65 protein-coding genes, 1 pseudogene, 1 riboswitch and 1 other annotated feature (2 of these 68 only partly in view) are annotated in these 57,671 nt (G+C 32.9%); of the genes and pseudogenes, 26 read left to right on the top strand and 40 right to left on the bottom strand.

Annotation, left to right across the window (positions count from 1 at the left end; translation table 11 throughout):
- Positions 1 to 1,121: the 5' portion of an NADH dehydrogenase subunit 5 gene (locus CM54_RS10275; protein WP_037550949.1), read on the bottom strand. 379 nt of this gene lie to the left of the window's left edge; the window shows 1,121 of its 1,500 coding nt (coding positions 1-1,121); its start codon is at positions 1,119 to 1,121; its stop codon lies off the left edge, out of view.
- Positions 1,122 to 1,738: 617 nt separating this feature from the next.
- On the opposite strand from CM54_RS10275, the gene CM54_RS13165 reads away from it, so the two are divergent.
- From CM54_RS13165 to CM54_RS10270, 4 genes are all read left to right on the top strand, one after another.
- Complete coding sequence (locus CM54_RS13165; protein ID WP_098905584.1) at positions 1,739 to 1,807, top strand: alpha-1/alpha-2 family phenol-soluble modulin; 69 nt, start codon at positions 1,739 to 1,741, stop codon at positions 1,805 to 1,807.
- A gap of 90 nt (positions 1,808 to 1,897) precedes the next feature.
- Positions 1,898 to 1,969 (top strand): PSM-delta family phenol-soluble modulin, encoded by a 72-nt coding sequence (locus CM54_RS13160; RefSeq protein ID WP_095323428.1) that lies wholly within the window; start codon positions 1,898 to 1,900, stop codon positions 1,967 to 1,969.
- A 260-nt stretch (positions 1,970 to 2,229) separates the two neighbouring features.
- Positions 2,230 to 2,493 carry a hypothetical protein gene (locus CM54_RS12420; protein WP_023349896.1) on the top strand — a complete coding sequence of 88 codons (264 nt, stop codon included), beginning with the start codon at positions 2,230 to 2,232 and terminating at the stop codon, positions 2,491 to 2,493.
- A gap of 39 nt (positions 2,494 to 2,532) precedes the next feature.
- Positions 2,533 to 3,411, top strand: coding sequence for a trypsin-like serine peptidase (locus tag CM54_RS10270; RefSeq protein WP_037550945.1), 879 nt, complete (start codon positions 2,533 to 2,535; stop codon positions 3,409 to 3,411).
- A gap of 155 nt (positions 3,412 to 3,566) precedes the next feature.
- On the opposite strand, the gene CM54_RS10265 is transcribed toward CM54_RS10270, so the two are convergent.
- The 11 genes from CM54_RS10265 to xpt all read right to left on the bottom strand — a co-directional run bounded on the left by CM54_RS10265 (position 3,567) and on the right by xpt (position 17,001).
- Positions 3,567 to 4,769 carry a GTP-binding protein gene (locus tag CM54_RS10265; RefSeq protein WP_037550944.1) on the bottom strand — a complete coding sequence of 401 codons (1,203 nt, stop codon included), beginning with the start codon at positions 4,767 to 4,769 and terminating at the stop codon, positions 3,567 to 3,569.
- Between the two features lie 171 nt (positions 4,770 to 4,940).
- Positions 4,941 to 5,324, bottom strand: coding sequence for a VOC family protein (locus CM54_RS10260; protein WP_037550942.1), 384 nt, complete (start codon positions 5,322 to 5,324; stop codon positions 4,941 to 4,943).
- Positions 5,325 to 5,734: 410 nt separating this feature from the next.
- Complete coding sequence (locus CM54_RS10255) at positions 5,735 to 6,910, bottom strand: MFS transporter (protein ID WP_023349898.1); 1,176 nt, start codon at positions 6,908 to 6,910, stop codon at positions 5,735 to 5,737.
- 16 nt (positions 6,911 to 6,926) lie between these two features.
- A complete protein-coding gene (locus tag CM54_RS10250) occupies positions 6,927 to 8,138 on the bottom strand; it encodes an ATP-grasp domain-containing protein (RefSeq protein WP_037550940.1) in 1,212 nt (403 codons plus the stop codon).
- Entirely contained in the window at positions 8,135 to 9,382 is a 1,248-nt protein-coding gene (locus CM54_RS10245) for an ATP-grasp domain-containing protein (protein ID WP_037550939.1), read from the bottom strand. The genes CM54_RS10250 and CM54_RS10245 overlap by 4 nt, the downstream gene beginning before the upstream one ends.
- Positions 9,383 to 9,385: 3 nt before the next feature.
- Positions 9,386 to 11,098 (bottom strand): hypothetical protein, encoded by a 1,713-nt coding sequence (locus CM54_RS10240; RefSeq protein WP_037551018.1) that lies wholly within the window; start codon positions 11,096 to 11,098, stop codon positions 9,386 to 9,388.
- Between the two features lie 5 nt (positions 11,099 to 11,103).
- Positions 11,104 to 11,343: a ferredoxin gene (locus tag CM54_RS10235; protein WP_002434152.1), complete on the bottom strand. Its 240-nt coding sequence runs from the start codon at positions 11,341 to 11,343 to the stop codon at positions 11,104 to 11,106.
- Between the two features lie 586 nt (positions 11,344 to 11,929).
- A complete protein-coding gene (gene guaA / locus CM54_RS10230) occupies positions 11,930 to 13,471 on the bottom strand; it encodes a glutamine-hydrolyzing GMP synthase (protein WP_023349905.1) in 1,542 nt (513 codons plus the stop codon).
- Between the two features lie 178 nt (positions 13,472 to 13,649).
- The gene (guaB, locus tag CM54_RS10225; protein WP_002434485.1) at positions 13,650 to 15,116 is read right to left on the bottom strand and encodes an IMP dehydrogenase; all 1,467 of its coding nucleotides are present in this window, start codon (positions 15,114 to 15,116) and stop codon (positions 13,650 to 13,652) included.
- A 38-nt stretch (positions 15,117 to 15,154) separates the two neighbouring features.
- On the bottom strand, positions 15,155 to 16,423 hold the full coding sequence (gene pbuX / locus CM54_RS10220) for a xanthine permease PbuX (protein ID WP_002454438.1): 1,269 nt from the start codon (positions 16,421 to 16,423) through the stop codon (positions 15,155 to 15,157).
- Positions 16,423 to 17,001: a xanthine phosphoribosyltransferase gene (xpt, locus tag CM54_RS10215; protein WP_002434618.1), complete on the bottom strand. Its 579-nt coding sequence runs from the start codon at positions 16,999 to 17,001 to the stop codon at positions 16,423 to 16,425. Before xpt ends, pbuX begins: the two co-directional genes overlap by 1 nt.
- 289 nt (positions 17,002 to 17,290) lie before the next feature.
- Positions 17,291 to 17,393, bottom strand: a riboswitch (purine riboswitch).
- A gap of 216 nt (positions 17,394 to 17,609) precedes the next feature.
- Here xpt and CM54_RS10210 point away from each other — a divergent pair.
- From CM54_RS10210 to CM54_RS10195, 4 genes are all read left to right on the top strand, one after another.
- On the top strand, positions 17,610 to 18,017 hold the full coding sequence (locus CM54_RS10210) for a general stress protein (RefSeq protein ID WP_002434071.1): 408 nt from the start codon (positions 17,610 to 17,612) through the stop codon (positions 18,015 to 18,017).
- 160 nt (positions 18,018 to 18,177) lie between these two features.
- Positions 18,178 to 18,846, top strand: coding sequence for a hypothetical protein (locus CM54_RS10205; RefSeq protein ID WP_023349907.1), 669 nt, complete (start codon positions 18,178 to 18,180; stop codon positions 18,844 to 18,846).
- A gap of 116 nt (positions 18,847 to 18,962) precedes the next feature.
- Positions 18,963 to 19,817 carry a hypothetical protein gene (locus CM54_RS10200; RefSeq protein ID WP_037550936.1) on the top strand — a complete coding sequence of 285 codons (855 nt, stop codon included), beginning with the start codon at positions 18,963 to 18,965 and terminating at the stop codon, positions 19,815 to 19,817.
- A gap of 259 nt (positions 19,818 to 20,076) precedes the next feature.
- On the top strand, positions 20,077 to 21,465 hold the full coding sequence (locus CM54_RS10195; RefSeq protein ID WP_023349909.1) for an L-cystine transporter: 1,389 nt from the start codon (positions 20,077 to 20,079) through the stop codon (positions 21,463 to 21,465).
- A 58-nt stretch (positions 21,466 to 21,523) separates the two neighbouring features.
- On the opposite strand, the gene CM54_RS10190 is transcribed toward CM54_RS10195, so the two are convergent.
- Entirely contained in the window at positions 21,524 to 22,279 is a 756-nt protein-coding gene (locus CM54_RS10190) for an NADPH-dependent oxidoreductase (protein WP_030061281.1), read from the bottom strand.
- Between the two features lie 159 nt (positions 22,280 to 22,438).
- On the opposite strand from CM54_RS10190, the gene CM54_RS10185 reads away from it, so the two are divergent.
- From CM54_RS10185 to CM54_RS10165, 5 genes are all read left to right on the top strand, one after another.
- Positions 22,439 to 23,218 carry a 2-keto-4-pentenoate hydratase gene (locus tag CM54_RS10185; RefSeq protein WP_037550934.1) on the top strand — a complete coding sequence of 260 codons (780 nt, stop codon included), beginning with the start codon at positions 22,439 to 22,441 and terminating at the stop codon, positions 23,216 to 23,218.
- A gap of 446 nt (positions 23,219 to 23,664) precedes the next feature.
- The gene (ahpC, locus tag CM54_RS10180) at positions 23,665 to 24,234 is read left to right on the top strand and encodes an alkyl hydroperoxide reductase subunit C (protein ID WP_002434612.1); all 570 of its coding nucleotides are present in this window, start codon (positions 23,665 to 23,667) and stop codon (positions 24,232 to 24,234) included.
- 14 nt (positions 24,235 to 24,248) lie between these two features.
- Positions 24,249 to 25,772, top strand: a complete 1,524-nt coding sequence (gene ahpF / locus CM54_RS10175; protein WP_037550932.1) for an alkyl hydroperoxide reductase subunit F — start codon at positions 24,249 to 24,251, stop codon at positions 25,770 to 25,772.
- Between the two features lie 320 nt (positions 25,773 to 26,092).
- Positions 26,093 to 26,719, top strand: a complete 627-nt coding sequence (locus tag CM54_RS10170) for an NDxxF motif lipoprotein (RefSeq protein WP_002434599.1) — start codon at positions 26,093 to 26,095, stop codon at positions 26,717 to 26,719.
- A 158-nt stretch (positions 26,720 to 26,877) separates the two neighbouring features.
- Entirely contained in the window at positions 26,878 to 27,255 is a 378-nt protein-coding gene (locus tag CM54_RS10165) for a hypothetical protein (protein WP_037550930.1), read from the top strand.
- Positions 27,256 to 27,361: 106 nt separating this feature from the next.
- Here the strand turns inward: CM54_RS10165 and CM54_RS10160 are convergent, their stop codons facing one another.
- The 4 genes from CM54_RS10160 to CM54_RS10145 form a co-directional block, all read right to left on the bottom strand.
- Positions 27,362 to 27,940 carry a histidine phosphatase family protein gene (locus CM54_RS10160; protein WP_030061291.1) on the bottom strand — a complete coding sequence of 193 codons (579 nt, stop codon included), beginning with the start codon at positions 27,938 to 27,940 and terminating at the stop codon, positions 27,362 to 27,364.
- Between the two features lie 27 nt (positions 27,941 to 27,967).
- The gene (locus CM54_RS10155) at positions 27,968 to 28,600 is read right to left on the bottom strand and encodes a LysE family translocator (protein WP_002434620.1); all 633 of its coding nucleotides are present in this window, start codon (positions 28,598 to 28,600) and stop codon (positions 27,968 to 27,970) included.
- Positions 28,601 to 28,940: 340 nt separating this feature from the next.
- Complete coding sequence (locus CM54_RS10150) at positions 28,941 to 29,795, bottom strand: patatin-like phospholipase family protein (protein ID WP_037550927.1); 855 nt, start codon at positions 29,793 to 29,795, stop codon at positions 28,941 to 28,943.
- Positions 29,796 to 29,957: 162 nt separating this feature from the next.
- Positions 29,958 to 30,212, bottom strand: coding sequence for a GlsB/YeaQ/YmgE family stress response membrane protein (locus CM54_RS10145; protein ID WP_002434433.1), 255 nt, complete (start codon positions 30,210 to 30,212; stop codon positions 29,958 to 29,960).
- A 301-nt stretch (positions 30,213 to 30,513) separates the two neighbouring features.
- Here CM54_RS10145 and CM54_RS10140 point away from each other — a divergent pair, with 301 nt between their 5' ends.
- Positions 30,514 to 30,774 (top strand): hypothetical protein, encoded by a 261-nt coding sequence (locus CM54_RS10140; protein WP_002434577.1) that lies wholly within the window; start codon positions 30,514 to 30,516, stop codon positions 30,772 to 30,774.
- Positions 30,775 to 30,777: 3 nt separating this feature from the next.
- On the opposite strand, the gene CM54_RS10135 is transcribed toward CM54_RS10140, so the two are convergent.
- Positions 30,778 to 31,527, bottom strand: coding sequence for an amidohydrolase family protein (locus CM54_RS10135; protein WP_037550925.1), 750 nt, complete (start codon positions 31,525 to 31,527; stop codon positions 30,778 to 30,780).
- Positions 31,528 to 31,683: 156 nt separating this feature from the next.
- On the opposite strand from CM54_RS10135, the gene CM54_RS10130 reads away from it, so the two are divergent.
- Complete coding sequence (locus tag CM54_RS10130) at positions 31,684 to 31,941, top strand: helix-turn-helix domain-containing protein (protein ID WP_002434565.1); 258 nt, start codon at positions 31,684 to 31,686, stop codon at positions 31,939 to 31,941.
- Positions 31,942 to 32,011: 70 nt separating this feature from the next.
- Here CM54_RS10130 and CM54_RS10125 read toward each other — a convergent pair whose 3' ends face one another.
- From CM54_RS10125 to CM54_RS10070, 13 genes and pseudogenes are all read right to left on the bottom strand, one after another.
- Positions 32,012 to 32,365, bottom strand: a complete 354-nt coding sequence (locus tag CM54_RS10125; RefSeq protein ID WP_037550923.1) for a membrane protein — start codon at positions 32,363 to 32,365, stop codon at positions 32,012 to 32,014.
- Positions 32,366 to 32,448: 83 nt separating this feature from the next.
- Positions 32,449 to 33,021 carry a DUF5067 domain-containing protein gene (locus CM54_RS10120; RefSeq protein ID WP_227416286.1) on the bottom strand — a complete coding sequence of 191 codons (573 nt, stop codon included), beginning with the start codon at positions 33,019 to 33,021 and terminating at the stop codon, positions 32,449 to 32,451.
- A 127-nt stretch (positions 33,022 to 33,148) separates the two neighbouring features.
- On the bottom strand, positions 33,149 to 33,403 hold the full coding sequence (locus CM54_RS10115; protein WP_023349920.1) for a hypothetical protein: 255 nt from the start codon (positions 33,401 to 33,403) through the stop codon (positions 33,149 to 33,151).
- A gap of 328 nt (positions 33,404 to 33,731) precedes the next feature.
- Positions 33,732 to 33,974: a 30S ribosomal protein S18 gene (rpsR, locus tag CM54_RS10110; RefSeq protein ID WP_001831354.1), complete on the bottom strand. Its 243-nt coding sequence runs from the start codon at positions 33,972 to 33,974 to the stop codon at positions 33,732 to 33,734.
- Between the two features lie 46 nt (positions 33,975 to 34,020).
- Positions 34,021 to 34,530, bottom strand: coding sequence for a single-stranded DNA-binding protein (gene ssb, locus CM54_RS10105; RefSeq protein WP_023349922.1), 510 nt, complete (start codon positions 34,528 to 34,530; stop codon positions 34,021 to 34,023).
- A gap of 21 nt (positions 34,531 to 34,551) precedes the next feature.
- Positions 34,552 to 34,848, bottom strand: coding sequence for a 30S ribosomal protein S6 (rpsF, locus tag CM54_RS10100; protein WP_002445146.1), 297 nt, complete (start codon positions 34,846 to 34,848; stop codon positions 34,552 to 34,554).
- 132 nt (positions 34,849 to 34,980) lie between these two features.
- Positions 34,981 to 35,126: pseudogene (locus CM54_RS12415) on the bottom strand (recombinase family protein); the annotation flags it as partial.
- Between the two features lie 135 nt (positions 35,127 to 35,261).
- Entirely contained in the window at positions 35,262 to 36,008 is a 747-nt protein-coding gene (locus tag CM54_RS10095; protein WP_023349924.1) for an HAD family hydrolase, read from the bottom strand.
- Positions 36,009 to 36,011: 3 nt separating this feature from the next.
- On the bottom strand, positions 36,012 to 36,428 hold the full coding sequence (locus CM54_RS10090; RefSeq protein WP_023349925.1) for an NUDIX domain-containing protein: 417 nt from the start codon (positions 36,426 to 36,428) through the stop codon (positions 36,012 to 36,014).
- Positions 36,425 to 37,315 carry a DMT family transporter gene (locus CM54_RS10085; RefSeq protein ID WP_037550914.1) on the bottom strand — a complete coding sequence of 297 codons (891 nt, stop codon included), beginning with the start codon at positions 37,313 to 37,315 and terminating at the stop codon, positions 36,425 to 36,427. Before CM54_RS10085 ends, CM54_RS10090 begins: the two co-directional genes overlap by 4 nt.
- Positions 37,315 to 37,698, bottom strand: a complete 384-nt coding sequence (locus CM54_RS10080) for an NUDIX hydrolase (RefSeq protein WP_037550912.1) — start codon at positions 37,696 to 37,698, stop codon at positions 37,315 to 37,317. The genes CM54_RS10085 and CM54_RS10080 overlap by 1 nt, the downstream gene beginning before the upstream one ends.
- A gap of 12 nt (positions 37,699 to 37,710) precedes the next feature.
- Complete coding sequence (locus tag CM54_RS10075; protein ID WP_002434477.1) at positions 37,711 to 38,388, bottom strand: hypothetical protein; 678 nt, start codon at positions 38,386 to 38,388, stop codon at positions 37,711 to 37,713.
- Positions 38,389 to 38,391: 3 nt separating this feature from the next.
- A complete protein-coding gene (locus CM54_RS10070; protein ID WP_231469448.1) occupies positions 38,392 to 39,531 on the bottom strand; it encodes an aminotransferase class V-fold PLP-dependent enzyme in 1,140 nt (379 codons plus the stop codon).
- 180 nt (positions 39,532 to 39,711) lie between these two features.
- On the opposite strand from CM54_RS10070, the gene CM54_RS10065 reads away from it, so the two are divergent.
- The 3 genes from CM54_RS10065 (at position 39,712) to CM54_RS10055 (ending at position 41,260) form a co-directional block, all read left to right on the top strand.
- Positions 39,712 to 40,041, top strand: a complete 330-nt coding sequence (locus CM54_RS10065) for a helix-turn-helix domain-containing protein (protein WP_037550908.1) — start codon at positions 39,712 to 39,714, stop codon at positions 40,039 to 40,041.
- 133 nt (positions 40,042 to 40,174) lie between these two features.
- Positions 40,175 to 40,990 (top strand): GH25 family lysozyme, encoded by an 816-nt coding sequence (locus CM54_RS10060; protein WP_037550906.1) that lies wholly within the window; start codon positions 40,175 to 40,177, stop codon positions 40,988 to 40,990.
- A gap of 78 nt (positions 40,991 to 41,068) precedes the next feature.
- The gene (locus tag CM54_RS10055; RefSeq protein WP_002434516.1) at positions 41,069 to 41,260 is read left to right on the top strand and encodes a hypothetical protein; all 192 of its coding nucleotides are present in this window, start codon (positions 41,069 to 41,071) and stop codon (positions 41,258 to 41,260) included.
- Positions 41,261 to 41,393: 133 nt separating this feature from the next.
- Here CM54_RS10055 and ychF read toward each other — a convergent pair whose 3' ends face one another.
- The 4 genes from ychF to CM54_RS10035 form a co-directional block, all read right to left on the bottom strand.
- Positions 41,394 to 42,491, bottom strand: a complete 1,098-nt coding sequence (gene ychF / locus CM54_RS10050; RefSeq protein WP_002434081.1) for a redox-regulated ATPase YchF — start codon at positions 42,489 to 42,491, stop codon at positions 41,394 to 41,396.
- A gap of 11 nt (positions 42,492 to 42,502) precedes the next feature.
- Positions 42,503 to 42,706, bottom strand: a complete 204-nt coding sequence (locus tag CM54_RS10045; RefSeq protein WP_002434463.1) for a DUF951 domain-containing protein — start codon at positions 42,704 to 42,706, stop codon at positions 42,503 to 42,505.
- A gap of 20 nt (positions 42,707 to 42,726) precedes the next feature.
- Positions 42,727 to 43,608 carry a mechanosensitive ion channel family protein gene (locus tag CM54_RS10040; protein WP_002454411.1) on the bottom strand — a complete coding sequence of 294 codons (882 nt, stop codon included), beginning with the start codon at positions 43,606 to 43,608 and terminating at the stop codon, positions 42,727 to 42,729.
- Positions 43,609 to 43,711: 103 nt separating this feature from the next.
- On the bottom strand, positions 43,712 to 44,542 hold the full coding sequence (locus CM54_RS10035) for a ParB/RepB/Spo0J family partition protein (protein ID WP_037550903.1): 831 nt from the start codon (positions 44,540 to 44,542) through the stop codon (positions 43,712 to 43,714).
- A 270-nt stretch (positions 44,543 to 44,812) separates the two neighbouring features.
- Positions 44,813 to 45,225: a binding site (T-box leader), on the top strand.
- A gap of 65 nt (positions 45,226 to 45,290) precedes the next feature.
- Here CM54_RS10035 and CM54_RS10030 point away from each other — a divergent pair.
- From CM54_RS10030 to CM54_RS10010, 5 genes are read left to right on the top strand one after another with little or no spacing between them, the layout of a single operon-like run.
- Positions 45,291 to 46,394, top strand: a complete 1,104-nt coding sequence (locus CM54_RS10030; protein WP_037550901.1) for a PLP-dependent transferase — start codon at positions 45,291 to 45,293, stop codon at positions 46,392 to 46,394.
- Positions 46,391 to 47,566, top strand: coding sequence for a cystathionine beta-lyase MetC (gene metC, locus CM54_RS10025; protein ID WP_037550899.1), 1,176 nt, complete (start codon positions 46,391 to 46,393; stop codon positions 47,564 to 47,566). The genes CM54_RS10030 and metC overlap by 4 nt, the downstream gene beginning before the upstream one ends.
- On the top strand, positions 47,520 to 49,358 hold the full coding sequence (locus CM54_RS10020) for a bifunctional homocysteine S-methyltransferase/methylenetetrahydrofolate reductase (protein ID WP_037550897.1): 1,839 nt from the start codon (positions 47,520 to 47,522) through the stop codon (positions 49,356 to 49,358). The genes metC and CM54_RS10020 overlap by 47 nt, the downstream gene beginning before the upstream one ends.
- Positions 49,355 to 51,601, top strand: coding sequence for a 5-methyltetrahydropteroyltriglutamate--homocysteine S-methyltransferase (gene metE / locus CM54_RS10015; protein ID WP_037550895.1), 2,247 nt, complete (start codon positions 49,355 to 49,357; stop codon positions 51,599 to 51,601). Before CM54_RS10020 ends, metE begins: the two co-directional genes overlap by 4 nt.
- A gap of 21 nt (positions 51,602 to 51,622) precedes the next feature.
- Entirely contained in the window at positions 51,623 to 52,366 is a 744-nt protein-coding gene (locus CM54_RS10010; protein WP_037550893.1) for a cyclase family protein, read from the top strand.
- A 391-nt stretch (positions 52,367 to 52,757) separates the two neighbouring features.
- Here the strand turns inward: CM54_RS10010 and CM54_RS10005 are convergent, their stop codons facing one another.
- From CM54_RS10005 to CM54_RS09995, 3 genes are read right to left on the bottom strand one after another with little or no spacing between them, the layout of a single operon-like run.
- Positions 52,758 to 53,405, bottom strand: coding sequence for a 3-oxoacid CoA-transferase subunit B (locus tag CM54_RS10005; protein WP_037550891.1), 648 nt, complete (start codon positions 53,403 to 53,405; stop codon positions 52,758 to 52,760).
- Between the two features lie 4 nt (positions 53,406 to 53,409).
- On the bottom strand, positions 53,410 to 54,105 hold the full coding sequence (locus tag CM54_RS10000) for a CoA transferase subunit A (protein WP_037550889.1): 696 nt from the start codon (positions 54,103 to 54,105) through the stop codon (positions 53,410 to 53,412).
- Between the two features lie 3 nt (positions 54,106 to 54,108).
- Positions 54,109 to 55,296, bottom strand: coding sequence for an acetyl-CoA C-acetyltransferase (locus tag CM54_RS09995; protein WP_037550887.1), 1,188 nt, complete (start codon positions 55,294 to 55,296; stop codon positions 54,109 to 54,111).
- A 404-nt stretch (positions 55,297 to 55,700) separates the two neighbouring features.
- On the opposite strand from CM54_RS09995, the gene CM54_RS09990 reads away from it, so the two are divergent.
- On the top strand, positions 55,701 to 56,087 hold the full coding sequence (locus CM54_RS09990; protein ID WP_037550885.1) for a VOC family protein: 387 nt from the start codon (positions 55,701 to 55,703) through the stop codon (positions 56,085 to 56,087).
- Positions 56,088 to 56,268: 181 nt separating this feature from the next.
- Here CM54_RS09990 and CM54_RS09985 read toward each other — a convergent pair whose 3' ends face one another.
- Both CM54_RS09985 and CM54_RS09980 read right to left on the bottom strand, forming a co-directional pair.
- Positions 56,269 to 56,520 carry a helix-turn-helix domain-containing protein gene (locus CM54_RS09985; protein WP_050783844.1) on the bottom strand — a complete coding sequence of 84 codons (252 nt, stop codon included), beginning with the start codon at positions 56,518 to 56,520 and terminating at the stop codon, positions 56,269 to 56,271.
- Positions 56,521 to 56,632: 112 nt separating this feature from the next.
- Complete coding sequence (locus CM54_RS09980; protein WP_016898412.1) at positions 56,633 to 56,833, bottom strand: YozE family protein; 201 nt, start codon at positions 56,831 to 56,833, stop codon at positions 56,633 to 56,635.
- Positions 56,834 to 57,161: 328 nt separating this feature from the next.
- Between CM54_RS09980 and CM54_RS09975 the strand changes: the two genes are divergently transcribed.
- Together CM54_RS09975 and CM54_RS09970 are read left to right on the top strand one after the other, a co-directional pair.
- Positions 57,162 to 57,365 (top strand): helix-turn-helix transcriptional regulator, encoded by a 204-nt coding sequence (locus CM54_RS09975; RefSeq protein ID WP_037550883.1) that lies wholly within the window; start codon positions 57,162 to 57,164, stop codon positions 57,363 to 57,365.
- Positions 57,362 to 57,671, top strand: partial view of a DUF3169 family protein gene (locus CM54_RS09970; protein ID WP_037550881.1) — the 5' end (the start) only. 410 nt of this gene lie beyond the right edge of the window; only the first 310 of its 720 coding nucleotides appear in the window; the start codon lies at positions 57,362 to 57,364; its stop codon lies off the right edge, out of view. Before CM54_RS09975 ends, CM54_RS09970 begins: the two co-directional genes overlap by 4 nt.

The following is a 57,671-nucleotide window of genomic DNA, read 5'->3' as shown; positions in this document are numbered from 1 at the left end:
GCACTGCGGTCACTACCTAACCAAAATAAAATAGCAATAATAATTGCTAAGCAACGACCTAATACTACCCAACTATAAGAACGCTTAGCGCTAGGTGGTGTTGGTATATTAAATCGTTTCACAACCGAACCTGATTGTAAGAATAGCGTTGCTTTAAATACACCATGTAAAATTAAATGAATAATCGCTGCTGAGTAAACTCCTAAGGCACATTGAACAAGCATAAAGCCCATTTGGCTCATCGTAGAACCAACTAATTGTCTTTTATAATCCACATGTACCAAGCTGATGCCAGACCCTAGTAATACAGAAATACTTGCGATAATTAACAAGATAGTAATTGCTAATGGGTCATTAAAGACAGGTGAAAACCGTGTTAGTATTATGCCTCCCGCATTCACAATGCCCGCGTGCATAATTGCAGAAACAGGCGTAGGTGCAGCTACTGATTCAATTAACCAACTTTGGAATGGAAATTGAGCAGCAGGTACGATTACTGCTAAAACGATGAGCATATCAATGATGAATCTCATACCACTAGTTATTACGTCATCGTTTGCTAAAGTGACATTAATATGCCAGTTTCCTGTAGCTACATATAATAAGATGACAGCAACAAGTAATGAGAGCCATCCCAAAGCAAATGACTTTCCAGATACTTTAGCCGCCTCGTAAGGTATCTTCCAAGAACGATTTACTCTTATGAGTAGCGTTAAAGAAAGTAACGTTGCTCCCCAAAATAAAACCATCAATCTCAAATCTCCACTTAACCATGCAATAGATGCAAAAGATGTGATTAACGTAAATAATGGAAAATACTTGCGGTGATTACGGTCACCTATTAAATAACGAACTGAGAACTTTTGAATAATAAAACCTAAAATAAGTATGAAACTTCCCATTAACCACGCGAGATGATCCATTGTAAAAGGCCCAATTTGTTCTCTATCACTAACATTCAATAGTCCTATAACACTTATAATAATTGGTAGAACAATGAGATAAAGGTGTATTTTAATGTATTTAATTGGTACTGATGGAATGAGAAATATTAATCCACTCAGTATAGCAATGACAAGTGTTATAAAAAATACTATTAAAATGATGCTCATACTTAACATTGCACGTCCCCCACTTTTCAAAAATGACTTCTATTTCACTTAATTTCCATAATAAAAAAGCCTACAATAGTTAATCCCTTCACCACCATTGAATACAATGATGGTTTAAAAGAATTTATAACTACTGTAGGCTTCAATTCAACTCAAGTATGTATAGAGTAAACATGTTAATCAATTAAACATGTACTATTATTAACTTTATTTAAATAAGCTGCCTATGTATATATCATTTATAGCAAAGTAAAAACTCTTTCTTCTTCATCAATTCGGATGTCGAAATCCATAATCGCTAAAGTAAGACTTAGCTGTTACTTTTGCGCACATTAGTATAAATGTAATTCATTTTAATACTAATGTCAATTTAAATTGACTTGTCACACCAATTTTTCTACCTAAAATAAGGTTAAATTGTGAAGTGAAGAACAAGCTCAAAATATGAATGTAAAGGTTTTGTAAAGGTTTACACTACTTAACTACATCTAGGAATAATTGTGTGTAACTTAATGACCTAAAAATTTCACTTAGGCTATTTAATAAACGAGTTAGGGAATATCACACCCAAAACATCACTTTCTCGTTAAACTATACATATCAACTAAGCAAAGGAGGTAATTTTAATGAGTGATATCATCAATCAAATCGTTAAAGTTGTCAAAGGCTTAATTGAAAAATTCACTAACAAATAAGTTTATTGATTCATTTAGCTATTACTCATAGCTTATGAATATTCAATAAAAATTCTCTAACATACAATGTTGTGAAGGGAGGCAACAAACATGGGTATCGTTACAACTATCATCGAAATCGTTAAAACTATCGTAGACTTAGTTAAAAAATTCAAAAAATAGTCTATAATTTTTATCCAAACCACTACCTAATAAGGTAGTGGTTTTTTTATTTGCAAATCACTTACTACTTGAATAATAGATCTCCCCACTATCTAATCGCCCTTTCTTTTTGTTTATTTATATTAAAAATTAAAATAACTATTGTAATAAACATATTTATACATATAATAGAATATACAGCATGAAATTTGCTAACTCTTAACTATGATTTCAATGCTAAAAATTTAATTATTACTACGACATCGAAAGGAACGACATACATGAGAAATCTATCAATTTTAGATATTTTATCAATCTTATTCACACTAATTAGCGTGTTTATTTGCTATACAACAATGTTCACTAATCTATATAACGAAAGTGGATTTAGTTTTTGGTATTTCCCAGGTGCAACATTTTTCGTTATATCCATCATTGTTAACATTTTAGGAATGTTTAGAAATAATAAATCACTTAATATTTCTCTATTCTTCGTTAACTTTTTTGTGTTACTCATTTTCACTACGCCATTCGCAATCGTCTAATTAGATCAATTATTTTCATTAACAAAGGGAGAGCTAATTATGAAAATATCTCAAATCATTAAAACTGTTATTGCTGGTACACTGATTTCAACATCCACTATTACGTATAGTTTGTACCACAGTGAGAAAGCTAAAGCTGAAGTTGATCATTATTATCGAGACGGGTTTCAGTATCCAACATATGTTACAGCTTTGAATAAAGCTAAAAAAATCAGTAATAAGAACCTTAGTATCTCGCATTACACAACTACTAAACAAAGTAAATTAAAAGCAATTGGTAGAGTATCTAATAAGAATGGCTGGAAAAAAGGAAGCAACGACCCAAAAGTAAGAAAACAAGATTCAATGGGAACAGGAACAGTGATAGGTTCGCATACATTTATTACGAATGCCCATGTCATTGATGACAGATATGGTAAAGCTGCAGCTGCTAAATACATTTCATTCGATATGAATCGAGATGGCAAGTCTATCCCATATCATTTTCATGCCTCAAAGGTGATTAAAGTACCTCAAAGCGATATTGCGGTAGTACATACTAAAGAAAATATGGGCAAGCATGTTAAACCTATACGAATCGCTACGGACAAAGAAATTAAAAGTTTGAAGTTTAACTCCACGATTTACTCATTAGGTTATCCATGGCAACATAATGATAATACTAAGGCATATTTTAATCGTTTACGCTTTGTACAATTTTCTGGAAATGGTTCAGAAATACTAACAAAAGATATTTTTAGATCAGGCGCTTCAGGTTCACCGATGTTAGATTCCAAATTCAGCAAAATTTATGGTTTGAGAACATATGGATATAATTTAGATGGAAAATCAACAGACCAATATGCGAAACAAGAAATGGCTGGTGGCGAATCATTTAAAGGTTCGGCAGGTCAATTTGTTAGAAAGAATATTAAATAAATTAAAACAGGTTATTGCAGGAGTGCTTAATTACATTCACTTTTACAATAACCTGTATTTTTAATGTATTTTTCACGTGGAACAATCTCTTATTTTCATGAAACTCAAGACTCTAAGTTCACTCAGAATAGTAAATGATACGCATCAATTCCTCACTACATTCTTTTATCATATTTCCATTGATAAGGATCGTAAAGTAATCGCCAATCTTGATTAATTTCTGAAGTATTTATTAAACAAGCATCTAGCTGTCTAGTTATTTCCTCTTGGTCTAAGTCAGTTCCTATAACAACAAATTGCGTATGACGATCCCCATATTCTAAATCCCATTCAGTAGCTACTTCCGCACGTGCTTGAAGTATTTCTTTCTGCTTTTGTTCAGGCATAGTAGCAACCCAATATGTCACAGGATGAACATCACATGACGAGCCTGCTTGCGACAATAAACAAGCTACACTATTATGTTGTGCAAACCAAACAATTCCCTTTGCTCTCACGATATTGCTAGGTAAATGATCGAACCAATCTTTAAAACGTTCTGCGTTAAATGGGAGTTTTCTGCGATAAACAAATGATGAAATTCCATACTCCTCTGTTTCAGGCGTATGATGTTCATGACCACCTTCTGTAAGCTCTTTGATCCATCCCGCAGACTCACTTGCCCTCTCAAAGTCAAATAACTGTGTATTTAATACTTCTGATAAATCAACTTCTGAATTTACTGTTTTAATCATCTTTGCTTCAGGTTGTAACGCTCTAAGAGTCTGTTCTAAACGACCTAATGCCTCTTTACTTACTAAATCAGTTTTATTGATAATCATCACATCACAGAATTCAACCTGGTCAATCAGTAAATCTGCTATTGTGCGTTCATCAGCATCCCCTATACTTTCATCTCTATCAGCTAATAAATCTTCAGATTGTATATCGTTAACAAAACGATTCGCATCCACTACAGTTACCATAGTATCTAACCTACATAAAGCGGTTAAATCAATCCCCAATTCTTCATCTATATAGGAAAATGTTTGCGCAACCGGTACAGGTTCTGAAATTCCTGTAGACTCAATGACAATTTGGTCAATACCGCCCTTTTTAACTAAACGTTCAACTTCTTTAAGTAAATCATCTCTTAAAGTACAACAGATACACCCATTTGATAGTTCGACAAGTTTTTCATCCGTTCTAGATAACCCTCCGCCTTGAGCGACTAAGTCTTTATCAATATTGACCTCACTCATATCATTGACTATGACAGCAATTCGACGCCCCTCTCTATTTTTAAGAATATGATTAAGCAATGTTGTCTTTCCAGCACCTAAATATCCACTTAGCACTGTCACTGGTATCTTAGCCATTCATATAACCTCTCTTTATGTAAATAGTAATTATTACGTTTTATATTTTATAGAAAGTTGGTTTAAGTATCAACCTATTCTTTTGAAAATGAGTTTAGCAATAGCACAAATAAAAAAAGTTAGTTAAAAACGTTTCTCGTTTTTAACTAACCCATAACGAATTGTTTAATTTTAAAATGTGCCATTAATGAAGTAATTTAATACCCATGTAATACCATTTAGGCGGTCTTTAACTTCAGCATGATACGCATTAAAGAACGTCTTCTCTAATTTCACTTTAATTTGACCACCGTCATCTACTAATCGTTGATACACACGTTCCAATTCTTCTTGCGAATCACATTCGATAATGAAATGAGGATTTTTAGAAATCGGATGTTTATGGAAAGTATCTGCGAAATGAACAAAAGTACTCTCTCCAATAATCAATTGGGCATGATACGTTTTACCATCTTTACCCATCAGAATTTCAGTATTTGCCTGAAATACATCTTTATAATAACTTAATGATTTATCTACGTCTTTTACATAAATAAATGGACTGACAGTCTTCATATACCCCTCCATAATTTTAGTCTTAAAGTTTGTTTAACAAATATATATTAAACTTTCGAAAATTTCAAAAATCTTAATGTTTAATTTTTTACGTTGTACTACAATTCAATACAACAAAGCCACTCCTTAATGGAGTGGCAATTTATTTAAAACTTAGGTCCACCATGTACTAGAATACTTCTTAAGAAGTCGAAGACTTTTTTCGCGAATTGAATTAAATCACTCATGAAATTCATCTCCTCTCAATTATTTCTTTACATTATTATTATAAAACCTTTAAGATATAATGAATAAATTTTGCTTAACTGACAGACTTGAATACTTAGACGTTGAAATCATCACAATATATAACATTTAAAATCTATATTTATACACTTATGAATTTAAATATACAATGCCGATTTTGATTATTATGCAATTTTATTACTTTTATAGAAAAATAATATACTGAAAGAAGTTATGATTGATAACAATCCGAATATTATCCAACCTTGCTGAATAATGTCTAAACACACACCACCTATGATTGGCGCTAACAAAGCTCCCAGGTTTTGCAAACCAGCTAACGAATAATATGTCCCTTTAAAATTATCATTAGATAATGCATCAATGCGTATATCCATCATTGTAAAAACCAACATTTCGCCTAAAGTAAACACGACCATTGATATACATTTTAAGATAACATCATCAATTATCCCTAGAGCAAATAAACTCATAGGTAATAAGATGGCCCCCGTAATCATTGCTGTTTTAATGGATGCGCGTTTGCTAAAGACATAAACGAAGAATTGACATGTGATAACAGTAATTCCATTTACTGAAAGTAACAACGCAAATAACTTTGAGGCATTAAGATTTTTATAATATATAGCAAAATATTGGGGTAATATGCTAGTCATAACGGTATAACCAAACACGAACAGGATCAATCCAATGATTAAATATGAATATGCTCTATCATCACGAAATGTAGTATACATACGACTAATATCAACTTTCAAAGTATTATTTTTATTTTGTAAATCTATTTTAAGTACGTAAAATGCATATATAAACGCATTGAAATTGATACAATAAGCCATAAAAATGATGTAACAAATAATATGTACACCTAAGAATTGTAATTGTACTGACACCAATGGAGCTAATGTAGCTGAAATGTTAACAAGATAATAGCGTATATTAAATACAAATTCCTTATACATTTTATCAGTGGATAACGCCAAAATTGTTTTATATGTCGGCGAAAGAAGACTACTTCCAATACTATTAACTAAAGCAAATATAACGAAAAATAGACATTTACTGATTAGAGGGAAACATAGGAAACTCATTGCCGATAGAAATAAACCAACAAAAATAATGACTTTTTTATCGATTTTGTCTATAAAAGGCGCCGCTATAAAACTCATAAATAGAGATGTAATCGCAAATGTCGAAACTACCAAACCTATTTCCAAACCACTTAAATGATAATTTTGAGCTAAATAAATAGATAAAAAAGGTATAATCAGAAAATAGCTAAATCTTTCAAGAAATGTAGCTAAAAATAATATATATGTGATTTCAGGTAAATTTTTCAATAAAAACTCCTTTATTCTATTGATGATGTTCCCATATAACATTTTTTTCATACCATTCATTGACAATATTAATTCTAGAAATAAGTTCTTTTTCACTGTTGCCTTCTATCACAACAGATATGATATGATCAACACTTAATTGCGCATCGTTATATGTTTTATTTTTTTTAGCAATAATTTTAATCGCTACTACCCAGTCAAAATCTAAATTTTTCCTAATTCCTTTATAAACGCCACATTGAGGTGGAATTAAAACAAAACCAGAGTATCGTTCAACTGGTTCTTGTGGAATTGAAATTGTATGTTTCTCAAACATTTGCAAATATAAACTTTCTTTATTTAAGTGTATATTCGTCGAATTTTGAATCACTTTTCCTATTTCTGCGCCTCCAGTTCTACTGCCTATTTCACAAAAATAAACTTCGCCACTGTTAGTTACGAAAAATTCAGCATGAAATGAGCCGTTTGGAAAGCTAGGTAATATATCTATGACTTTTTCAGCTTGTGCTTTTAAAATTTTATTGATCGAATTTTTTTCTTCAATCATAAAACTCGATAAAGGTTGATTTTCTTGAAATTCTAAACAGCCTTTATGGTATTTAGAAACATAAGAAACGATGACTTCATGATTTTGAATTAATCCATCAACATGATACATTTCTCCATTAATAAATTCTTCGATTTCATAATTATTTATATTTCGATTTTTTTCAAAAAAAGCGTCTATATCTTGTTGATTCTTAATAATATATACATCCATGGATCCTGAACCATAGATTGGTTTTAAAACCACAGGATAGCTCGTTTGTTGGATAAACTTTTCAACTTGTGTTTTAGAAATTACTTTTTCAAATTTAGGAATATTTACAGATGAATCATATAGTAATTGTTTCATCAATATTTTATTTCTATATGATTCCGCACTCATCAATAACTGACCGGGACAATGTAGTATCTCTCTTAACCGCGCACTCCGTACAACGTCAAATTCCGATATGGATAATACATTTGTGATATTGTACTTTTTGCTTAGCTGTATCGCTTTAGTTTCAACCTCCACGTTATCCATGTAATTTTCAAATGCTTCAATTAATAAAAAATGCTGTGAATTGAATGTATGTTCTTTTTCTACTGGACAAAAAAGAATAATATTTTCTTTAGCATTCGGAAACCATAAATCGTAAGGCGTTTTGTTTCCATCGGTACTAGACAATATAATTACAGTCATTGTATCTCAACCTTTATAAACGATTCGATTTCATCGATAGTATTTTCAATATCTTCAGTGGTTTCTCCTTCTAAAATAATATTTGCAATGAAGCAACTAGAGAAATGTTGCGGTGGCATAATGACTTCATCGCCTTCTTCTTTCAAAGGTATGACGGCAATGACTCCGGGAATTTCCATAATAAAATCTAGACCTGCAATTTTTTTGAACAGTCCACTTTGATGCGCACGTATACTATAAAAGCATAATTTTTTATTACCATTTTCATAATCTGGCCAGCTATCTTTAACATTATTTCCAACAGCAACATCAATGATTTTTTCGATAAATGAGTGACCCGAAGAGAGTCTAATAAGATGCGACGTTATGAAGCCACCAGCAGGTCTCGCTGCAATCTCTATCACTTTAAAACCAGATTCCGTCAACCGACCTTCTAAATGAAATGCGCAGTGATCAATTTTTAAACTTTGAATCGCTAATTTCGTTTTCTTTTTAATTTCATCTTTCACCTTTTCAGGCTTATCAGAAGGGAAAAATGCAATATATTCTAAAGAAAATTTAGGTGTTACCCTTTTATCAGTAATTCCAGCAATAAATACTTCCTTATTTTGCACAACACCTTCGACAGAGAACTCTTCTCCTTCAATGTATTCTTCATAAATATATTGATTAGGATAGTAACTATAAACCTTATCTTTATTTGGGGAGGTAGAATCCAATAATAAATTAAAAGTATCTTCCAAATGTGCTTTACTTTCAATTTTAAAAATACCTTTGCTACCAGAGGCACCAACTGGTTTTAATATACCTGGCATTCCAATATTAGCTACTGCCTCTTTTAAATCATTCAAGCTTTTAACCTCTTGAAAATTTGGGCAAAGCCCCTTAACACTCGACATAGCTTGTCTCATAAAATATTTATTTCTCACATTTTGTACTATTTCTGGATTGATACCAGGCAAACCCAATTCTTTGTTTAAAAATGACACAAGCTCTACATCTTTATCTGACCAAGTAAAAACACCACTAATTTTTATATTTTTGTTGTATTCAATAACTGTATTAATCGTTTTTTGAATATCATAAGAATCTATAATAATTAATTCATCTACTAATTTACCGATTAACTTAGGATTTTTATCTGCCATTAAGACAACACGATATCCTAAATTTTTAGCTTCTATAATAGGTTGAACTCTTTCTACCTTATGGCTTCTTATATTTATAAACAATAAGGTTTCCATATCCTAACCACCCACTTTATCTTTAGTATATTTATTTTGGTACCATTCTCTACTATAAATATTGATCTTTATTTCTTTCTTAGTTTTTTTACATATATCAAACCAAGATTGAAATAATGACTTCAATATTTCTTTATAATATATAGCGATGACTAGGTCATTCTTACTGTAATCACTTCCGCTTTGCTTCATTAATCTTAAATCAAAAAATGCGTTATATATTGTTGCCTCATTTTCAATAAATCCCGGACAACGAATGGCATGTCTAACTTTAGCGAACACATGTCCTTTATGATGCTGATCACTCCACATAGTTATGTCAGCCATAACAGGTGGAAAATAAAAATGACGAGTGATTCTTGTTTGATTATTCAAAAAATTTCCCGGGGTATAATGCCAGCTGTTATATTCCATTCTTTTACTTATAGCGGTAAGTATTCCTGCTAATATTTTAGAATTATCTTGAAATGCATCTTTCATGAGTGAACTTGGGATAACACAACAAAAATATTGATTTTGTCCCCAGTTAAAAATTTCTTCTAACTTATCTTTTTGATGGGCTTCATAAAATTTGAGTGGCTCTCTAAAACCTCTAGCCATACCTATATCGGATGAAGTTCGGTCAATTGCTTTATTTATAATCATATCCATAATTTTTTCAATTATTTGATATGGTTCTTTATCAATATTTTTCTCTATAATTTGGCAAAAATAATGATAATAATCTTTTTTGAATTTAATTGAGGTAAATTTTTCTAAATCAGTTTTTAAACTATCGTCATTTAGTTTAGCTAGTTCGCTTTTATCGATATATCTTTCCTCTTTATGTAAATTCAGACCATTGATATACCTGTAGATTAAATAGCTATTTTCAATTTCTTTTCTCAACGAATATATACGTGCCGCTTGTTTTTCTAGGCTAAGACTACTCTTCGTCTCTCTTTTCAAAATATGACTATATTCTTTGATTTTTTCATTAAAATAATCTTTTAAAAATGACAGCGAGAAATGTATACCATTTACTTCCTCCCCACGTGAGGGAGGTCCAGATTTAAGTAATAGATACATATTAAAAACAAAAATTTTTTCTGCTTTATCCCATTTTTCAACACTTTTATAGGGCAAATCATTTAATAAAAAGTCCTCTGTATCTCCATCGAATTCTTTTATCAAATTATTATAATTATAAAATGTACTAAAAGTTTTATCTTTAACATAAAGCAATATGGGTGCCATGTGATAGATATTAAACTTAATAAATTTTATTATTTCGTTAATCTCATCTTTGCTTTTACCTTTGAAAAAGTTCTTTACTTCTTTATTGTATATTTCTTCTTCTATCTCTAACGCTTTTCTGATCTTTTCATTTATAATTTTTATCACTTGTTCATTTACAACGAAGTAACCTAATACAAATGCATAATCATCAAAAAAGTTATCCGCACCCAAGAGTATTCTTCCATATTCAGTTATACCGAAATAAATTCTATTTTCATCAACATTTTCTAACTCAGAGGTAAAAACGATTCTAGAATTATGTTCGTTTAAACATTGATAAATAGTATTTTGTTCTATATTGAGACTTTTCACTCCAACAGACTCAGCTATTTTCCCATCTAACGTAAAAAGCGTACGAATAATTGTAGATGGATTCTTTAAACGCTGAACTTTATTTTGAACTTCTAACAATAACTTGCCAAAACCATTTTTATTCATATTCATCACTCACCCTTTTCATTAAAAGGATGTTGCGATATTTTAATTGATTCTGTTGGACATCCCTCAAGTGCATTTTTCAAATGTTCAATTTCATTAGATGGCACCGATTCACATCCGCGGTTATTATCTAAGCACGCATATGCAATATCTTCTACATCATATTTAAATAAATTAGGAGCAGCTACTCCACAGGCAGCACATGAAATACAATTTTCTCTATCTACATAAGTATAATAGTTCATATAGAATCCCCCTTATATTCAATTCTCAATGTGCAAGTGGAAATATTGATATATTAATCATGATTTTCTAAAAGAATGATAGTTAGAAATACATTACTTATACAAAAGATAATTTCTCTAAAATCATATTATTTTAATTTTATATAAATCCCCTTTTCCCACAATCCCAAAATAATTTTAACTTTTTGAGTGCAATTTTGCAATAAAGATGAAAATATAAATTAATAAAATAATAGAAGATAGCTTCATTAAACAAAAATATAGAAAGAAATACATATACTTTAAATATTTATGCAACAAAGTTTTTATTTTTTTATATTTCATAATACAACGCAAATAAATAGCGGTATTAAACTTCAGAGTGAGATTAAGTTAAATTGTTAAAACGGTAGGCTAATAGTTATAACTAAATAAATCATCATTTCTTTCCTTCTATTTATTCAAGTGAATAACACACCAAAAAAACCTTTAACCACAATGGCTAAAGGTTTAGAAATGCGTAATCATAACGTATTCAATATAAAAATAAATAGGCTAGAAACCCTTTTGTTTTGGTGTTTCTAACCTATTTATTGTGATTATTTCATTACTCCCACTCAATTGTACTTGGGGGCTTAGAAGTAATGTCATAGACAACACGGTTCACGTGGTCAACTTCATTTACTATACGACTTGAGATTTTTTGTAAAACTTCCCAATCAATACGAGCAAAGTCACTTGTCATTCCATCAATGGATGTCACTGCACGAATACCTACAGTGTGATCATACGTACGATAGTCACCCATCACACCTACCGATTGAATGCCAGGTAAAACTGTGAAATATTGCCAGATATCTCTTTCAAGACCTTCTTCTCGCACAACTTCACGTAAAATTGCATCAGATTCGCGTACAATTTCTAATTTATCTTCAGTAATTTCTCCAAGTACACGAATACCTAAACCGGGACCTGGGAATGGCTGTCTCCAAACTAAGTGCTCTGGAATGCCTAATTCAATACCTAAAGCACGTACTTCGTCTTTAAATAACGTGTTAATCGGTTCGATAAGCTCAAATTCCATATCTTCAGGTAACCCACCTACGTTATGGTGAGATTTGATTGTTTGAGCCGTTTTAGTACCAGACTCAATCACATCAGTATAAAGCGTACCTTGAGCTAAGAAATCTACATCCGTTAATTTAGCCGCTTCATCGTCGAAAACATAAACAAACTCATTACCTATAATTTTACGTTTTTGTTCTGGATCAGACACGCCTTTTAACTTGTCCATAAAACGGTCTTGCGCATTAACACGAATAATATTCATATCAAAGCCTTCACCGAATTGCTCCATGACCATATCGCCTTCACCTTTTCGAAGTAAACCATGGTCAACAAATATACAAGTTAATTGATCGCCGATTGCTTTATGTAACAACACTGCTACCACTGATGAATCTACGCCACCACTCATAGCACATAAAACTTTACGGTCGCCAACTTGTTCACGAATCTTCTCTATTTCAATTTCAATGAAATTCTCCATTGTCCACTCGCCTGTACAATTACAAACGCGACGTACGAAGTTTCTTAATAAGTCATTACCATATTCAGTATGACGTACTTCTGGATGGAACTGAACGCCATAAATACGACGTGACTTATCTTCAATCGCAGCATAGTTTGTACTAGGACTATCTGCAATCACTTCAAACCCTTCAGGAATCTCAATGACTTTATCAGAGTGGCTCATCCATACAGTTTGTTCTGAAGGTAGTCCAAAGAATAACTCATCAGATTTAGCGTTGATAATAGCCTTTCCATATTCACGCTCGTTTGCACGCTCTACCTTACCACCTAGAAGTTTTGTCGTTAATTGCATTCCGTAGCAAATACCTAATACAGGGATACCTAAATTATATATTTCAGGATCAATTGTAAATGAACCTTCTTCATATACAGAATTAGGACCACCCGAAAGTATAATTCCTTTAGGATTCATTCGTTTGATTTCTTCAATTGAAATCTCATGATCATGTAATTCACTGTAGACGCCCATTTCACGAATACGTCGTGTAATTAATTGATTGTATTGGCTACCAAAGTCTAAGACAAGAATTAATTCTTGCTCTTTCGCCATCTCCATAATTGCGAATCTCCTTTATTATTGTGATTTTTATGTATAAAACTTAGAGAAACGCTCCTCCCAGTGCTATACTTCGCTATCATTTTTCATCCGATTATACGAAAAAGAATTTCAAGCTAACATATAACATAGTCATGAAGAGCGATCTCTAAAATAATGAATGTATTTCAATTCCTAATTAGAAAGAATAATTTGGTGATTCTTTAGTAATTTGAACGTTATGAGGGTGACTTTCCGCTAAACCAGCAGGTCCCATGCGAGTAAATTGGGCTTCTTCACGTAGAGCTTTAAGGTCTTTCGAACCAGTATAACCCATACCTGCTCTTACACCGCCCATAAGTTGATAAACAGTGTCTTGTAAAGGACCTTTGTATGCTGTACGTCCTTCAATACCTTCTGGAACAAATTTTCTAGGAGCTTTATCTTCTTGGAAGTAACGGTCGTTTGAACCTTTTTCCATAGCACCTAATGAGCCCATACCACGATAAACTTTATATTGTCTTCCTTGGAATACTTCAGTAGCACCTGGGCTTTCTTCAGTACCAGCTAATAAGCTACCTAACATAACGGCATGTCCACCTGCTGCTAATGCTTTGATAATATCTCCTGAGAATTTAATACCACCATCGGCAATAATAGCTTTGCCATGTTTACGTGCTTCAGTCGCGCAATCATATACAGCAGTAATTTGAGGAACACCAACACCTGCTACAACACGTGTCGTACAAATAGAACCAGGTCCAATACCTACTTTAACAACGTCAGCGCCTGCTTCAAATAACGCACGTGTAGCTTCAGCAGTGGCAACGTTACCAGCTACAACAGTTACCTCAGGATACGTTTCTTTAATGTGTTTAACTTGATCGATAACACCTTTAGAGTGACCGTGAGCTGTATCAATGATTAATGCATCGACACCCGCTTCAACAAGTTTTTGAGCGCGGATTTCAGTATCTTTAGACGTACCGATAGCAGCTGCTGCTAATAATCTACCGTATTCATCCTTAGCAGCATGTGGGAATTCAAGTACTTTTTCAATATCTTTAATTGTAATTAAACCTTTCAATTTACCATTTTCTACTAAAGGTAGCTTTTCAATTTTATGTTCTTGTAAAATTGCTTCTGCTTCATCTAAAGTTGTACCTACTGGAGCTGTGATTAAACCTTCTTTCGTCATCACATCTGAAATTTTAATTGAGAAATCTTCAATAAAACGTAGATCACGGTTAGTAATGATGCCTACTAAATTTCTGTCAGAGTCGTTATCAACAATTGGAACACCTGAAATGCGATATTTACCCATTAAAGCTTCTGCTTCGTAAACACTTTCATCAGGAGTTAGGAAGAAAGGATTAGAGATGACACCATTTTCAGAACGTTTTACTTTTTGTACTTCATCAGCTTGTTCTTCAATGCCCATATTTTTATGAATAACACCTAATCCACCTTGGCGTGCCATTGCAATTGCCATTTTTGATTCTGTTACTGTATCCATACCTGCAGAAATTACTGGAATGTTTAATTTAATTTTATCTGATAATTCAACGCTTAAATCTACGTCACTTGGTAAAACATTTGACTCAGCTGGAATGAGTAATACATCGTCGAATGTTAAAGATTCTTTAGCAAACTTATTTTCCCACATTTAAAAACCGCCTCCATTTTTATTTATAATTAGTTACATTATTTCACATTTTCATCACTTTGTTTATAGTTTATACCATTAAAAAAGAAATTTAAGATAATTGCCGAAATAGCACCCAATACAATTCCATTTTGAGTTAACCAAGCGAATTGATCTCCTAAGCTTTTGAACGCTTGGGGGACGGCACTAATACCTGTTCCTAAACCAACAGATACAGCAATGATTAATAGATTGTTTTGATTATTAAAGTTAATATTTCCTAAAATACTTACCCCATACGCCATTACCATTCCAAACATGGCAATCATAGCTCCCCCTAATACAGGGAGTGGGATAATATTCGCTAATGCACCTAACTTAGGAATACAACCACAAATGAGTAGTAAAATAACCATCCCATAAATAACGTTGTTCTTTTTCGCACCTGATAGTGACACAAGACCAACATTTTGTGAATAAGCAGTATATGGGAATGAATTAAATACAGATCCTAAGATGATGGCTAGACCTTCCGCAGTGTAACCCTTACGAAAATCTTTTCTCTCAAGTTTTTTACCAGTTATCTCACTAAGTGCGTGATAGACACCTGTGGATTCAATTAAACTTACGATTGCTACAATAAAGAAGACAAGTGTCGAACTTAAATCAAAGCCAAAACCTGAGAATCTAAATGGTAAAGGTAAGCCTACCCAGTGGGCATCTCCCACTTGTTTAATATCTACAAGGCCAAACACTGCTGCCAAAGCTGTACCTAGAACTAGACCTATTAAAATAGCTATCGATTTTAAGAAACCTTTAGTAAATCTTTGTAATACCAAGATGATAATTAACGTCACGCCACCTAAAATTAAATTTTTAGGATTCCCATAATTTTTAGCGCCTTCTCCACCTGCTAGATAATTCATTGCGACAGGCATAAGATTAATTCCAATTATTGTAACTACACTTCCTGTTACTACAGGTGGAAAGAATTTAACTAAATAGGAAAAGAATGGTGCAATAATAACAACTAAAATTCCTGATACAAATAATGAACCATAAAGTACTCCTAAACCTTTTGTCTGCCCAATTAAAATCATCGGAGCGACTGCTGTAAATGTACAGCCTAAAACAATAGGTAATCCTGTACCTGTTATTTTATTAGCTTGTAAAAATGTTGCTACACCACACATGAAAATATCAACTGTTACTAAATAAGCAATCTGTTCAGAGGAGAACTTCAAACTCGTACCGACTATAATAGGTACTAAGATTGCTCCAGCGTACATAGCTAAGAGATGTTGAAGACTTAAAATGAAATTTTTCATTATTGCTCACCTAAGAGCGTCACTTTATTACCTTTTAAAGAAGCTACTTTACATAGTGACGTTACATTTAGACCTTCGTTCTCAAGTCGTTGACGTCCGTCTTGGAAACTTTTTTCAACCACAATACCAATACCTACAGTTGTTGCTTTAGCTTGTTGCACGATATCATTAAGACCTAATGATGCGTCTCCATTTGCAAGGAAGTCATCAATAATAAGAACTTTGTCGCCCTCTCCAAGAAATTCTTCAGAGACAATAACTGTGCTTGTCTTGTTTTTAGTAAATGAATGAATCTCTGTGCTATAAAATCCATCTTTCAAAGTACTAGGTTTAGCTTTTTTAGCGAATAGACAAGGAACATCAAAATGGAATGCCGCCATAATAGCAGGGGCTATACCGGACGCTTCAATAGTTAAAATCTTTGTTATTCCTGCGTCTTTATACGCGTCATAAAATGTCTGACCTACTTCATTCATTAGCGTTGCATCAATTTGGTGGTTTAGAAATCCATCCACCTTTAAAATCTTCTCATCGATGACTACACCGTCTTCTTTGACTTTACGTCCTAACGACTCCACTCAAAAAAACCTCCTCAAATAATTAATAATTTGAATAAATTAGATATAAAAAAATCCTCAAACTAAAATTTAATAGTTTCAGGATCTACGAGTGAACATGCAATACTTTGCATTAAAGCAAAAATAAGAAGAAGTTACGCAAAATTAGTCCTAAAAACGTTTATTAAAATTTGATAAAGCTTAATTACTATTGCGCTAAAGGTATTTATGTACAAATACTCACTTCATAGCTATAAGACATATCAAAAACGTTTTACTTTGTGTTGTTTTACGATCTAAACTGCTCTTAATGTATTGTATTGTTACTCATAGTCATGTCGTTTGAGGCGACACGGTAGAAACTTCTAAAGCCATATTCTCTAGATTATATGAGTCATATAAATTATTTAATGATAATAGCAAACTTTTTGTGTATTTTCAATATGGTTAGAGGTAAGTTAATGATTGCAATATCAACAATTTATTGTGAAATCGCTTTAATTTTCAACTATTAATTCATATTGGAAAAACCTAAATCAAAATTATATAATTATATATGTAAAAGTTTTATATAAAAGGACAAGGGTATAACTTTGTAAAGCAAGTTTTAAGATGAAGGGGCGATAACCATGGCAGAAATTACTGTAGTAAATGACAAAAGTGAATTATATAATGTCATTAACCAAAAGAAATCTGAAGGCTATTTAGAAACTGAATTAGCAGTTATTAGTAAAAGTAAATTACACTTAGATGACCTACACAATTCTCAAATCTCTATGATTGCCACAAGTGGTTCATTTAGTGATCGCATGTCTCGTTTATTAACTGGCGAAGATGGTGAAGAGGCTGTTCTTTCTCGTTACAATTTAACTGAAGATGAATTAGAATCACATAAAAACGACATTTTAAATGACAAATTATTACTTGTAGCAAATCGTGATCGTTCTTCTCACGATGAAGTTGAAGAGAATAATTCAGCTTATGAAGAGATAGATATTACGCATTATGCTGCTGAATCAAAAGGTCCTAAATCATAAGTTCTTATAATTAGAACGTTTCAATTTACGTCACCACAATGTTTACGTTAAAAATCGTAGACCTTGTGGTGCTTTTTTATAAATAAATCACTCACAGGCAGTGAATAGAGCTTATAATTATCCTATAATAGAATAAATAAAATTTGATGGGGGCAGTGTTATGGAGTTTAAAACGATTCAAACCGCTAAAGATCCTTTATTTGAAAAAGCACTCCAATTATATGATGCAAAATTAGATATAAGTTTAAGTGAAGATAGTTCTATATTTAAACGTTCACTTGAAAATAACAAAACTGAAAATGACTATGCATTCGTTGTAGGTATAGAACATGACCAAGTGGTTAGCCTTGCTACAGCTCACTATGAAGCGACAACCAATGCCGCGTTTCTAATCTATTTAATCGCCCAAGATGGACCTAATCATGACGAGCTCATTACTTTAACGTTAGAGGAAGTCGAAAAACAACTTAATCTTTTATCCAACGAAGTTCATGATAGAGACATTAATTTTATTATGCTCGAAGTTCCAAAAGAACCAAAGACTGTTGATGATAAAACTGATAAAATTCTTGAACATCGAAGACAATTTCTTTATGAACATGAATTTGAAAAGCAAGAAGAAATTGACTACATTCACCCAAATTACGCCTTAAATGAAGAATCTAAAAAAGTTGACTTATTTATTAAAGCCAATATCGAACTCACGAAAGACATATACGGTACGAGTGTTAAATCAAATTACATTCTTAAATATGTCTTCGCTAATGGAATTTCACGCGATATTATTTATCCCCTTTTAGAAGAAATGAATTTAAGAACCCCTCTATAGAACGACTTGAAATCACAAGCGAGAAAGAGTAAACTATCATATGAGGTAAGACTGACGTTTCACTGACCGAAGACAAACGTCACTATACATAAACCAAATATGAAGGGACTTTTTCAATGTTAACCAAAGAATTTGCACAACGTGTCGAACTAAGTGAAAAACAAGTCCGTAAAATCGTACAACACTTAGAAGAACGTGGATATCAACTTAGTAAAACTGAATATCGTGGACGTGAAGCTACAGATTTTAAAGAAGAAGATATTGAATTATTTAGAGATATCGCTGATAAAGTAAAGCAAACTAATAGCTATGATTTAGCATTTGATGAACTTGAAAAAGAAAAAGATTTCTTACAAGTAATTGTAAAAGATGAAGATAGCCAATTACCTACTGACCAAAATGTTGCGCAGTTAGTTGAAGATTTACGTAGCGAAATTCAAAAAATGCGCGAAGAACGCCAAATGCTTGGCCAAATGATCAATCAAGTTCATCAACAACAGCAAGAACTTAAAGATTTACAAACTGAAATCACAAACAAAATTGATGCGAACACTGAATCTTTAAAAACTATTCAAACTTCACAAGAAGCTATTCAATCTTCTCAAGAGAAACAAGCAAAAGAAATCGAGAAGGCGAATACGCAATCTAGTGAAACTGTATCCTCACCATCATCAAGTGAGAATAAGGAGAAAGTTATTTCTGAAAGTGCATCATCTACTAAAAGTGAAAGCGCAAGCACATCTGACTCTCTCTCTACATCTCAATCAGAAAGTAGTAATTCATCAAACGGTAGTGCATCAAATTCTCAATCACCAAGTACCACTGTAAGTACTTCAGAACAACCAGAGTCAACTCATAGTGAATCTACTATTAACTCTAACTCAACAACATCGTCTCATTCACCTAACGAAATGAACACTCAACCTAGAGAAGAGAAAAAAGGATTCTTTGCGCGTTTATTTAATTTATAAATGAGCATACAACTTCTAAACACTTATCTGAGTATGTGTTAAATACACATATTTAGGTAAGTGTTTTTTAAATCACCGTGTTTCATCGCAACTACCCACACCCTACTCTACACATTCTCTTTTATTTAATTATTCAGAAAATTATTTCTATATTATTTTCATAAAAAATGAATTCAACTACCTTGAATTCTATAATCGCGAGTAATATCCTTATTATATATGTCGGAATACTATATTTTAGAACAAAGGAGTATACATTATGGAAGCATTCTTCACTATTATTAACGTAGTAGTGTTAATTATTTTCATTATTATGTTAAACATAATGGCTAGAAAACATGTTTCATTTCCTAAACGTGTATTTACCGCTTTAGGTATAGGGATTGTATTAGGAATAGCTTTACATCTTATATTCGGAGCAGAATCGAAGGTATTAAAACAATCCACAGATTGGTTTAGTATCGTGGGCGATGGCTATGTTGCCTTACTTCAAATGATTGTAATGCCACTGATCTTCGTTTCAATTGTGGCAGCTTTCAGTAAAATTCAGATTGGAGATAAATTTGCTAAAATTGGGACATTCATTTTTATGTTTTTAATTGGCACTGTAGCCATTGCAGCTATTGTCGGCATCATTTACGCATTAATCTTTGGACTTGATGCTTCTTCAATCGATTTAGGTAGTGCAGAACATTCTCGCGGTACTGAAATTAGTAAGCAAGCTAAAGATTTAACTGCAAACACGTTACCTCAACAAGTTCTTGAATTACTGCCAAGTAATCCATTCTTGGACTTTACAGGTCAACGTACGACATCAACTATCGCAGTTGTCATTTTTGCAACTTTCGTCGGTTTTGCATATTTACGTGTTGCACGCAAAGAACCAGAGTATGGAAATCTGTTAAAACGCGGCATTGAAGCTGTATACTCAATCGTTATGGCCATTGTAACTTTCGTTTTAAGATTAACGCCATACGGTATACTAGCAATTATGGCTTCTACATTAGCAACCAGTGACTTTGCGGCAATCTGGACTTTAGGAAAATTCTTACTCGCATCTTATGCTGCTTTAATCACAATGTATCTCATACATTTAATCATTTTAGGAGTATTAGGTGTTAATCCAGTTAGATATGTTAAGAAAACTTTAGAAGTACTAATCTTTGCTTTTACTTCTCGCTCAAGCGCGGGTTCTCTGCCATTAAATATCCAAACCCAAACACAACGTCTAGGTGTACCTGAAGGTATCGCAAACTTCTCAGCTACATTTGGTTTATCTATAGGACAAAACGGTTGCGCGGGAATTTACCCAGCTATGCTAGCAATCATGGTTGCGCCTGTGGCACATGTACACATTGATTTTCAATTTGTCATTACGCTAATAGCTGTTGTTATCATTAGTTCATTTGGTGTTGCAGGTGTTGGTGGCGGCGCTACATTCGCTTCCATCTTAGTACTATCTACGTTAAACTTACCTGTGGCACTTGCAGGTGTACTCATTTCTATTGAACCGCTCATAGATATGGGGCGTACTGCATTGAACGTGAATGATTCAATCTTAGCTGGTACAGGTACTGCACGCTTAACAAAAAATTGGGATAAACAAACATTTGAATCTAATAATTATGGGGAATTATCTTCAAACTGATTTGAACAATAAGTAAGACGCACTCACAACTAAGTGGGTGCGTCTTTTTTTATTTGCATTAACGTTTTATAAATCCAGCTTTATTAAGTTGGTCTAGCATATCTAGCCTAGTTTTTCTTCCTAAGAAAGATTCAATTTGTTCGGTCCAAGTTTCAGTTCTTTCGCCATTTGTACGTTCTTTATAATAATCACTAACCACTTGGTCATATTCATCTAATTCACGACGTTGTTTATCATTACTTGCATCGTAACTATTTTTGTGGAAAATGTGTTCAAATGGTAAACGTGGTTTAGGCTCACCATCTTCATCCTCAGCGGGTTCTCCTACAGCCATACCAAATAGAGGGAACGTATAGTCAGGTAAGTCTAAAATTTCACGAACACGACCTACATCATTACGTAGGGAACCTAAATAAACGATACCGTAACCCATATCTTCAGCTGCTACAGCCATATTCTCAGATACAAGAGCCACATCAATCGTGCCTACTAATAAGCCTTCAGCTGAACCGTATGAGACTTCCATATCTGAATCCACTTTTTCATTTACTAAACTATGACGGTAATAATCTAGAACGAAGACGAATAAATAACCATTATCTAACACATAAGGTTGCCCTGAAACTTCTTTTAAATTTTCTTTAATTTCGGGATCATCAACACCTATAATTGAGTAAGTCTGAAGATAACTAGAAGTTGATGCGCCTTGTCCAGCCTCAACTAATTTCTTCACAGTATCATCACTAAGAGGACTATCTTTGAACTTTCTTACTGAATGATGCTTACGCATTAAGTCGTATACATAATCTGACACACTAATCACTCCTAATAAATTTATACACATATAATAAATCCTAATTTGTCTTTAAATATTCTATACCCTGAACAAAGGACTTTTAAATTTATTTGCACACAGCTTATTTAAAAGTTATCATAATAGTATTAATTTTCAGATATTTTAAGGAGAGATATCATGACTCAAGCTAATAAAAATATTTCAAATGCCCTTTTCAATTCTTTTAAAAATAAAAAACCTATTGATTTTGTAAGCGAAAATTATAATATCACTGAGGAAGAAGCTTATTTAACTCAAGATGATTTAATAGAACAGCTAAAATTTAAAGATCGTACACATATTGCCGGATACAAAGTGAGTATGACGAGCGCTACAACTCAAGCTATTGCTCATACTAATGAGCCTGCTTATGGCACTATTTTATCAGATAAAATAGTAAATAATGGTGACGCTGTCTCACTTTCTTCATTATTTTCTCCATTATTAGAACCAGAAATTATGTTTATTGCAAAAGAAGACTTACCTTATGATGCAGATTTACAAACAATTATTCTTAATACTGAAATCGCTGCCGGCATTGAGATACCAGACGCAAGATATAAAGATTGGTTCCCGAATTTCACTCTTGGTGATTTAATTTGCGATGATACTGCAACTGGATTGATTGTTGTAGGAAATAAAGTAGATCCTTTAGATATAGACGCATTTGCGCATGTACAATTGAATTTATATAAAGATGAAGAATTAATTGCTACAGGTGACTCATCTGAAGTATTAGGTAACCCTCTCATTGCTGTACTTTGGCTTATTAAAAAGTTACATTCCCACGGTAAACAAATAAAAAAGGGACAAGTCATTTCTTCAGGAACATTCATCTCTCCGCTTAAATTAGAGTATGGTACGTATCGTGCAGAATATAGTGGAATAGGTACCGTAGAGTTTAAGGTTTCTAAATAAAACTAAACCAAATAGAGTTAAATTCAAAATAGTAACAGTTATTTTGAATTTAGCTCTATTTTATTTATATAAACTGTCATAAAAGAAAATTGAGGGTACAGATGTTATCATTATTGTATAGATGTAATAAAATTACACTCTATTATCAATGAAACATGTTTAGTTGAGAATGGTATGTGTTATTTATGGTATAAGAAGTGGTTGAAAAAGAATATTACATTCGATAAATTAAGCTTCTTATCACTTTATATTTCGCATTGTTCATCTCTAACATGACGCTATATAAAGGCTATTGTTATTCATTTTCTCAATTAAAAAGTTTCTAAAGTTGACTATTTAGATTGTAGATGTGATAATACTTATCAAGAGATTAGAATTATTATAAACAAACAATTATTGTTAACTAATTCTAATTTATACTTAAAAATTTCAGGAGGTATTTACCTATGTCTTTAATTAACAAAGAAATCTTACCTTTCACAGCGCAAGCTTATGATCCAAAAAATGATGAATTTAAAGAAATTTCTCAAGAAGATTTTAAAGGTTCTTGGAGTGTAGTATGCTTCTATCCTGCTGACTTCTCTTTCGTATGTCCTACAGAATTAGAAGATTTACAAAACCAATATGATAAATTACAAGAATTAGGTGTCAACGTATTCTCAGTATCAACTGATACTCACTTTGTACACAAAGCTTGGCATGATCATTCAGATGCAATCAGCAAAATCCAATATCAAATGATTGGTGACCCATCTCAAACAATCACTCGTAACTTCGATGTATTAGATGAAGAAGTTGGTTTAGCTCAACGTGGTACATTCATCATCGATCCTGATGGTGTAGTTCAAGCAGCTGAAATCAACGCTGACGGTATCGGTCGTGACGCTAGTACATTAGTTAACAAAATTAAAGCCGCTCAATATGTACGTCAACATCCAGGCGAAGTTTGCCCAGCTAAATGGGAAGAAGGTTCTGAATCATTACAACCTGGTTTAGACTTAGTAGGTAAAATCTAAGGAGGCATTAAAAAATGCTTAATGCTGATTTAAAGCAACAATTAAAACAATTATTAGAGCTAATGGAAGGCGACGTTGAGTTCGTCGCTAGCCTTGGCTCAGATGATAAATCTAAAGAACTTAAAGAGTTACTAGATGAAATTGCTGATATGTCAGCACGCATCACTGTAACTGAAAAAGATTTAAAACGTACACCAAGTTTCTCTGTAAATCGCCCAGGTGAAGAAACAGGTGTTACATTCGCAGGTATTCCATTAGGTCATGAGTTTAACTCACTTGTATTAGCGATATTACAAGTAAGTGGCCGTGCTCCTAAAGAAAAACAATCTGTGATTGACCAAATTAAAGGTCTAGAAGGGCCATTTCATTTCGAAACTTTCGTTAGTTTAACTTGTCAAAAATGCCCTGACGTTGTTCAAGCATTGAATTTGATGAGTGTTATTAATCCTAACATTACGCATACTATGATTGATGGCGCAGTTTTCCGTGAGGAGTCTGAAGACATCATGGCTGTACCAGCTGTCTTCTTAGATGGTCAAGAGTTCGGTAATGGCCGTATGACTATTCAAGATATTTTAACTAAATTGGGAAGCACTCAAGATGCTTCTGAATTTAATGATAAAGACCCTTATGATGTTCTAATCGTAGGTGGTGGTCCTGCAAGCGGTAGTGCTGCTATCTATACTGCACGTAAAGGACTACGTACAGGTATTGTTGCTGACCGTATTGGTGGTCAAGTTAATGATACTGCTGGAATTGAAAACTTTATTACTGTTAAAGAAACAACAGGTTCTGAGTTTTCTTCTAACCTTGAAGATCATATCTCACAATATGACATTGATACGATGACAGGTATCCGTGCTACTAATATCGAGAAAACTGATTCAGCAATTAAAGTTACTTTAGAAAATGATGCTGTACTAGAAAGTAAAACTGTGATTATTTCTACAGGTGCAAGTTGGCGAAAACTTAATATTCCTGGTGAAGATCGCCTTATTAATAAAGGTGTAGCATTCTGCCCTCACTGTGACGGCCCTCTATTTGAAAATAAAGATGTCGCAGTTATCGGTGGCGGTAACTCTGGCGTTGAAGCAGCTATCGATTTAGCAGGAATTGTTAAGCATGTTACTGTATTTGAATATTCATCTGAATTAAAAGCAGATAATGTCTTACAAGATCGTTTACGTTCTTTATCAAATGTTGATATTAAAACGAACGCTAGAACTACTGAAGTTCTTGGTGAAGACCATGTTACCGGTATTAGTTATGAAGATTTAAATAGCGGTGAATCTCAAGTAGTAAATCTTGATGGTATTTTCGTTCAAATCGGTTTAGTTCCTAACACTGCATGGCTACAAGATGCTATTGAACTAAACGGACGTGGCGAAATAGTCATCGATCGTGATAACGCGACAAACGTTCCTGGTGTATTCGCAGCAGGTGACGTGACAGATCAGAAGAATAAACAAATTATTATTTCAATGGGTGCTGGCGCTAACGCTGCGTTAAATGCATTCGATTATATTATCAGAAACTAAATGATAATTATTTACCTATCATAATATCTTCACACTAAAAGAGCCTTAATTGTTAAGGCTCTTTTGATTCAAACTGTTGGCAAAGTATCAGACTTTGTCGGCAGTTTTTTATATTCAATTAATATTGTAACGATGTAGTTTTATATCATTGGATCAGAATAGTGAAAATGATTTTATACACGACACAAAATAGTCATACATCACTATGAATTGTAGTTCTTAAACATTCAAATATTTTTTCATAAATGATACTCTATAATGTGTGTAATAACTAAAAATAATACTTAATTATAGAGATGTTAAAGGAGTTCCATCATATTATGAAAAAAAGAGTAATTTTAAGTTTACTAATTGTGCTCGCCTTGGTACTTTCAGCTTGTTCAAATCAAAGCGAGGATGATAATGACCAAAATAGTCATAGTAGTACTCATGCACCTAAAAAAGCTAAAAATATGAAAGAAAAAGACATTTTCTCCTCTAATAAAAAGGGACAAAAAATAAGTGAGTCTGAAATGAAAAGTGCTCTTAAAACATATTTACAAGCTAATAGCGATATTCTTGATAATAAATACGTAATGCAACATAAGTTAGATAAACAAAGTGATAGTAGCCCTAAAATCACTAAATCTCAGGCAAACAAATTAAGCGAATTATCTAATTTAGCTGTTAAAAATGATTTACGTTTCAAAAAATTTGTTAAAAACAATCACATTCCACAAGAATATAAAGATCCAACACAACGTATTATCAACTATTTCAACGCTTTAAATAGTACAATTGCAAATGTTGATGAAGATATTGAAGAATTAAATTACCAACCTCAAAATTCAATCAATGTCGTTGACGTACCTACTAAATATGCAGGTGACGTCAATAAAAAACAACAAGATAAAATCACTAAATTCCTCGATAAAAAAGGAATTAACACTGAAGTATTTAATAAGTAATCAATTAAAAATACCTCTATTTGATGAGATTTAACATCAAATAGAGGTATTGCTTTTTAACCTTTGACAGCGCTAACAATTTACTTCACACTAATAGTGTCTAATGTATTTATTGTATAGAAACTAAAAATTTTACAAATTTTATTAGGAGTGACTCGATGAAACTACGTGTAAGTTTTATAATTCTAGCGATACTAGGATCAATTGGCGCGATTTTAACACTTGCTAAGTATCCGAGCGGTCCAAATACTATTAATTATGACGAGCCTTGGCAAATAATCACTGCTATCGTTACTCTATTAGTGAGTGCTTTACCAGCTTTAATATTAGGATTCTTCAATAATTTAGTATGTAGAATCGTATCGGCAATAATACAAATTTTTGCATTAATGCTTTGGTTCATCTTAGCCGTAGTCACTTTTTTAACAGGGTATATACAACCTGGTTTAATGAGTGGTTTAACAGTCGTTTTGATACTAGTAAGTACTATTATCACACTTTCTGTGGGCTACAAAAAGACACAGTCTTATGCATAATTATAAACTTTAAATATTGATTATTAAGACACCCATCAGTCTTATTTCCTAAAAAATAGTGAATGGATATAAGAGGATTTAGCCTACTCATATCCACTCACTATTTTTATTTATGAACTAAATATGGATAACAGTTCTTAATCTCGGCATCTAAAGCATCTTCTTTATTGAGTTCACCTAAATAAACTAATATACATCTTATAACTACTTGATGAGCAATTATAACTATATTTTCATCGTCATGATTTAACTCCTCATTAAAGAAGTGCTCAATACGTTCATAAACATCTTGATAGCTTTCACCCTCAGGTGCTTTTTGACTAAAGCTATGTCGAAAGTCTTTAAACTCTGGGTCATTGAAGTATCTTTCGTATTCTACATCTTCACTAACCTCTTGTTTATTTTTCCCTTCAAATACACCTAATGAACGTTCTCTCAACGATTTAGTGAACGTTGTAGGTATATTATATGGAAAGATACCCTCATATGTTTGTTGTGTTCTCAACAAATCAGAGACATAAACATGTTCAATCTTCTTATTAGTAAAATAAGTGACTAAATCTTGCGCACTTTGCATACCTTTTTCAGTTAAAGGAACGTCTAATTGGCCACAAAAATATGGTTTACCATGTTTATTATCATAATTGGACTGAGATTCACCATGTCGTACAAGATAGATATTCATTTTATAATACTCCTTAAAATTATATGATTAACTACTTTTACTTAGTAGTAAATTAATTGATAAACCAATTAATACGATTCCAACTACATAGTCAAAAACCACTTTGAACTTAGGTTTACTAAATAATAGTTTAATATATTGGAAAATAAACACACAGAATAAAAACCATAAACATGTAACAAGTACTACTGATAAAGATAAAACAGCTACTTCTGATTTTACTTGAATACCTCCATTTGAGAGAAATTGAGGTAAAATACTCACGTAAAATAATAATGCTTTAGGATTTAAACTTGTACTAAGAAAACCTTGTCGATAAGATGTTAAATAACTTACATTTCTTACATCTGCCAACGCTTCCTTACTAAAATTCATTGTACTATGCGCGCTTCTAATACTTTGAATTCCTAAATAAATAAGATAACAAGCACCTAATATTTTAATAATTAAAAAGACGTAATATAAACTAGTCAATATGTATATAATGCCGAAAATTGCTAAAGAAGAATAAAGAATATGTCCTGTAGTAATTCCTAATGCTGCTACAATCCCATTCATTTTACTAGAATTAATTGTATTTTTCATCACAATTAAAAAATCAGGACCTGGCACAATGATAATCAGTAACGTAATAATAATGAATGAAAATAGTCCTTCCATACGCGTACCCTCCTTGATGTCGTTTTATACATTAACAATTATTACATACAAAAAATCATAATGTAAGACCTCCCTAAGACATCCCTGAAGTTCTATAATTGTGAAATTTTAGAAAAAACTCCATTTTCAATATCTTATCTCAAATTGCTATTTTGCGAATTTGATTTATAGTTTTAAAAGAATTTAAAAAATTATTATTGTCAGATAAATGTGAATCATGATACTATTAGAGTGTAGTTAGTAGTAACTACAAAGTCTTTTATATTCATGAACATAATACTCCTGGATGGCGTAACCCAGCGCCATCCTCTTTTTTTGTCTAAAATCTAATAAATCATTATTATAAATTTTTTAGAAACTCTTTCACTTTATTTGAATCTGCAAGTCCTTGTTCTCTGGATGCTGCTGCAATTACTTTTCTAATACTTGGGTCAACTGGATTATTACCCATTTCATTAAACTTAGCTACTACACTAGCATTCGGTATTAATGACAATACTTGTTTGCCTTCTTGTATTAATTGATCAACTTGCTGCTTTAAACTTATAGGCGTATCTACTTGGACATTAGGTGAAAGAATAATTACTTTCTCAGTCTCAGTAGCTAAATCTGCATTTTCCATTGAATAGGATCCGCCATCTAAATATTGTTTACCGTCAATCGTAGTAGGAGGCCATACTCCTGGAAGTGAAGAACTTGCACTTAAAGCTTGATGGATATTTATATTATCTTCTTGCTTCCAAGTCTTTCTACGTACAGTTTCAATATCAGTACCAGTAATTATTAAATTATCTCCCCATTGGATATCACCTATACGTTCTTTTATTCTTTTAATATGTTCATCTTCTGTTACAGCTACTTGGTATGTTTTCGCAAATTCACACAATTTCTCAACCCAGTCATCTCCATTAGTAGCTTCTTTAGTTATACGTTCATATTCATCGAATACTTCTCCCATATTAGGGTTAGGATTCACTTCATTAATTTCTTCATCAATTTGTTCATTCCAAATCTCTTCCCAAGTTTTATTTGATGCGATTACAGCACCTACTTGTGAACCCGCTGAAGTTCCAATAATTTGTTCAGAAAGTCTTAGCTCAATTCCTTGATCAGCTAATCCTTTTAGTAAACCAATTTCCCAGGCAATACCATATTGGCCACCGCCACCTAATACTAAAGTGATTTGTTCAGACATTTGAGCAACCTCCTTATTTGATCTTATAGTATATTTTACCCTGGGACACATCCTATCATTCGAACAATTGTTAATGATGTTGGGTATGCAAGATATATAAATTTAAGCAATAAAAAAGATGACCCCTTAATGAGGTCATCTCATGTAACTTATCTTTATTGTTTATTTCTTTTTGAATAAACGTAAAACTAATGAAATTAAAAAGATTAAAATAATTGAACCAAGTAACGCTGGGAAGATGTGAATTTTACCTAATTGTGGACCCCAATGTCCAAGAATTGCAGTACCTACCCATGAACCTACGATACCTGCGATAATATTACCTAAGATTCCGCCTGGGATATCTTTACCCATGATTAAGCCGGCAATCCAACCAATGATACCACCGACAATGATCATACCTATTAATCCAAACATAATGATTGTCTCCTTTACTTAATAATTATTTATCCAATAGTAATTGATACCCTTCGACAGATTTATTAAACAAATTTACGAAAAAAATTTATTTTAATTTAAAAAAGAAACATTTATTATCTACTTTCAATAGAAAAAAACACTTACTTTTAAAGTATTTATGCATCGTAAAAATACTAAGTATATTTTAATAGTAACATTGTAAAATTGCCTTCATGACAACAATAATTTGTATGTTAAAATATTTGAGTAATATTTGCTTAGCGCTCATAAAACTCTTATTTTAGGAGGTTTACGTCATTTGAATAGTAAATTGAACATACTCAAATTTTTAAATAAATTTTTCCAAATTATAGGTTTCTTATCAGTCATTACAATTTTATTAATCATTACATTTAATTTTTTCATTTATGGCCATCTGGAAGGTAATTTTGAAATAGGATTTAACATTAAAAGTAAACAAATCTATATTATGACTACGTTAATTATCTTAATTATAGTTTGTACTATTGCTTCTCTAATCATTAGAAAAATTGAATATAAAAAAGAAAAAAATCAATGATTACTACTTTGTAATCCTATAAAAATGCATCGCATTTTTGTAAAAGATCTTTTCTTGTTCTTCTTTAGAGAAGTTTTTCTCAATCAGTTCAATGTCTGACTTCTCAAATGGACGTTTTGCTCGAGTAGATGGTAAGTCTGTGCCAAACATAATCGCGTTAGAATTAATTTCCATCAGTGCTTTAAGAGTTTGTAAAGGATCAACCTCTATAAGACCGAAACCTGTCGCTTTTACATAAACCCCATTACGAACTAAATCTTTTAAATCTTCAAAGCCTTCTTTAGTAAGCCCAAGATGGTCTATTGAAACTTGAGGCAATTCTAAAATAATATCTTTAATTTCACCCAATTTTTTTGTTTCAATATAGAGCTCAGTATGCCATCCCACTAAATCATAGACACGCTTTGCAAAAGATTTAAGATGTCTTAAATCTTCCGAACCTCCTCTTTTTACATTAAACCTTACTCCTCGTACTCCTAATTCGTTTAATTTTATGATTTTTTCATCAGACGTTTCTACAGGTAGTTGAGTTGTACCTACAAAGTGTCCTTTTAAACGTTTAAGTGCATGTATTAAATAATTTTGATCGAATCCTTGGAATGAGCCAGAGACAATTACACCACCATCGATCCCTAGATCTTTTTGCCATATTTCATAATCTTCTTCTTTAAATTCTGGAGGCATATGACCATTATTTTCTTTTACAGGATAATCAAAATTAATAATATGAAAATGTGAATCAAAAATTTTCATTCTAGCACCCCCTAATTTTTTATTTTATTAATTTATTACCACAAAAATTAAATATAACGACACATTTAGATTTAATATCACATTGAAAGCTCATTTTTATAATTATAGAATAAAAATACACCAAGATGATATCAGCAAGAATTGGAGTTGTTTCATATGAATTTACATATTCTATATAATTTAAGAACTAAACGCCATTTAGAAATTGAGGAATTAGCCCAACAGTTAAATGAGAAATACGGAACGCACTACGAAGCTCATCAAATTTGGGAGTGGGAAAATCACTACCACGAACCTAAATTTAAAGATGCATTGCATTTAGCTGATTTCTTCAACGCTCCATATCAAATGTTTCTTGAAAGTAAAGTTAAAGAGTATCAAAAGCATTTAGATGATGTGGATATTAGAATGTAGCACGCGATACAAAAAGAAAAGCTAAGATAGTACGTTTCAGTATAATAAACGTATTACCTTAGCTTTTTTATCATTTCTTTCCTTGATTTAATATTTTAACCCCAGTAACAATGCTTATAATCAAACAGATTAAAGCTAAAATACCAAAGATAATTCCAACAATTAAACTAATAATGCAAACTGCATCAGGATGCGCATGAGCACCATTATGTGCATATTTAGCATTATTAAAAGCACTTTTCATTATCCAAACAAATATAGTCCATGAAATATGATTAATTAATGAATTTTTACCATATTTTGAGATTGGTTTATCAGCGAATATCCATACGCAAAATGGAAATAGCAACGGCGCGAATAAGATACTAAAATAACTTAAAGCCGCAAGTAATTTTTGATTTTTAGTCATTTCAATATTGTTCATTTCAATCACCTCTACAAAACTTATTAAAACACAAACAATTGCCTTTAATAACCTTCATAGCGATATCTTTCAGTAGTGTAAGTTTATCGATTGGAAAGTTGATTTAAATCAACTGTTTTAAGTTCTGAAATAGGGTAATCTTGTTCAGCTAATATCTTACCTTCATAACCTCGTTTCGCTTGCAGAACAACCTTTTGGGCATTATTAAGGTGATAAATTACCATTCCTTTACGCGTCTCACCTTTTTCTATTTTTTCATCATTCTTAGTAAGCCATTTTCTATAGTGATACAAATGCTTTGTATTCTTTCTCATCTCTAAGGGTTTATCGTTTTGTAAAACTCTAAAACCTTTCTCCCAAGAGTTTTTTACAGTTACACTGTATTTATCAGATTTACTCTTCACTTTGTATTGAATAGCTAAATCAGTAACATTATTACGAGGATCCCTTAGTATGAAAATCCTTTTGATTTTAATTATCTGTTTATCGAGAACCAATTTATTATTCTTAAATTGCACAATATTATTATTTAACATCTTATGTACTAATTTATTTTCACTTTTAACCTCATCTTTTTGAGCTTTACTCTTATCGCAAGAAACACCAAACAGACATAATATTAAGATAGTAGCAAGAATTCTTTTCAATACACTCACCCATAAAAATTAATAATTATATTATACTATAATATTTTACTTCATTTGGTGCAGGCAGGTATTTACTTAGGAGGAAAATCTAAATTCTTACTCCTGCTCTCCATAATCAAATCATTATTTTATTTCTCTATTCATCATCGTCATCATCGAAGAATACATCATAAATAAGTTCAATAATCGTTATAACCAAACCTAAAATAACTATAGCGTTAGCAGTTTTGTTATCAAAAATATGTATAAAATCAATTTTACTTATTATATTAAAAAACCATCCATGTCTATCATTATTTATATTAAAATAATCAAAGACAAAAGCCACAACAAACGTGACCACTAAATTGATAAATAAATTTTTTAGAACTTCCTTTAAATTATATTCCATCGTAAGACTCCTTTGTTTATTTAATACCGTCAATACTTAACTTATCATAAACAAAGTAAATTGATATAAAAAATCAAAAAATTGCCTATACTAATATAAATTACTAATCTAGTTATATATTTAACGAAAAGATATACTTATTACTAAATAGTGGGGCGCATCTGCGCGGAGTGTACTTGAGGTTAACTGTTGTGACGGTTGCCTTTTTTTATGCTCAAAATTTCAAAAACTCTTAAATTATGCCCTTTAACTGCCCTTTTTCTAAAATTTAAAGCACAAAAATAACCCCGTAAGCCTATGCCTACGGGGTTTAACAATAAACTATATATTATTGTTCTTCTTTTACATATGGTAATAAAGCCATATGACGAGCACGTTTAATAGCTGTAGTCAACATACGTTGATATTTAGCTGAAGTGCCTGTTACACGACGTGGTAAGATTTTACCGCGTTCAGAGATAAAACGTTTTAATAATTCAGTGTCTTTATAGTCGATGTGTGTAATACCATTTGCTGTAAAATAGCAAACTTTTTTACGACGACGTCCGCCTCTTCTTGGTCCACCTGCCATGGTTAACTGCCTCCTTTGACTTATTTTTCGTTTTTATACGTTCATTTTAGAATGGTAAATCATCATCACTAATATCGATTGGGCCATTAGCATTTGCAAATGGGTTGTCTGATTGATTAGCGTTTGATGAATTATTGTTATTGTAAGACGTATTTTGTCCTGATTGTTGACCACCGAATCCTTGACCATAGTCTTGGAAATCGTTGTTTTGTGAACGTTGGCCACCTTGTTGTGAATTCTTAGGTTCAAGGAATTGAACACTATCACATACAACTTCAGTAACAAAAATACGACGACCTTCTTGATTTTCATAACTACGCGACTGTATGCGACCATCAACGCCAGCTAAACTACCTTTAGATAAGTAGTTATTAACATTTTCAGCTTGTCTTCTAAAGACAACACAGTTAATGAAATCAGCTTCGCGTTCCCCTTGAGCATTCGTGAAAGTACGATTAACTGCTAGAGTAAATGTCGCTACACTTACGCCTGAGGGAGTGGTTCTGTATTCTGGATCTTTCGTTAAACGACCTACTAATACAACTCTATTTAACATTTAAACGCCCCCGTCCAATTATTACTTATCTTGGTCTTCGCGGATAACGATGTAACGGATGATATCGTCATTGATTTTAGCTAGACGTTGGAATTCGTCTGTAGCTTTATTGTTATCTGTTTTAATACGTACGATGTTATAGAAACCTTCTTTGAAATCATTGATTTCATAAGCTAGGCGACGTTTACCCCAGTCTTTTTCTTCTAAAACTTCTGATCCTTCTGAAGCTAAGATACCGTTAAAACGCTCAACTAAAGCTTTTTTAGCATCTTCTTCAATGTTAGGACGTACGATATACATAATTTCATATGTTCTCATAGTTTATTTGCACCTCCTTATGGTCTATGCGGCTTATCAACATATATGTGATAAGCAAGGAATAATTTTCATTACTCACAATCCAGAATTATAGCACAGAGTATTACTTTTTACAATTCATTTTATAATGATTCTCTCGTTAAGTTCATTAACTAATGTGATTAAATCCTCCATATTACATCCTAGTCTATCTAATCTCCAAAAATAATAGTATCTCTTGATCTCGCAATTTCAATTGCTTTATCTAAACTAGGTCTTTTACTTTTTGAACCACTCATAAGGTTTTTTTGTGATCATAGATTTTTGTTGAGTTTTTGAACACACAAATATATATACAATTCTTATTTATTTCGATATAGAAAGAGAGTGTATAGAAAATGGTTATTTTCAGTACACTCCTTTTTTATATGATACTAGTTATTAATTGTAAAATCTTTATATTCATCATTAAGGAGCTTTTTTAGTAGAACTTCTATATTATCTTCGCAACCACAAAGACCATTCTTTTTATATAATTCTGTATCTTTATCAGAATTAGTTAACCAAATGGCAGCCATATTAACATCTAATGCTCCCAAGATGTCATTTTTAAAAGAATCTCCTATAAACAAGCACTCTTCAGGATTAACGTTTAGATTAGAGGTGACATTTAAAAATGCTTTAGGGTCCGGCTTTTCATAACCTATATTCTGAGATATAAAAATATTCTTTTCGAATATTGATCTAATATCGAGGTTATCAATTTTAGTGTTCTGTTCTTTAAGCTTACCATTGGTAAGGATGGCGATGTTTACATTTCCTTTCAAGGACAAAAGCAAATCATTTATTTTTCTATTAACAGTTATACTAGACAGCAATTTAGTAAAAAAGGATTGGAAATACTTATTAGCTTCTGCATGAGAAATATCTATATCAAAATGTTTTAAAGTTTTAATTAATCTTAACTCTCGCAATTCATCTAAGGTAATAATCCCTTCATCATGCTGTTTCCAAAAATATAAATCATATTTCTTATATAATTTCATAAAGTCACTATACTCTATGTCTTTAAATAACGTATATTCTTCAAAAGTATCTTTATTAGCTTTTATCCATAAATTATTAAAAGAAAATAGCGTATTATCTAAATCAAAAATAACCAATTTCACTTTTCTAGCCATTACTCACACGCCTTTTAAAATGTATGAAGATTGTTTTAAAATATGGTATAAATTACCATTGCCTGCAAAAATATCAAGATCATTAAAGTTGCTTTGAAGGCCTATCCAATAAAGTGGTTGTTCATAATTTGCAGGTGGTATATAGTTTTTATTTAGTATACCAGAATAAACATATATCTGCTGTTTGTCTTGATAATATGTTATATCCATTATTGGATGCAATATCACATCATCGCATGTTAGGGATATCTCTTCTAACATTTCCCTATATACACTAGACTTAATACTTTCACTTTCTTCAACCTTTCCGCCTATCAAATTATACATATTTTTAAAAGGTGGATTAATTCTTTTACACATTAAGATATTTTTGAAGTTTCTATCAAAAATTGGAATTAGATTGGTCTTTTGCAATATCATCCATCCTTTTTATTAATTGAATATTCTTCATATACTAACCAAATGATTGATACTAGAGTAATGATAAGGCCTAAAATTTTCATGAAATTTGGAAGTGGTCCCCAGAGAATCCATGAAATTATCATAGCTACAGGTAACTCTATAGTAGTTAAAGTTGCCATACTAATTGAACTGACTCTTTTTGTTGAAAACATAAGTAATTCAAATGTTATAATCTGACCTAAAATAGCTATTGTAGTCCCATAAAAAATGACGTTGGTTTTTAAAAGAGAGAACTCCTGAATATAAAAAATACTACAAAATAAAGCTGTAATTACTGCTATTGCAAATATATATACCTTTATAAATCCATGATTGGTTGTTTTAGGTAATGTAAACATATTTGTTGCAAATGATACTCCAGCAAACAAGCCCCATAAGCACCCTAGGAAACTTATTTGTGTAATATTAGTACCAATTAAAATAAAGGAGCCAATCCAAAGCATTATAATAGAAAGAATGTGTTTATAATTAAATCTTTCTTTGTTAAAGATCACACCTAACAAAAATAATATCCATGGAAATTGGAATAAACCTAGTGATGCTATGCTTGGATTAGTTAATTTAATCGATGAATAATAGCAAATACCTGTTAGCGCTGTAGTAATACCAGCAATATAGTTAAATGGATTTTTTAAAATATTAGGTGTAAAACTTTTATAAGTTGGATTAGAAACTAAATATCGGATTATAAAATATACTAAACCTATTACTAATTGATATAGTATTATATTGATAGTTTCTACACCATTTACATTAGCCATTTTGACTATATTAGAATTAAAACCAAATGAAATTCCAACGAACAAAGCAGCTATTCCACCGATAACAGAAGGTTTTTTAGACATTAAAACTCGCCTCTTAATTTTGGAATTACAAATTTAGCAATGCCACTACCTATTTCAGTGTTACAGTTTGCATGAATAGGTATCCATTTCACATTATGAATCTCATTATCTGGATGTGGTTCGCCGTTTATTTCAGTGATATATGTTCTTAAAAATAACTTTTCATTTTCTAACATAGAAATATCTTCATAATCACCAAAAAATTCCATTTTTGAAATAGTTACATTTAGCTCTTCTCTCAATTCCCTTGATAACGCTTCAATGTCATTTTCTGTCCCTTCATATTTACCGCCAGGTAACATATAAAAATTGGGTGCTTTCTTTTTACTAACGGATAAAATACAATCATTTTTTATAATGACAGCAGCAACTTTTTTAATCATAAAAAAGACTCCTTAATATTGGTAATTTTGCATTAAATCTTTTGTTTTTGTCATAAAATTCACGTGTTCTTCACATATGTCTAATTTATCTTTAATGTACTCTCCGACTACTTCTTCCGTTGGTTCACTGAAAGCATCACCAAATATAGAAACACCTTCTAAAGATTTAGAAGATAATCCAAATGTCATAAGAGCATATTTAACATCGTCTTGATCTCCAAAGTTATAAATAGGACACTCGTAATCAATACCATATTTAGCTTCAAATTCTCTAAATAATTCTATTGCAACATTCTTTTGCTCAGCTAAATCTTCTTGATAACCTACACAACCATCAACTATTTTTTTAATACCGTGTTCTAAACAATATACTGTCGCAGCTGCATGTATAGCTAATTTATCGCCTAAAAGCACTAGATTTATACCCCATCTTTTGAAATCGGCTTCTAAATTTTTTATTGCAATACTTCTAAACAGTCCATATGTAGGTAAAATTGTTCTCCCTACAATATTATTTGGAAATCTTTCAATCAATTCTTTAACCCTCATTTCTGAAAGTTCACTTTTTATGCCAATACCACTATTACAAGTTATTAAATGTACTTCTTTATCTTGTAGGGATTCCAAACAAGCAACTAAAGAAGAATCTCTTCCACCAGTAAATAAAATAGCAACTTTTTCTCTTTCCATTATTCATTCCTCCATATATTCTTTAATTTTTTTTAGTAAAAATTGAATGTCCTCTTCATTATTTATAAAACTTAAAGATACCCTTATGGCATTAATATCTACGATATCTTTAGTGAAAATAGAAAAAAACTCTAAATGCTCTTTCAATGCCTTACAGTTAATGTTTTCTGGGAAAGTTAAAGTACAAATATTATAATTGTTGTCTGTAACAATACTTATATTAGCAATATCGGAAACTAAACATTTCATATAATTATTTAAACTTTGCGTTTTAATGTAAACGCTTTCAATTTTTCTCGAACTAGTTAAATATTTTAAAACATTATTCATACCATAAACACTAGGTCTAAACATAGTTCCTAGTTCCCATCTTTGTCCATTGTCTTGAATGCTATAATCGTTATAATCATTAAAGTGTTCAAAGGTTGAAATTCCAGAAAATATAATATCTAAATCTTTTTGGATATTTTTTCGAACAAATAAAAAACCTAATCCTTCAGGCCCATAAAGCCATTTATGAGCAGGAAAACAATAAAAATCTGCATTAATATTATGTAGATTTACAGGATATGATCCTGCAGCTTGAGCACCATCTACTAGTACTTTTATCCCTCTACGATGTGCAATATCTATAACTTCTTTAATAGGTACTACTTCTCCTGTCTTCCAAAATATATGAGATATAACTATCATTTTAGTTTTACAGGTAATTAGGTCTTCTAGTTCCTTGATATTAAATCTTTGTTTTACTTTATACTCTTTGATTACTACGCTTTTTTTGTTTTTCAAATTTATTAAAGGAGATATACTTGCAAGATGTTCCATAGAAGTTGTTATTATTTCATCTCCAGTATTAAATTTCATACCATTAAGAACTATATTAAGGCCAAACGTAGTATTATCAGTAATGGTTATTTCCTCACTATAAGCACCAATTAAATCGGCTATCTGTTCTCGTAAATGAGATAATTGTACATTAAACTTTTTTCTTGATCCTTTTCTTGATCGTCCGTAATAAAATTCATTTTTTATTTCTTTTATCATTTTACATTTTAATTCTTTAATTAATATAGATAATTCACCTGTATTAAAATAAAGATTATTTTTTATAAAATTTCCTCCTTTTAAAATAAATAATAACACAAAAAGAAATATTTTACACATTTTCTAGAAATAGTTCATTTTGTGTTCACTTTTATGTCAACAAGTATTAGAAACATTAATATGGTAAATCGATGTATGTAAGAAATTTATTTGTTATTTTACTCATTTATCGCATTATTAACTTTTAAGTATAAAAAATTAATTTATGAAGATACTGAAATGAGTAAGAATTTATCTAATTTTAATGAAGAGGTATGTAAAAAAGCTATGCATAGATATTATAAAATTGAACCTTATTTTAAACGATTAGAATCAGTGAAAGAAATTAGTGAGTCAACTAAAGTCCCTATTCGTGCGCTTTATAATTGGATTAATAGATACAATAGCGATGGGGTTACAGGTCTCATAGATAAAGCAAGAAGTAATAAGTATCGAATAAATACAGATGAAGATATTAAGAATGAATATTTCAGTACATCCTCTTTACATCCCTGCTCATTTCGAATAATAAATTTTTATAAAATTAAGAACTTTTTATGTTCCGTATAACTTAATATTTAAACATTACAAATCGTACTAAATGCGTTGTTGCGAATTGAGTTTAATTGTTATAGCATAAAAATTACATTTTACATATAATTGTACGTAATTTCTAAATTCTCAATAAAAAAGGAGCACATTTATGTTAAAGAAGGTTACATACTCGATAATTTCATTTTCAATGTTAGCGACAAGTTTGAGCATGGTTAACGCAAATGCAGAGGAATCTTCTAAAAGTCAGTCAACAAGTGAAAAAGGAACAATGGGTTATGGCTACCAACAATATTTAAAGAAACATCCTAATCAAAAAAGTAACGCAACACAAAATCGTTCAACGTTCTCAACTAAATCTAGATCAGCTGTAACTAACACTGGAGAGAGAGTATTAGATATTTCAGAATGGCAAGGTAATTTAACTGACGCTCAAGTTAAAAAACTCAAGAAAAATTATGACTTCATCATTATACGCGGCCAGTATGGTTCAGAATATGTAGATCAATGTTTAGAGCACAATTCAGCTTTATTAGACAAAAATAATATGAAATTCGGTGTTTATTCTTATAGTATGTATGAGAATGCTGATGACGCGCGTTATGAAGCAAGAACTTTATACAATCGTGCTCCAAAAGCTTCATTCTATATTAATGACTATGAACAATCTTCAGTAACGAGTGGCGATGAGAATACAGCTACTCAAGCTTGGGCAAATCAAATGAGACAACTTGCAGGAAACAAAAAAATACTCTTCTATTCTTATGAAAACTTTATGGTAAATCACGTTGCAAATGCAGTGAGTTCGTATGATGGCTACTGGTTAGCATCTTATCAAGCTGAAGAACCTACACGTGAAAAAGTTTTATGGCAATATACTGATAGTTATTATTCACCTGAGTTAGACCAAAACGTAGATGCCAATTACCTTGATAGCAATGTTGATGCTTCTTGGTTCACATCTTAAAATTAATACGAACATAGTCGAACAAAAACACTTCACTTTTACGAACATTCGTTCTATAATATAGGTGAGGTGTTTAGCATGAAATTAAATTTAGATTGGAATAAAGATTTCCAAGAATTTCAAGATATCTTAAATTGTGGTATTCACCCTGAATGGCTTTATTGTGCTAAGGCAAATATGGTCCTTGAACCTGCATATACTGGCGAAGGAAAGCAATTCTTTAGCACTCAAGATATAATCGAAGCAAGTGAAGTAATTCCATTTTTTTAAGAATTTGGAAATTCAAATATAAAAGCAATGTAGTTGAGTCACTTAGCCACTTTGAGCATACTAAACTACATTGCTTCTTTTTTTATAAAAAAGAGCCATCTCCTAATGAGATAGCTCCATAATATTTATTCAATTATACATTAAAGCGGAAGTGTACGATGTCTCCATCCTTCATAATGTACTCTTTACCTTCTAAGCGTTGTTTACCCGCTTCTTTAGCGCCATTTTCGCCACCGTGTTCAACATAATCTTCATAACTAGTAACTTCGGCACGTATAAATCCACGCTCAAAGTCAGTATGAATAATACCTGCACATTGTGGTGCTGTCATACCTTGTCTAAATGTCCATGCACGAACTTCTTGGACACCAGCTGTAAAGTAAGTAGATAAGCCTAATAAGTCATAAGTAGTTCGAATTAAACGATCTAAACCAGGTTCTTCAATACCTAGATCTTCTAAGAACATTTCTTTATCTTCATCATCTAATGTTGCGATTTCTTCTTCAATTTTGGCACTAATCACAATGACTTCAGAATCTTCTTTTTCAGCATATTCGCGAATTGCTTTAACTTTATCGTTATCTTCATCGCCAATTTCATCTTCACCAACATTAGCGATATATAACATTTTCTTAGAAGTTAATAATTGTGCTTGATTTACCCATTTTTGGTCATCTTCATTGAAATCAATACTTCTAACCGGTTTACCATCTTCTAACGCTTCTTTAATTCTAGTCAAGATGCGTAACTCCATCTCAGCTGTTTTATCCTTTTGACGAGCCATTTTTTCAATTTTAGGTAAGCGTTTATCAACAGATTCTAAATCTGCTAATACCAATTCCATATTGATTACTTCAATGTCATCTAGAGGATTCACTCGACCAGATACATGCGTTACATTTTCATCGTCAAATGCACGAACAACCTGGCATATCGCATCTACTTCACGGATATGGGATAAGAATTTATTTCCTAACCCTTCGCCTTTAGAGGCACCTTTCACGATACCTGCAATATCTGTAAATTCAAATGTAGTAGGAATTGTTTTTTTAGGTTGTACCATTTCTTCTAATTTAAATAAACGTGAATCTGGTACTTCTACGATTCCCACGTTCGGATCAATCGTAGCAAATGGATAGTTTGCTGCTAATGCACCAGCTTTAGTAATTGCATTAAATAGGGTAGATTTACCTACGTTAGGTAAGCCTACGATACCTGCTGTTAAAGCCATTAATCATTCTCCTAACTTTCTTCGTCTTGATGAGATTCAAGAACTTTTTTCAATTTTTTATTAAACGTCTGACGTGGAATCATAATGCTACGCTGACAATTTTCACATTTAATTCTTATATCAGCACCCATTCTTATAATTTTAAAGCGATTTGTTCCACATGCATGTTGTTTTTTCATTTCTACTATATCATTTATTCCGTAATTTGACGTCATAAAATGACCTCCAATGATAATTAGCTTTTACTTTGCTCTTCACTGTACTGAGTGAAGAGAGGTTGTGGCATGCGTATGCCTTCTTGAATAAACATTTTTTGTGCTTCTTTTCTAATAATACGTGCACCTGAGGCACCTTCGCCAGGAATTGTCTCGGCAGAAATACGAATCGTTGCTTTATTATTCTCTAATGCATCAATACCTTCAACCACTGGATCACTAACAAATAAATAATACTTACTACGTAATGAAGTAAATAATTTATTTAATTTCTTCTCAACTTGGTCTAAATTCTCATCAACTGAGACTGGAAGTTCCACAATAGATGTGCCGTTAGTAATTGAGAAATTAGTTATCTCTCCCATGCTACCATTTGGCAAAATCGTCAATTCACCAGAAATAGTGTTGATACGCGTAGATCTCAAACCAATAGACTTAACTGTACCTTCTGCTACAGTTGTTCCACCGCTATTGATTTTAACATAATCTCCAACATCAAATTGATTCTCAAATATAATAAAGAAACCTGTAATGATGTCTTTGACAATCGTTTGAGCACCGAAACCTACTGCAACTCCGACCACACCAGCACTGGCGATAATTCCTTCAACACTTATACCAAATTTACTTAAAATGGTAGTAATCACAATAAACCATACGATATATTTTACTACGTTTTGTACTAGTGACACGAGTGTCTTAGAACGTTTCTTATTTCCTTTTTTACTTTTATTTTGTATTTTAAAAGCTTGTTCAATGACTTTATTTAAAATCGCTATAACGATGAGTGCGACAATGATATAAATCAAAATCATAATAATTTTTATGACAAGATTTTCATAAGTCTCTACTTTAGTTAAAGGTTCAAATAAAGAAGATAAAATATGCTTTACTTGGTTCATAAATGTATTACCTCCTTTTCAAATTTTCCATAATTCCCATATTATAACTTAAAAAATACAGTTTTAATCAGTCTACAGTTTTAAAAATAACTTTATAACTTCACTACTTTCTATTCAATTGCTGAATAATTCTTTTAAACTCGTCTTCTGATTTAAATTCAAACGTGATTTTTCCAATATTTTTAGACGTGGAAATTTCAACTTTGGAACCATACTGCTCTTTAAGTAACCTTTCCTGTTGTTGAATAAATTTCGGTTTTTTATTGTTCGCTTGCTTTGATTTTGCATTCGACTCGCCTTCTTGTAAATATGTATTTACATATTGCTCAAGTTGTCGTACGCTCCAAGACTCCCGGACGGCTTCTTTACCTACCTTTTTCATTAAAGCTTCGTCCTTTAAGGATAATAAGGTGCGGCCATGTGCACCAGAGAGCTCTCCCTCTCTAACCATCTTCATAATGGCGGATGGAAGATGGAGTAATCTAAGCATATTCGCAATATAAGGACGTGATTTACCTAATCTACGAGCAACTTCTTGCTGCGTAATCTTTAAATCCGACATTAATTTTTTATAACTTTCAGCCTCTTCAATCGCATTTAAATCTTCACGTTGTAAATTTTCAATAATTGCGAGCTCCATCATATCTTCATCAGATAACTTTTTAACTATCGCAGGAATACTTTCTAACCCAACGATTTGTGAAGCTCTAAAGCGTCGCTCACCCACTACAATATAATATCCTTGTATGGTTTCTCTTATTACAATAGGTTGAAGGATTCCATGTTGTTGAATAGATTTAGCTAAATCTTGCAATTTATCCTCATCAAAGGTCTTACGCGGTTGGTAAGGATTAGGCTTGATTAAATCTATAGCTACATGTTGAACTTGCTCATCTCTCTCGAGTTGCAAGCGCTGATCATCATTTTGCGTCATATTTTCACATCTTTCTATAAATGATTAACAATTTTTTGCAACACATCATTTCTTAACACTTATTATTTTAAAAATTTCACTCTTGTAGTACAAGCTTTAGTAAATGATTATACTAACTCAAATGAAATTTTTTCAATAACGCGAAACTCTATGTTAAAAGTATTCGTCGCACTTATAAGTAAACTGTTTAATCTAAATTTTCAGAAAAGTTGTTGACAAATCATTTTCTACTCTGTAATCTAAGTATTAACAATTACAAAACGAAACATTTTACACACTATAAAAAGGAAAGTAGAACTTACACTGCTTTTACAGAGAGTCTTCGTTAGCTGAGAGAAGGTATTGAAAGAAAGTTTGAAAATGGCCTTGGAGTGTTGATGCCAATATGAGGTATCAACGGGTTCGCCCGTTATAGCGATACAGTATTAACATTGTAGTTGAATGGCGTACTGGAATTCATTACCACCGTCACAACGTATCGTTAATACTCATTTAATCTTCCTAAGACTAAATGAGTTTTTTATTTGGCTCAATGATTTAACATAACGATAATGCTTGTGATTGAAGTTGACACTTCCAAAAATAGACGCTGTTTAAACATAATGGCGTACTGGTAGAGGTTACTTTAGTAATAAAGTGATAAACAAAGGTGGTACCGCGAAACTTAAGCTTTCGTCCTTTACATCCGAATGAATCGGGTTTAAAGGACGGAAGCTTTTTTTATTTATTTAATTAGGAGGGTCTAGAAATGAAGGATACTGAATTAGCTCAAATTGCTCTAACAAAGGATCATACCGGCGCTATAGCCAATCCAATTTATTTATCTACTGCATATCAACATCCTCATCTAGGTCAATCAACAGGATATGATTATACACGCACTAAGAACCCAACTCGCACAGCGTTCGAAGAATCATTTGCCAAACTGGAAAAAGGCATTTCATCTTTTGCCACTTCTAGTGGAATGGCAGCAATCCAACTCGTTTGTAACATCTTCAAACCTGGGGATGAAGTGCTCGTAGCATTTGATTTATACGGAGGCACTTTCCGTTTATTCGATTTCTACGAACAACAATATGGCGTGAAATTTAAATACGTTGATTTCTTAGATTATGAAGATGTTGAAAAAAATATAACTCCACAAACAAAAGCTTTATTTATTGAACCGATTTCCAATCCACAAATGATAGAAATTGATGTCGAGCCGTATTATGTTCTAAGTAAAAAACACAATTTATTAACAATCATTGATAATACGTTCTTAACGCCCTATCTATCAACACCTCTTGAAGAAGGTGCAGATATCGTTTTACATTCAGCAACGAAATATATTGGTGGACATAACGATGTATTAGCCGGCGTCGTGACTGTGAAAGATGAACACTTGGCTGAACAACTTGGACAATTCCATAATATGATTGGCGCAACGTTATCACCTTTAGACAGTTATCTACTTCAAAGAGGACTTAAGACATTACATCTTCGTATCGATCGCTCTCAAGAAAATGCACAACGACTGGCTGAACGTTGTCGTCATTCAGAATCCATAGACGAAGTCCTCTATAGCGGCCGTACAGGAATGCTTAGTTTAAGACTCAATAAGGCTTTTAGCGTCGCTAGATTTTTGGAAAATTTAGACATCTGCATATTCGCAGAAAGTTTAGGAGGTACAGAAACATTTATCACCTTCCCATATACACAAACACATGTAGATATGCCTGATGCTGAAAAAGATAAACGAGGAATAGACGAACACCTGATTCGACTATCAGTTGGTATTGAAGATTATCACGATATTGAAGCAGATATTATTCAAGCATTAGAAAATTCTAAAGTAGGAGTGATTTCATGAGTTTATCTAGAGAGACAGAAGTAATCTTTGATTCACGTAGAGGACAGGATTATCACTCAGCAAATCCACCCTTATATGATTCTTCAACATTTCACCAAACAGTACTTGGTGGGAATGCACAATACGACTACGCAAGAAGTGGAAACCCAAACCGTACGCTTCTGGAAGAAAAATTAGCACGTTTAGAAGGTGGAAAATATGCTTTCGCATATGCATCAGGTATAGCAGCCATTACTGCTGTCTTACTTACACTCAAATCAGACGATCATGTAATTCTTCCTGATGACGTTTATGGTGGCACATTTCGTCTTACTGAACAAATATTAAATCGTTTTAACATTAAATTTACGACGGTAAATGCGACAAACATTCTAGAAATTAAAAATGCAATTCAATCAAATACAAAACTCATATATGTGGAAACGCCATCGAACCCACTTTTCAAAATTACGGATATTCGTGCAGTAGCCAGAATAGCCAAACAAAACAACTTACTCTTAGCGGTAGATAATACCTTTATGACACCCCTTGGTCAATCTCCTTTAGCTCTAGGAGCAGATATTGTAGTACATAGTGCTACTAAATTTTTAGGTGGTCATAGTGATCTTATTGCTGGAGCAGCGATCACTAATCGTAAAGATATTGCAGATGCCCTTTACCTCTTACAAAACGGTACTGGAACGGCGCTTTCAGCTCATGATAGTTGGACGTTAGCAAAGCATCTTAAAACATTACCTGTAAGATTTAAACAATCTGTAGAAAATGCCGAACGTTTAGTTAAGTTCTTAAGTCAAAGTAACGAAATTGCTGAAGTATATTACCCAGGAAATAATCCAACACATTTAAGACAGGCTTCAACCGGTGGTGCTGTCATTGGCTTCCGACTTAAAGACGAATCAAAGGCACAAACCTTTGTAGAGTCTCTAACTTTACCACTTGTGTCTGTCAGTCTTGGCGGAGTTGAAACAATCCTTTCCCACCCAGCCACAATGTCACACGCAGCTGTTCCTGAGGCAATAAGAAATAAGAGAGGAATTACTTTCGGTTTATTTCGCTTAAGTGTAGGACTAGAGGACCCAGAAGAAATCATTGCAGATATTAACTACGCTTTAAAGGAGGCTTTCAATGAGTCAATTTCTGAACCAATTGCAGAACAACGTTTTGGTAGCTGATGGAGCTATCGGAACAATATTTTATTCAGAAGGGCTCGACACTTGCCCTGAAGCATATAACTTAACCCACCCTGATAAGGTAGAACGTATTCATCGCTCTTATATTGAAGCAGGTGCAAACGTCATTCAAACCAATACGTATGGTGCTAACTTTGAAAAGTTAAAAACTTTCGGCTTAGAACATCGTGTCAAAGAAATTCATAAAGCAGCAGTTCAAATTGCAAAACGTGCAGCGCATCATGACACATTCATCTTAGGAACTGTAGGTGGCTTTAGAGGTGTCAGACAAGATGACATCAGTTTGTCTACGATTCAATATCACACCGAATTACAAATTGATACTTTGATTGACGAGGGCGTAGATGCGCTACTATTTGAAACCTACTACGATTTAGACGAATTAAAAAGTATTGTTGTCGCCACACGTCGAAAGTATGAGATTCCTATCATCGCACAGTTGACCGCTTCAAATACGAACTATCTTGTTGATGGTACTGAAATCAATGACGCTCTTAAACAACTGGTAGCATGTGGGGCTAATGTCGTAGGTCTCAATTGTCACCATGGTCCACACCATATGCAGCGTTCATTTTCACATATAGAACTTCCGGATAATGCCTATTTATCGTGTTATCCAAACGCAAGTCTCTTAGATATTGAAAACAGTGAATTTAAATACAGTGATAATGCCCAATATTTCGGAGATGTAGCACAAGAATTAATTAATGAAGGTGTGAGATTAATTGGCGGATGTTGCGGTACGACACCTGAGCACATTCGTTACATTAAGACTGCTGTTCAAGGTTTAACACCTATAAAAGACAAGAAGGTCGTTCCAATCACGAAGAAATCTAATCACAAACCTACGAAAGTGGTTAAACAGAATCTGACTTCTAAAGTTAAGAATGGGCCAACGGTCATTGTGGAACTTGATACACCTAAGCACTTAGACACAGATACCTTCTTTGAAAATGTAGGCAAACTCGATGAAGCAGGTATCGATGCCGTCACATTAGCTGATAATTCACTTGCAACGGTTCGAGTAAGCAATATTGCAGCCGCAAGTCTTATTAAACAACAATATGATATCGAACCACTCGTTCACGTGACATGTCGCGACCGAAACCTTATCGGCCTGCAATCTCACCTTCTAGGATTATCACTGATTGGTGTAAACGAAATTCTAGCAATTACAGGAGATCCTTCTAAAGTAGGTCACTTACCAGGAGCAACCAATGTCTACGATGTAAATTCAAAAGGTTTAACGGAACTCGCATTGAGATTTAACCAAGGTATTAATACAGATGGTGATGCGCTGAAGAAACATACAAACTTCAACATCGCAGGTGCGTTCGATCCAAACGTACGTAAACTAGACGGCGCCGTAAAGCGTCTGGAGAAAAAAGTCGCAAGTGGCATGAGCTATTTCATTACACAACCCGTCTACAGCAAAGAAAAAATTAAACAAGTTTATGAAGAAACGAAACATTTAAATACACCGTTCTTCATTGGCATTATGCCTATCGCTAGTTATAATAATGCACTTTTCTTACATAACGAAGTGCCAGGCATAAAGATGTCAGAAGATGTATTGAACCAATTCAAAGCTGTTAAAGATGATAAAGAAAAAACGAAAGAGTTAAGTTTACGACTTTCAAAAGAATTAATCGATACAGTGCATGAATATTTTAATGGTTTATACATTATTACACCATTCCAGAAGGTGGATTACTCACTAGAACTCGCAGCATACTCTAAATCAATTACTGCTAATAAGGAGGCAATATTATGACAACAATTAAAACTTCAAACTTAGGATTCCCAAGATTAGGTAGAAAAAGAGAATGGAAAAAAGCTATCGAAAGTTACTGGGCTAAAAAAATTAATAAAGCTGAATTAGATCAAACACTTACTGATTTACACAAAGAAAACCTATTACTTCAAAAGAATTATCATTTAGATAGTATTCCAGTTGGAGACTTCTCATTATATGACCATATTCTTGATACATCTCTACTATTCAATATTATTCCTAAACGTTTCCAAGGTCGTGAAGTCGATGACGATTTATTGTTTGATATCGCCCGCGGTAATAAGGAACATGTAGCGAGTGCACTAATTAAATGGTTTAATACAAACTATCATTACATCGTACCGGAATGGGACAATGTAGAACCAAAAGTTGAGAAAAATACATTATTAGAACGATTCAAATATGCTCAATCTATTAATGTGAATGCTCACCCTGTGATTGTTGGACCTATCACATTCGTCAAACTCTCTAAAGGTGGCAACCAATCATTTGAAGAAAAAGTTCAAACATTGCTTCCACTTTATAAAGAAGTTTTATCATCATTGATTCAAGCTGGTGCTGAATATATTCAAATTGATGAACCTATTTTAGTAACTGACGATAGCGAGAGCTATGAGGATATTACAAAAGAAGCTTATGAATATTTTGCTCAAGCGGGCTTAGGTGAAAAGTTAGTCATCCAAACTTACTTCGAACGTGTGCATTTAAAATTCTTAAGTTCATTACCAGTTGGCGGATTAGGTTTAGACTTTGTTCATGACAATGGTTATAACTTAAAACAAATTGAAGCAGGAGATTTCGACTCAAGCAAGTCACTTTATGCTGGTATTATTGATGGTCGTAACGTGTGGGCTGCAGATATTGAAGCTAAAAAGCAATTAATCGAAACGTTGCAACAATATACTAATCAATTAGTAATTCAACCATCGTCTTCTCTTCTACATGTGCCAGTCTCATTAGATGACGAAACGTTAGATGAATCTATTGCCGAAGGTTTAAGTTTTGCTACTGAAAAGTTAGACGAATTAGATGCATTACGTCGTTTGTTCAACAATAATGATAGCGCAAAATATGACGAGCTCAAAGCACGTTACGAACGTTTCCAAAGCCAATCATTCAAAAACCTTGAGTATGACTTTGATAGCGTTCCTACAAGTCGTAAATCACCATTCTCAGAACGTAAACAAAAACAATATGCACGTCTAAATTTACCAGATTTACCAACTACAACAATCGGGTCATTCCCTCAAACACGTGAAGTACGTAAATATCGTGCAGATTGGAAGAACCATCGCATTACAGATGCTGAATATCAAGAGTTCCTACAAAATGAAATTGCACGTTGGATTAAAATCCAAGAAGACATCGGTTTAGACGTCCTCGTGCATGGTGAATTCGAACGTAATGACATGGTTGAATTCTTTGGTGAAAAACTTCAAGGCTTCTTAGTAACTAAGTTTGGTTGGGTGCAATCATATGGCTCTCGTGCAGTTAAACCACCTGTGATTTACGGGGATGTAAAATGGACTGAACCTTTAACTGTTAAAGAAACAGTCTATGCACAAAGCTTAACTGATAAGCCAGTCAAAGGTATGTTAACTGGACCAGTAACAATTCTTAACTGGTCATTCGAACGTGTAGATGTACCACGTAAAGTTGTTCAAGATCAAATTGCATTAGCTATTGATGAAGAAGTCTTAGCGCTTGAAGAAGCAGGCATTAAAGTTATTCAAGTAGACGAACCAGCATTACGTGAAGGCTTACCATTACGTTCTGAATATCATGATCAATACTTGAAAGATGCCGTCAACTCATTCAAGTTAGCAACATCGTCCGTTCATGATGAAACACAAATTCATACACATATGTGCTATTCTCAATTCGGACAAATCATTCATGCTATTCACGACTTAGATGCTGATGTTATATCAATTGAAACATCACGTAGTCATGGTGATTTAATCAAAGACTTTGAAGATATCAATTATGATTTAGGTATCGGATTAGGTGTTTATGATATTCATAGTCCTCGTATTCCGACTGAAGAAGAAATTACAACAGCAATTAATCGTTCTTTACAGCAAATCGATCGTTCATTATTCTGGGTAAATCCAGATTGTGGTCTTAAAACGCGTAAAGAAGACGAAGTGAAAGATGCCTTAACAGTTTTAGTTAATGCCGTTAAGAAGAAACGCCAAGACAACAATGCAACAACAGCTTAATATCATTCAGAGGTGATGCTTATGACAAACTATCCTTTATGGGAGCAACTCAATCAACTTAAAGAGGCCCAATGGGTCGACTTAACTCATACGTTCGATCTAGACATTCCTCGCTTTAGTGAGTTTGAAAAAGGCGAAGTTTCAACACTCTTTAACGTCAAAGATCATGGTTTCTACGTTCAACGATGGAATATCGTTACTCAATATGGTACACATATCGATGCGCCAATTCATTTTGTAGAAAATAAGAGATATTTAGAAGAGTTAGACTTGAAAGAACTAGTATTACCACTTATTGTCTTAGATTACTCTAAAGAGGTTGCAGAGAATGCAGATTTCATCGTGACACGAGAACACCTTGAAGAATGGGAAAGTCAGCACGGCAAAATTGAAGCCGGTACCTTCGTCGCACTCCGTACAGATTGGTCTAAACGTTGGCCAGATATAGATCAGTTTGAAAATAAGGACTCCGACGGCAACCAACATTTACCTGGTTGGGGTTTAGATGCGTTAAAATTTCTTATCGAAGAACGTGGCGTAAAATCTATAGGCCATGAAACGTTTGATACCGATGCCTCAGTTGATACTGCTAAAAATGGGGATATTGTAGGAGAACGTTATATTCTAGGTAAAGATACATTCCAACTTGAACTATTAACAAACTTAGATCAACTTCCTACAAGAGGGGCCATTATTTATGCAATAAGTCCTAAACCTAAAGATGCACCCGGCTTCCCTGTCAGAGCATTCGCAATCAAACCATAAAAGTAAAAAGATTTGATCGATTCTATTTAAAATAATCAACTATCGAGTATATTAATCATATAAATTAACATACTCAAACACTTTGGTAGGCTTTGAGCCGGCTTGCCAAAGATTCATAACTCAAGGTGCAACACAGCCTTAACAAAAATTAAGGTCGTACATCTCTTTTGCCATGAGTTACATGCGCGAATCGTAATGAAAGAGCCATTCATTACATCATCGCCCAATCTAACCTTCCTATTTTAATAAATATAATAAAGCTTTAAGTGATATCGTAGTAGAGTATCACTTAAAGCTTTTATAATGTAGCTATTAATTTTTTCAAATCAGTATTAAAATGATGAAAACCAGAAAGAGGTGTCTTAATTCAACTTCCCCTTCACAGTCGCATTTACTTCAAACAATTCACAAAGTGTGCTTCTGTTTTATCTTCAACTTCTTCAAGTGTCACACCATCTTGTAACTCAACCAAACGCATCTGACCATCAATAAAATCAAATACGGCTAAATCGGTAATTAATCTAGATACAACACCCGCACCAGTTAATGGTAAATCACATTGCTTTTTCACCTTTGACGCACCATGTTTATTGGTATGGAACATAATCACCACAACCTTTTTAGCACCAACAACTAAATCCATTGCGCCTCCCATACCTTTGACGAGTTTGCCAGGAATCATATAATTCGCTAAATCGCCTGTTTCAGAAACTTCCATACCGCCTAGAATTGCTAAATCTATATGTCCACCTCGAATCATCGCAAAAGATTCTGCATTATCGAAATAACTCGCACCTTTTGCGACTGTCACCGTCTCTTTGCCTGCATTAATCAGGTCTGGATCTAGCTCGTCTTCAGTCGGATAAGGCCCTATACCAAGCAAACCATTTTCCGATTGAAAATAAACATTCTCTACACTTTCAGGCATCGCATTCGCTACCAATGTTGGCATACCAATACCTAAATTAATGTACATATCACTTTTAATTTCACGTCCTGCACGTAGCAAGATTTTCTCTTTAGGTGTTAATTCAGTCATGCGTTTAATCCTCCCTTAGCGTTCTTTTTTCGATGCGTTTTTCAAAATTTTCACCTTCGAAAATATAATCTACATAGATACCTGGGAGATGCACCTGATTAGGATCAATTTCACCAACGTCAACAATTTTCTCTACTTCAACAACGGTTGTCTGAGCAGCCATCGCACATAATGGATTAAAATTACGTGCCGTTTTATTAAATATTAAATTTCCAGCTGTATCCGCTATATCAGCTTTTACGATGGCAAAGTCTCCTTGTATCGCTTCTTCCATGACATACTCACGGCCATTAAATACGCGTGTTTCTTTGCCTTCAGCAATCTCAGTACCTACACCTGTGGCAGTGTAAAATGCGGGAATCCCCGCACCACCTGCCCGTAATTTTTCTGCTAATGTACCTTGAGGCGTAAGCTCTACGTCTAACTCACCTGAGATAAATTGCTGTTCGAATAATTTATTTTCTCCTACATAGGAACTAATCATCTTGTCCACTTGTTTATCCTGAAGTAACACACCAAGGCCAAAGTCGTCTACACCACAATTGTTACTAACAACAGTGAGTCTCTTTGTACCACGTGCTTGAATAGCTGCAATACTGTGTTCGGGAATGCCGCATAAACCAAACCCACCAGCAAGTATAGTCATGCCATCCTCTAAATGTTCAAAGGCAGATTCAATATTCGTAATGACTTTACCCATGCATTATCCCTCCTCATAGTGAGAGACAACAGTAGCGATACCTTGTCCTCCACCAATACATAATGAAGCGATACCCATTTTTGTGGTTTCGTTCAATTGATGTAATAACGTTACAAGTATACGCGCACCTGATGCACCGATAGGATGACCTAGCGCAATTGCGCCACCTTTCACATTTACTTTATCTTGTGGTAGTTGAAGTTCGCGATCAACTGCCAATGATTGAGAGGCAAAGGCTTCATTTAATTCGAAAACATCAATATCTGAAACTGATTTATTCGAGCGCTTCAATGCTTGACGAACCGCTTCAACAGGACCAATCCCCATGATTGATGGATCCACGCCACTCGTACCGAAACTATCAAGAATTGCAATCGGCTTAACACCTAAGGCTTTTGCTTTCTCTTCAGTCATCACTAACATCGCAGCCGCACCATCGTTAATACCGGACGCATTACCAGCTGTCACTGAACCATCTTTTTTAAAGGCAGGACGTAACTTACCTAACTTATCTGCTGTTGTGCCTTGGCGGATACCTTCATCTTGCGAAACAATAATAGGATCACCTTTACGTTGAGGTACCTCAACCGGTACAATTTCAGCGTCAAATCCACCTGTTTCTTGTGCATGCGCCGCCTTTTGTTGTGATTGGGCTGCGAATTGGTCTTGTTCCTCTCTACTGATGCCATATTTTTCAACTAGATTCTCTGCAGTAATTCCCATATGGTAATCATTGAATTTATCAGTTAAACCATCACTTACCATGCTATCTTCTAATGCTTGATTGCCCATTTTAAAGCCAAAGCGACCATTTTTTAATAACATAGGTGATTGCGACATACTCTCCATGCCACCTGCAATAACAACCTCATTATCACCAGCTACGATAGATTGATATGCAAGTTGAATTGCTTTCAATCCAGAACCACATACTTTATTCAATGTAAATGCCGGCGTAGCTTCAGATAATCCACCCTTAATAGAAGCAATACGTGCAGGATTTTGTCCTTGGCCTGCTTGTAAGACATTACCCATAATCACTTCATTGATTTCATTTGAATCTATACCTGTATTTTTAACGATGTGCTTGATGACTGTTGCACCTAAATCATATGCAGGTACATCTTTGAATGCGCCTCCAAATACGCCAATAGGTGTACGATATGCTTCTGCTAGAACTACTCGTGTCATGTATTATTCATCTCCTTATTATTTATCTTTTTATTCTGAAAATGGGGGTCGAACCACATGTCAGTCTCATGTAATTTTCCCTAATTAATAAAACAGTAAAACGTCTATGTATTAAATATGAATTTTACCCGAATTACTGTTCTTTGAGGTACGATTTAAGTATGTATTCATACATCGCGCGTTCCCACTCATTACTGACAATAGTACCAAAATTTAGCTTTAATTTTCCAGAAACAATACATGTCTAAATAGATAAAAATGATTTAACATGATTAAAACGTTTAACTTGTCATTTTAAGACTGACCTTTCATGAAATATTACCTTAATTAATCATCCAATATTATGTATAACACCAAAAATATAAGGGAATTATTTAAAAAGCAGATAAAGGGGGGAGAAATATATGGATATTATTGCAAATAGTATATTCGTAGAAAATCAAGAAGAAGCATTACAATTTTATACAAACGTGTTAGCCTTTAAGAAAAAACGCGATGAACCTGTCGGAGAGGGATTTCGCTGGTTAACACTTGTCTCTCTAACACGTCAAGATGGTACAGAATTAATTCTAGAACCAAACGGCAATCCCATTTCTAAAGACTATCAAGAGCGCCTATATGAAGCTGGGATTCCAATTACAATGTTTGGTGTTAAAGATGTACAACAAACATATGAAACGTTATTAGAGTCAAATGTGAACTTTAAAGTTACACCTACCACGATGGGTAGCGTCAGAATGGCTATCTTTGATGATACTTGTGGTAATTTAATTCAAATTATTGAAAATTAAATAAAAAATTAAGAAGAAATAGCAGAGTTTAACACGGCCGGGTAGACTAACCGCATTATTATAAACTCATATAGCTATTTCTTCTCGATTTTACATGTCATGTTATGAATATAAGGTGAGAACTATTGTTGATTATTATGAATTGAGAAGTATATACTTACTTTCCTTTACATTTGCCTTATTACTTATTAATTGAAACATCATCAACTGAATCTTTTAGCTTTTTCATTTCACTATCTAAAAACTCTTGATGAGGTACATCAAAATACTTACTTAAAACAAGTGCATCTTCCATTTGGGGGTCGTTCTTGCCATTTTCCCATTCCCAAATATGATGAATTTCATATTTAGTACCAAATTTCTTATTTAAGTCTTCTACAAGCTCTTTTATTTCTAAATTATTTTTTTCTCGAATATTGTGTAAATTATTCATACTCAACACTCCCTGAAAGTCTTTTATATACATCACTTAAATACTTTGTTAAGTCTCTTTACTTTTAGAGAATTCATTTTCAATAAATATTAATAGTGATGATAAAAACTAATTACTTCTGTTGATACGTTTCAATAGCCTGATGAATTGTATCATGTAAACTTGGTTCTTCAAGCCAATGATGAAATCTTTCAATGATGTCTCTAGGGGTAGAGATATCTTCAGGAAAATCAATATCTTTCATACCTTCAAATAAATCGCCAAAATGACTTTTCTCACCTTCATAGTTTTTCATGAAGTTATAAAAACTCACCACTTGCACCTCCTGCATTTCATAACAATAGATATATATTAACAAAATATATACATTTCCAAAATACATTTGTTTTAATTTATTAGCGAAAAAATGTAAATAAACATTACAATTAATTGAATACATTTTTTAAATTAAATGTAACGGCAATATTCCTTTAACAATCGCTCGTTTAGTTCGAGTAAAGACAATCCCTTTCCCTCTTAAACCTTTAGCAGACATTTAAATTAACTTAAATGTTTTGACATTAATGCGCGTCAATTTGACTAATATACTTGTCAAATTGACTAAAGTAATATATGTTATTGATGTAAGGAGTTGATAGAAATTGCGAAATCGACTTAAAGAATTACGTGCAAGAGACGGATATAACCAAACGCAACTTGCTAAGAAAGCAGGGATTTCAAGACAAACCGTTTCTTTAATTGAACGTAATGATTTCACACCTTCTATTTTGACAACAATCAAAATAGCTAGAATTTTTAATGAACCAGTAGAAAACATTTTTATCATCGAGGAGGGAGATTTATGAAAGTAGGAAGATACATATTATTAACACTTATTGGAGGAATAATTGGGGGATTGATAGGTCTTTCTTTCGGCGGAATTAAAATTTTAAGTCTGACACCATTCACTCATTTTGCCAAAACTAACGTCGTTATCATAATTGCAACTATATCTTCAATAATCAATATACTTCTAACTTTATATTTATTTAAAGTACACAAAGATGCACTCAATTTAAAAGTTAAAACTAGGAATCACATTGATGATGAGTCTGCAGATTTATATGAGAAAAAGGCATATCTAAAATCGATGAAAAGTGACTTTATCTATT

The organism is Staphylococcus sp. TE8 (assembly GCF_000692055.1).
Taxonomy (GTDB): Bacteria; Bacillota; Bacilli; order Staphylococcales; family Staphylococcaceae; genus Staphylococcus; species Staphylococcus capitis.
Note: the sequence above shows the minus strand (reverse complement) of the source record. Positions and strands in the feature narration are given on the sequence as shown.

Bases quoted from the DNA above. Each gene is read 5' to 3' on its own strand.
- CM54_RS10085 (WP_037550914.1), bottom strand. From the start codon at position 37,315: ATGTCTAAAAAACCTTCTGTTATCGGTGGAATAGCTGCTTTGTTCGTT.
- CM54_RS10245 (WP_037550939.1), bottom strand. From the start codon at position 9,382: ATGGAAACCTTATTGTTTATAAATATAAGAAGCCATAAGGTAGAAAGA.
- CM54_RS10185 (WP_037550934.1), top strand. From the start codon at position 22,439: ATGACTCAAGCTAATAAAAATATTTCAAATGCCCTTTTCAATTCTTTT.
- CM54_RS10145 (WP_002434433.1), bottom strand. From the start codon at position 30,212: ATGTTTGGATTAATAGGTATGATCATTGTCGGTGGTATCATTGGTTGG.
- metC (WP_037550899.1), top strand. From the start codon at position 46,391: ATGAGTTTATCTAGAGAGACAGAAGTAATCTTTGATTCACGTAGAGGA.
- ssb (WP_023349922.1), bottom strand. From the start codon at position 34,530: ATGTTAAATAGAGTTGTATTAGTAGGTCGTTTAACGAAAGATCCAGAA.
- CM54_RS10035 (WP_037550903.1), bottom strand. From the start codon at position 44,542: ATGACGCAAAATGATGATCAGCGCTTGCAACTCGAGAGAGATGAGCAA.
- CM54_RS10000 (WP_037550889.1), bottom strand. From the start codon at position 54,105: ATGGGTAAAGTCATTACGAATATTGAATCTGCCTTTGAACATTTAGAG.
- CM54_RS10160 (WP_030061291.1), bottom strand. From the start codon at position 27,940: ATGAATATCTATCTTGTACGACATGGTGAATCTCAGTCCAATTATGAT.
- CM54_RS10055 (WP_002434516.1), top strand. From the start codon at position 41,069: ATGAAATTAAATTTAGATTGGAATAAAGATTTCCAAGAATTTCAAGAT.
- CM54_RS10265 (WP_037550944.1), bottom strand. From the start codon at position 4,769: ATGGCTAAGATACCAGTGACAGTGCTAAGTGGATATTTAGGTGCTGGA.
- CM54_RS10075 (WP_002434477.1), bottom strand. From the start codon at position 38,388: ATGGAAAGAGAAAAAGTTGCTATTTTATTTACTGGTGGAAGAGATTCT.
- CM54_RS10095 (WP_023349924.1), bottom strand. From the start codon at position 36,008: ATGGCTAGAAAAGTGAAATTGGTTATTTTTGATTTAGATAATACGCTA.
- CM54_RS10065 (WP_037550908.1), top strand. From the start codon at position 39,712: ATGAGTAAGAATTTATCTAATTTTAATGAAGAGGTATGTAAAAAAGCT.
- CM54_RS09985 (WP_050783844.1), bottom strand. From the start codon at position 56,520: ATGAATAATTTACACAATATTCGAGAAAAAAATAATTTAGAAATAAAA.
- CM54_RS10150 (WP_037550927.1), bottom strand. From the start codon at position 29,795: ATGTCTGAACAAATCACTTTAGTATTAGGTGGCGGTGGCCAATATGGT.
- rpsF (WP_002445146.1), bottom strand. From the start codon at position 34,848: ATGAGAACATATGAAATTATGTATATCGTACGTCCTAACATTGAAGAA.
- metE (WP_037550895.1), top strand. From the start codon at position 49,355: ATGACAACAATTAAAACTTCAAACTTAGGATTCCCAAGATTAGGTAGA.
- CM54_RS10260 (WP_037550942.1), bottom strand. From the start codon at position 5,324: ATGAAGACTGTCAGTCCATTTATTTATGTAAAAGACGTAGATAAATCA.
- CM54_RS09995 (WP_037550887.1), bottom strand. From the start codon at position 55,296: ATGACACGAGTAGTTCTAGCAGAAGCATATCGTACACCTATTGGCGTA.
- CM54_RS10030 (WP_037550901.1), top strand. From the start codon at position 45,291: ATGAAGGATACTGAATTAGCTCAAATTGCTCTAACAAAGGATCATACC.
- CM54_RS10195 (WP_023349909.1), top strand. From the start codon at position 20,077: ATGGAAGCATTCTTCACTATTATTAACGTAGTAGTGTTAATTATTTTC.
- CM54_RS10125 (WP_037550923.1), bottom strand. From the start codon at position 32,365: ATGAACAATATTGAAATGACTAAAAATCAAAAATTACTTGCGGCTTTA.
- CM54_RS10165 (WP_037550930.1), top strand. From the start codon at position 26,878: ATGAAACTACGTGTAAGTTTTATAATTCTAGCGATACTAGGATCAATT.
- CM54_RS10090 (WP_023349925.1), bottom strand. From the start codon at position 36,428: ATGATATTGCAAAAGACCAATCTAATTCCAATTTTTGATAGAAACTTC.
- CM54_RS12420 (WP_023349896.1), top strand. From the start codon at position 2,230: ATGAGAAATCTATCAATTTTAGATATTTTATCAATCTTATTCACACTA.
- CM54_RS10270 (WP_037550945.1), top strand. From the start codon at position 2,533: ATGAAAATATCTCAAATCATTAAAACTGTTATTGCTGGTACACTGATT.
- CM54_RS10135 (WP_037550925.1), bottom strand. From the start codon at position 31,527: ATGAAAATTTTTGATTCACATTTTCATATTATTAATTTTGATTATCCT.
- CM54_RS10060 (WP_037550906.1), top strand. From the start codon at position 40,175: ATGTTAAAGAAGGTTACATACTCGATAATTTCATTTTCAATGTTAGCG.
- CM54_RS10020 (WP_037550897.1), top strand. From the start codon at position 47,520: ATGAGTCAATTTCTGAACCAATTGCAGAACAACGTTTTGGTAGCTGAT.
- ychF (WP_002434081.1), bottom strand. From the start codon at position 42,491: ATGGCTTTAACAGCAGGTATCGTAGGCTTACCTAACGTAGGTAAATCT.
- CM54_RS10210 (WP_002434071.1), top strand. From the start codon at position 17,610: ATGGCAGAAATTACTGTAGTAAATGACAAAAGTGAATTATATAATGTC.
- CM54_RS10130 (WP_002434565.1), top strand. From the start codon at position 31,684: ATGAATTTACATATTCTATATAATTTAAGAACTAAACGCCATTTAGAA.
- CM54_RS10250 (WP_037550940.1), bottom strand. From the start codon at position 8,138: ATGACTGTAATTATATTGTCTAGTACCGATGGAAACAAAACGCCTTAC.
- CM54_RS10240 (WP_037551018.1), bottom strand. From the start codon at position 11,098: ATGAATAAAAATGGTTTTGGCAAGTTATTGTTAGAAGTTCAAAATAAA.
- CM54_RS10205 (WP_023349907.1), top strand. From the start codon at position 18,178: ATGGAGTTTAAAACGATTCAAACCGCTAAAGATCCTTTATTTGAAAAA.
- guaB (WP_002434485.1), bottom strand. From the start codon at position 15,116: ATGTGGGAAAATAAGTTTGCTAAAGAATCTTTAACATTCGACGATGTA.
- ahpF (WP_037550932.1), top strand. From the start codon at position 24,249: ATGCTTAATGCTGATTTAAAGCAACAATTAAAACAATTATTAGAGCTA.
- CM54_RS09990 (WP_037550885.1), top strand. From the start codon at position 55,701: ATGGATATTATTGCAAATAGTATATTCGTAGAAAATCAAGAAGAAGCA.
- CM54_RS10170 (WP_002434599.1), top strand. From the start codon at position 26,093: ATGAAAAAAAGAGTAATTTTAAGTTTACTAATTGTGCTCGCCTTGGTA.
- CM54_RS10155 (WP_002434620.1), bottom strand. From the start codon at position 28,600: ATGGAAGGACTATTTTCATTCATTATTATTACGTTACTGATTATCATT.
- CM54_RS10045 (WP_002434463.1), bottom strand. From the start codon at position 42,706: ATGACGTCAAATTACGGAATAAATGATATAGTAGAAATGAAAAAACAA.
- CM54_RS10010 (WP_037550893.1), top strand. From the start codon at position 51,623: ATGACAAACTATCCTTTATGGGAGCAACTCAATCAACTTAAAGAGGCC.
- ahpC (WP_002434612.1), top strand. From the start codon at position 23,665: ATGTCTTTAATTAACAAAGAAATCTTACCTTTCACAGCGCAAGCTTAT.
- CM54_RS10115 (WP_023349920.1), bottom strand. From the start codon at position 33,403: ATGGAATATAATTTAAAGGAAGTTCTAAAAAATTTATTTATCAATTTA.
- CM54_RS10200 (WP_037550936.1), top strand. From the start codon at position 18,963: ATGTTAACCAAAGAATTTGCACAACGTGTCGAACTAAGTGAAAAACAA.
- rpsR (WP_001831354.1), bottom strand. From the start codon at position 33,974: ATGGCAGGTGGACCAAGAAGAGGCGGACGTCGTCGTAAAAAAGTTTGC.
- CM54_RS10005 (WP_037550891.1), bottom strand. From the start codon at position 53,405: ATGACTGAATTAACACCTAAAGAGAAAATCTTGCTACGTGCAGGACGT.
- CM54_RS10040 (WP_002454411.1), bottom strand. From the start codon at position 43,608: ATGAACCAAGTAAAGCATATTTTATCTTCTTTATTTGAACCTTTAACT.
- guaA (WP_023349905.1), bottom strand. From the start codon at position 13,471: ATGGAGATGGCGAAAGAGCAAGAATTAATTCTTGTCTTAGACTTTGGT.
- pbuX (WP_002454438.1), bottom strand. From the start codon at position 16,423: ATGAAAAATTTCATTTTAAGTCTTCAACATCTCTTAGCTATGTACGCT.
- CM54_RS10235 (WP_002434152.1), bottom strand. From the start codon at position 11,343: ATGAACTATTATACTTATGTAGATAGAGAAAATTGTATTTCATGTGCT.
- CM54_RS10080 (WP_037550912.1), bottom strand. From the start codon at position 37,698: ATGATTAAAAAAGTTGCTGCTGTCATTATAAAAAATGATTGTATTTTA.